The organism is Methylobacterium sp. UNCCL125, assembly GCF_900116795.1.
In the GTDB taxonomy this organism is placed as follows: domain Bacteria; phylum Pseudomonadota; class Alphaproteobacteria; order Rhizobiales; family Beijerinckiaceae; genus Methylobacterium; species Methylobacterium fujisawaense.
The window spans coordinates 112612-167831 of sequence record NZ_FPBW01000010.1; the positions used below are offsets into that span (position 1 = coordinate 112612).

Sequence of the window (55220 nt, forward strand, 5' to 3'; positions counted from 1 at the left end):
CCGGGCCGAGCTGCTCGCCCTTCTCTATATCGGACGCGGCGACATGGAGCCCGAGGAGTGGAGCGAGGCCGTGCGCTTCGCCCGCGAGCGCGAGGCCGCTGGCGAGGGCGCCGTGCGGGAGCTGCTGGGCTCGCCCGACGCCGGGGATCTGCTGGAGGAGGGCCTCGACGCGATGGGGCTCAGCCCCGAACTGCCGCAGGCCTGAGCGCCCGGGAGCGGCCGGTCCATGGCCTCACGCGTGCGCAAGGGCGCCACCAAGGCGCTGCGGGTCCTCACCCGGCCGGTCCGCCGGGCGCAGGGCCGGGGCGGCAAGGGACCGGGCGGCCTCGTGGTCGAGCCGTACCGCGGCTACGGCTCACGCGATGAAGTATTCCTGATCGGCCGCGTCTTCCGGCAATCGCCCGGGATCCCCGGCGAGGATCCCGATTCCCTGCGGGCGCAATGGCGCGACCTGCGGCGCCGCATCGCCCGGCGGGCGATTGCCGGAGCCGCCGTGACCGCCCGGTTCGGCGACGACGCCGTCCGGGTCGAGACCGACCGCGACGGTTATTTCCGTCTGCACCTGCACCCGCGCACGCGACCGGCTGCGCCGGGGGAGTGGCACGCGGTCGATCTCCTTCTCGACGCCGACCCGCCGATCCCCGCCGAGGGCGCGGTGTTCATCCCGCCCGACCAGTGCCGTGTCGTCGTCGTCAGTGACATCGACGACACGGTCATGCGCACCGGTGTCGCCAACAAGCTGACGATGCTCTGGCGCCTGTTCGTGGAGGATGCCGAGAGCCGGGTCGCCTTCCCGGGTGTGGCCGCCCTCTACCGGGCCCTGCATGCGGGCGCCGGCGGCGGCGAGGGCAACCCGATGCTCTACGTCTCCCGGGCCCCCTGGGGCCTCTACGAAATGCTGTCGGAATTCTTCCAGCGCCACGGCATTCCGGCGGGGCCGGTGCTGTTCCTGAGGGAATGGGGCCTGTCCTGGACGCATCCGCTGCCGCGCCGGGCCACCGACCACAAGCAGGCGCTGATCCGCCACATGCTCGCCCTCTACCGGGATCTGCCCTTCGTGCTGATCGGCGACAGCGGCCAGCACGATCCGGAGGTCTACGCGCAGATCGTCGAGGAGAATCCCGGGCGGGTGCTGGCAGTCTACATCCGCAACGTGTCCCGCGACTCGGCCCGGGTCGAGGAGATCGTCCGCCTCGCCGGCGCCGTCGCCCGGGCCGGATCGAGCCTGGTGCTGGCCGGCGACAGTGTCGCGATGGCCGAGCATGCGGCGGCCATCGGGTTGATCGCCCCCGAGGCGGTGGCCGGCGTCGCCGACGAGCATGCCGCGGCGGAGACCGATACACGGCGGGAGACCGCCCGGATCACGCCGGATCTCGCCGGTTCTGCCGCCGAGGACCCGATCGCCCCCGAGGCGATCGCCGAGGCGCTGGCCGGTGACGGCGCCGTGCCGGCGACCCTGGTGGTCGAGCCGGCCACCCCGGCTGCGCTGCCGCGCCTCGAAGCGTGAACGCAAGGCCGTGATCGTAACCGGGGCCGCTGTCGCGGTCCGCCCCGTCCGATACTTCATGGATCCACGCAGCCGGCCCCCGCCGAGACGGGTCCGCAGACCGGGCTGCCCAGGAGGAACCGAGATGCGCCTGAGCCTGTCCGCGCTGCTGATGATCGCCTGCGGAACCCACGCCGCCCTCGGGCAGGCCGCACCCGCCGAGAGGCCAGTTCCCCGTTTCGAGCAGCTCGAGGCCGAGATCGGAGCGGCCAATGCCGCGCCGGGGCCACGGACGGTACCGGCCAAGGTCGTGCCGGTGCCCGCCGACACGACGAGTCCGCAATTCCGCACGGCTGTGGCGGCGCCCTACCGCGTGCCGGCCTGGAACGCGAACCCGCCGGACGCCGCGGCCTGGAAGGCCCTGGTCGACCGGCTGGCCGCCGCCGGCGCCGCCGCCCTCCCCGCCCTGCGTGAGAAGCTCGGCGTCACCAGCGAGGCCGCCGTGATCGGCGGCGTGAAGGCCTTCGTGATCCAGCCCCGGCAGATGCCCGAAGCCAACCGCAACCGCCTGCTCCTGCACATCCACGGGGGCGGCTACGTCTACAATCCCGGCGAGTCCGGCACGCTGGAGGCGATCCTGATGGCCGGCCTCGGCGGCTACAAGGTCATCGCGGTGGATTACCGCATGCCGCCGGATGCCCCCTACCCCGCCGCCATGGACGACGCGACCGCCGTGTGGCGCGCCATGCTGACCATGCAGAAGCCTCAGAACATGGCGGTGTTCGGCACCTCCACGGGCGGCGGCATGACCCTGGCTCTGATGCTCCGCGCCAAGGCCGAGGGACTGGCGCTGCCGGCGGCGATCGGCCTCGGCACGCCCTGGTCCGACATGACCGAGACCGGCGACAGCTACCGGACCAACGAGTGGCTGGACAACGTCCTCGTCAGCTATTCCGGCTACCTGACGCCGGCCGCCAAGCTCTACGCCGCCGGTCGGGACCTGAAGGACCCGCAGCTCTCGCCGATCTATGGCGATTTCGCCGGCCTGCCGCCCGCGATCCTGATCACCGGCACCCGCGACCTGTTCCTGTCGAACACCGTGCGCACCCATCGGAAGCTGCGCGCCGCCGGGATCGAGGCGTCCCTCCAGGTGTTCGAGGGCATGTCCCACGCCCAGTACCTCTTCACCCCGGACGCCCCGGAGACCAAGGAGGTGTTCGCCGAGATGGCGCGGTTCTTCGATAGCCATCTGGGGCGGTGAGACGCGGCGCGGCGGGCTTGCGCGGGGCTTGTCCTCACGAAATGGTGCAATGCAGCATTTCGGTGGGAAGCCTTCACATACCGGTGGCGATGCCTAGGTTTGGGCGCTCCCGTGCCGGTCCACGCTCTTCGAGCCTGTTGGAGCCCATCCGTGCAAACCTACACCCTCGCCATCGCCGACGGCGTCTTGTTCGCCTGCCTGCCCGACGAGGCCGACATCACGGCCGCGATCACCGACGCGACCGCCACCAATTACGGGTTCGGCCTCAGCCTCGACATCGTCCGTGGGGCAACCCTGACCAACGCGGCGGGGCCCGAGGACGAGGTCGTCTGGCAGGAAGGTCCCGACAGCGAGCTGCTCGACGCGCAAGGGCGGCGCTACCGCTACGCCGTCCGTCGCCCCTGCTGACCTGACTTCGGGAGGCCTGCCGGACTACGTTCCGCCCATGCAGAAGCGGGCGCCAGGGGCGGAACGACGTGGCGGGCTCCCCCGGTTCCTCGTCCTGTATGCGGCGCTCTACGGTGCCTATGGCGTTCTGTCGCCGATCCTGCCGGGCTTCCTGGCGGCCCGTGGCCTGACGCCGGCTGAGATCGGTCTTCTTCTCGCCGCCGCGGGTGCGCTGCGCCTCGGGATCGGGCCGCTGGCCGGTGCCTTCGCCGACCGCCATCGCGCCGGCAGATCCATTCTTGCGGCGAGTCTCGCGCTGGCGGGGCTCAGCACCCTGGCGCATCTGCCGGGCGTCGGGTTGGCGCAGTTGATCGCCCCGGCTCTGCTCTATGCGGTGGGCACCGCGGCCCCGGCGCCGCTCGCCGACGCGCTGGCCCTGGCCGCCGCGCGGGGCGGGGCGGCGTTCCAGTACGGCTGGATCCGTGGCGCGGGCTCGGCCGCTTTCATCGCGGGCACCGCCGCCGCGGGCTGGTCGATCGGGATCTTCGGCCTCGCCGCCGCCCTCGTCGCGAGCGGCGGCCTGTTCCTCGCCGCCGGTGCGTCGGCCCTGGCGCTGCCGGCGGATCGGGCCCGAACGACCCGGGCCGGGGCGCCGTGGCACGGTTTCGCTGCCCTGATCGCGCTGCCGCGTTTCCGCCGCACGGTGCTGGTCGCCGCCCTGGTGATCGGCGCCCACGCGATGCACGACGGCTTCGCCATGATCCTGTGGCGCTCCGCCGGGATCGCGCCGGCCACCGCGGGCCTCCTCTGGTCGGTGTCGGTGGCCGCCGAGGTTCTGGTCTTCCTGCTGGTCGGGCCGCCCCTGCTGGCGCGGATCGGCCCTGCGGCAGGCGTCGCGGCCGCGGCCTGCGCGGGGGCCGTCCGCTGGGCGGTGCTGGGCTCCACGACCGCGATCCCGTGGCTCGCCGCCGTCGAGGCCCTGCACGGGGTGAGCTTCGCCCTCCTCCACCTCGCCTGCCTCGGGCTCATCGAAGCCACCACGCCGGCCGACCTCCGGACGACCGCGCTGGCCCTGTACGGCACCCTGGGCCTCGGCCTGTCCGGCGTCGCCGCGACCCTGGCCTCCGGGGCGCTCTACGGGTCGTTTGGGGCTTCCGCCTTCTGGGCGATGGCGGCCCTGAGTCTCGCGGCCCTGCCGCTGGTGCCGGGGCTGCGGGATCGCTGAAGCGGCGGGTTCTTTTCCCGGGCCTGTGGTACGGACCCGGAACGGACCCGCCCGAAAAGCCCAGCATGCCCGTCGTCGCCGAGATCCTGATCCCGCTGGCCCTCGATACACCCTACAGCTACGTGGCGCCGGCCGGGCTCGACCTCGCCGCCGGCGACGTGGTGCAGGTGCCTCTCGGACCGCGCGAGATCGTCGGGGTCGTCTGGGGCGTGGCCGAGAGCCCCGGCGGCTCGAACCTGCGGCCTGTGACCGACCGCCTGCCCTTCCCGCCCCTGTCGGACTCGCTGCGCAGCCTCGTCGACTGGATCGCCCGCTACACGCTGGCGCCGAAAGGCTCGGCGCTGGCCATGGTGTTGCGCCTGCCCGACGAGGCGGCGGCCGGCGAGACCGCCCGGGTCGCCGTGCGCATCACCGACAAGCCCCCGGCCCGGCCGACCCCGGCCCGCACCAAGGTCCTCGCCGCGGCCGCCGACGGCGGTCTGCGGGGCAAGAGCGCCCTGGCCAAGGAGGCCGGGGTCTCGCTCTCGGTGGTCGACGGGCTCATCGACGACGGTGCCCTGGAGACCGTGGCGGTCGCGCCCGAGCCGGTCGCGCCGCGGCCCGATCCGGACTTCCCGCGCTCGCCGCTCTCGCCCGCCCAGGCCGAGGCCGTGGCGGCTCTGGTCGCGCCCTTTCCGTGGGACCGGCCGCCGGCGGAGGATCCGGCCGATCTCAGGCCCGTCCTGCTGGAGGGGGTCACCGGCTCGGGCAAGACCGAGGTCTATTTCGAGGCCGTGGCCGCCTGCATCCGGGCGGGCCGCCAAGCGCTGATCCTGATGCCGGAAATCGCGCTGACGGCCCAGTTCCTGGACCGCTTCGCAGCCCGGTTCGGGGTTCGGCCGGCGGCGTGGCATTCCGGAATCGGCGGCAGGCGTCGCGAGCGCCTGCGGGCCGCGGTGGCCGAGGGCGAGGCGCTGGTGGTGGTCGGCGCGCGCTCGGCCCTGTTCCTGCCCTTCGCGCGGCTGGGGCTGATCGTGGTCGATGAGGAGCACGAGACCGCCTACAAGCAGGAGGACGGCGTCCATTACCATGCCCGCGATATGGCGGTGGTGCGCGGGCGTCTCGAGTCCTGCCCGGTGGTGCTGACCTCGGCGACGCCCGCCATCGAGACCCGCGTCAACGCCGCAAGGGGGCGCTACCGGCACATCCTGCTCCCCGAGCGCTTCGGCGGGCGGCGCCTGCCCGACATCGCGGCGATCGACATGCGCCTCGACCAGCCCGAGCGCGGCCGCTTCCTGAGCCCGCCGCTGGTCAACGCGGTGAAGAGCACCCTGGAGCGCGGCGAGCAGGCGCTGCTGTTCCTCAACCGCCGGGGCTACGCGCCCCTGACCCTCTGCCGGGCCTGCGGCCACCGCTACCAGTGCAAGAACTGCTCGACCTGGCTGGTGGAGCACCGGTTCCGCCGGGCGCTGGTCTGCCATCAATGCGGCTATGCCGAGCGCCGGCCGGAGGCCTGCACCGAGTGCGGCACATTCGACAATCTCACCGCCTGCGGCCCCGGCGTCGAACGGATCGCCGAGGAGGCCACGGCCTTGTTTCCGGACCGGCGCGTCGTCGTCCTGTCGAGCGACTTCCCCGGCGGCGCGGAGCGCCTGCGGCAGGAACTCGATGCCGTGGCAGCCGGCGAATGCGATATCGTGATCGGGACGCAACTCGTGGCGAAGGGCCACAATTTCCCGTTCCTGACCCTGGTCGGCGTGCTCGACGCCGATATCGGCCTGACCTCGGGCGATCCGCGGGCCGCGGAACGGACGTTCCAGCTGCTGCAGCAGGTCACCGGCCGTGCCGGCCGCGGAGAGAAGCCCGGCCGCGCCCTCGTCCAGACCTACCAGCCGGACCATCCCGTGATCGCGGCCCTCCTGTCGGGGGATGCCGAGCGCTTCTACGCGGAGGAGATCCAGGCCCGCGAGGCGGCGGGCCTTCCGCCGTTCGGGCGGCTCGCCGCGCTGATCGTTTCGGCGACCGAGCGCGAGGTGGCGGAGGCCCACGGCCAGGCGCTGGCCCGCGCGGCCGAGCCGCCGGAGGGCGTGATGGTGCTGGGTCCCGCCGAGGCGCCGCTGGCCCTGGTGCGCGGCCGATACCGCTTCCGCCTGCTCGTGAAGACCGAGCGCAACGTCGATCTGCAGGCCTACCTGCGCGCCTGGATCGCCCGGGGTCCGAAGGTGCGCGGCAACGTCCGGGTCGCCATCGATGTCGACCCGCAGAGCTTTTTGTAGGACACTCGGGCGACGGGCGGCGGATCCCGGCCGGAGATTGGCCGGGACGCATGCGGTTCCCGGAGGAGCGATCAGTGCTGACTTATACCAAGACGCCGGATTCCAACGTCGCCGAGATCGTGGTCGACGGGAAGATCACCGACGAAGAGATGAACGCCATGATGACGGCGATGAAGGCCGACCTCGACAAGGGCGGCAAGATCAAGCTGCTCGAGGACATCCGCGCCTTCGAGGGCATGGAGCCGGCCGCCTTCTTCAAGGATCCGCGCTTCGGCTTCTCGATGATGAAGAGCGTCAGCCACGTCGCCCTGGTGACGGACGCACCCTGGCTCAAGGCGCTGGCCGAAACCTTCAATTTCGTCTCGCCGACCCAGATCAAGGTGTTCGAGCGGGCCCGCATCGACGAGGCGCGCACCTGGCTCGCAGCCGCCGTCTGAGCGGTCTCAGTCGGCCTGCGCGGTGCGGGTATCGCTGCGCCGCGCGGTCCAGTGGCCGGAGCAGAGGGACGAGACCTTCCAGGTCCCCGCGCCGCTCCCGGCCCGGAGCCGCCCCGTTCCCGTGCCGCTCGCGGTGCCGTTGTTGACGGTGAGCCCGACGCTGCCATCGGCCCCGACATGCCCGTTCACCTGCGCGCCGGCGGCGCCGGAGATCAGCTGCACGTGACCCTCGCGAATGGCGAGCGCGTAGGTGTAGCGGGCGCTGCACAGACCGGTTTCCGTGACCAGTTCCACCGACCACCGTCCGTTATGCGTGCCGGGCTCCGCGCTGGCGGGCGCGCAAAGGGGAAGGAACAGGCCGGCGGCGAGGGCCGCGACGGCGGTCAGCTTGATCATGCGGGGCGATCTCTCAGCGAAGTGGATGCCGCCTGAGGCGGGATGCACGGTCAGAATCATCGATCGGGGATGACTCGACGCTGAACGATCGAAGCGGCAAGAGTATGGCCGCCACGCGTTAGCTCAAGATAGATCAGGGTCGGCGAAGGGCGGAGTAATAGTCAAGCTCGATAGAGCCGAATCTGCTCTCCGATCGGAAGACCTGATGCCAAGTCTCGCCGACATCCTGAGGTTTGGCAGGGGGCGGCCGGCACGGGGCGCGCCGAGCCCGACCGGAGGGAGTGGGTCCCGTAAGCACGGGGCGCTCGGGATGCGAAGCGACGCGGGCTGCCCCCCGCGCAAACGAGCGGCCCGGGCGATCAGTCCGTCAGCGGCCGGGCTTCTTCCGGCAGCATGATCGGGATCCCGTCGCGGATCGGATAAGCGAGCTTGGCGGAACGGCTGATCAGTTCCTGGCGGACGGAATCGTATTCCAGTGTCCCTTTGGTCAGCGGGCAGACCAGGATCTCCAAAAGCTTCGGGTCCACGCGGGTCGCTTCGACGGGGGCGGTGAGGTCGTTGGTCATCGTTCGTGCAGCCTATTGCATCGTCGACTCGGGGCCCGAGCCGCGAACCAGTTCCATCTGCGTGACCGCGATCAGGATCTCGGCCCGCGTCTTCAGGTCGGGGGCCTCGAGCATCGCCTGTTTCTCGCGCACACCGAACGGACTCATCATGCAGAGGGCGTTGACCAGCGCCTCGTCGGGCGCCTCGTCGATTCCGGCCCAGTCCACCTTGAGGTCGTTCGACTCTACGAAGTCGCGCAACGCCTTGAGCACGCCCGCGCGGTCGACCTGCTCCTCGCCCGCCCGGGGCTCGAAGTCCACAGCGAAGTCGTCATAGGAGACGTGGCAGCGGCGATAGGGGCCGATCGAGGCCAATTCACTCTCGACCCGGAAGCGCGTGATGCCGGTGAGCGAGATCAGGTATCGTCCGTCGCCGGTCTCCGCGTACTGGGTCACCCGCCCCGCGCAGCCGACGCGGTAGAGTTTCGGATTGGCCCCGCCCGATCCTTCCGGATCCGGCTGGATCATGCCGATGATCCGGTCCGTGCGCATGGCATCGTCGACCATGGCGAGATAGCGCGGCTCGAAGATGTTCAGCGGCATCTGCCCGCGGGGCAGCAGCAGCGCCCCGGAGAGGGGGAAGACCGGGATGACCGCGGGACAATCCGCCGGGCCCTTGTAGCTCGCATGGGTGCTCATGGCGCCTCCCGGGGGGGCCGATTGGTGGTCCGAAGCGCGAGCCGGAACCTCACGAGAACAAAAGCGCCGAGAGCTTGCGCCGTCCGCGGATCGTATCCGGATCCATCACGCCCCAGGCCTCGAAGAACTGCAGCAGCTGCTTGCGCGCCCCGTCGTCGTTCCAGTCCTTGTCGCGCCGGCGCAGTTCGATCAGGTGGTCGACGGCCTGGCCGCGTTCGCCCCGGGCGGCGAGGCCCAGCGCGAGGTCGAACCGCGCCTGATGGGCGTCCGGGTTGGCCTCCACTTCCCGCTGCACGCCCGCGAGATCGCCGAGCGAGGCGGCCTGCTCGGCGAGTTCGAGGGCGGCGCGGATGCCGGCGAGCGCCGGATCGCCAGCCTTCGCCTCCGGCACCATGGCCAGAACCCGCTTGGCGTTCTCGATCTCGCCCGCGTCGAGCTGCATCTTGGCGAGGCCGGCCAGCGCCGTGACGTTGTCGGGCTGCTGCTCCAGGACCGCCGCGTAGATTTCCGCAGCACCGGCGAGGTCGCCCTCCTCGATGAGGGCGGCGGCGTCCGCGAGCGCGGCCTCGAGCGGATCCTGCTGAGGACCGGCCACGCGCCCGATCAGCTCCTTGATCTGGCTCTCGGGGACGGCGCCCATGAAGCCGTCGACCGGCTGGCCCTTCTGGAAGACGATGACCGCCGGAATCGACTGGATGCCGAGCTGGCCTGCGATCGAGGGATGCTCGTCGATGTTCATCTTCACCAGGGCGACCGCGCCGGCAGCCTCCCGGACCACCTTCTCCAGCACCGGCGTGAGCTGCTTGCAGGGTCCGCACCAGGGCGCCCAGAAATCGACCAGCACAGGCCGGTGCATCGACTCGGCGAGCACGTCCTGCCGGAAGCTCGCAGTGGTCGTGTCCTTGATGAGGGTGCCGGTGTCGCCGGCCGGGGCACCGCCCCCGGCGAGGGTGTCGTTGAGCATCGGTCTGGCTTCGGAACCTTTTTCGTGGAGTTCCCTAAATGGGGCTTCCGCCATGATCTGACCAGCCCAAAGACAGGGACGCTCAGCGGGCCGGTGCGGCGGCCGGCGCACCGGCAGGCGCCTTGGCCGCAGTCACGAACGTTCCGGCAAACGGGCGTCCGTCGGCCGTGCTGGCCTCGCAGGTGATCGCGGTGCGGCCCGGTTCCGGGGTGGAGAAGCGGCAGGCGCCGATCGCCAGGATCGGGGCGCCATCCTTTCCGGTGGTGACCACGTTGATCGGCTGCAGCGGATCGGTCTCCTCGGTGGCTTCCTGCTGGGCGCCGTTACCGCTGAAGCTGAGCGCCTGACCGTCGGAGGTGGTGAAGTCGAAGCTGGTGCGATTGCGGCTCACCGCGTTCGTCAGGACGTTGCTGCAGGAGCTGCTCAGATCCTGCGTGCCGATCACGAGCTTCTCGCAGGTGCCGTCCAGCCGCAACGCGGCCTGGGCGCAAGCCGCAGAGGGAAGACTGACGAGAGCGCAGAGCAGCGCGAGGCGCAGGCGATTGGTCATGGCGGGTCGGGCATCCTCCGGTTGAGAGCCGAACTAGGCGCACGGCGTCCGCCGTCGAGGGGGCGGTATCGGGACGGGGCCGGCGTCGGGCTCACCACGGGCCGAACCCCAGCCGCAGCCGGCTAGCCCGCAAACCGCAGGGCGCGGTCGTTCGGGGCGGCGAAATCCAGCTCCGGTCCGAGGGGCACGATCCCCGTCGGATTGATGGTCGGATGGCTCTCGTAATAATGCCGCTTGATATGCGTCAGATCGACGGTCGGCGCGATGCCGGGCATGGCATAGAGATCGCGGAGATAGTTCGACAGGTTCGGATAGTCGGCGATCCGGCGCCTGTTGCACTTGAAGTGCCCGACATAGACCGCGTCGAACCGCACCAGGGTGGTGAACAGGCGGATATCCGCCTCGGTCACGCGGTCGCCGCAGAGGTAACGGCTCCGGTCGAGCCGCGCTTCGAGCGCATCGAGCTCGGCGAACAGGGCCTCGAAGGCTTGGGCATAGGCGCCCTGGGTGGTGGCGAAGCCCGCCTTGTAGACACCGTTGTTCACCCGGTCGTAGACCCGAGCGTTCACCGCGTCGATCTCGGGACGCAGGTCCGCCGGGTAGAGATCCGGACCCGTACCCCCGAAGGCGTCGTTCAGCATCCGCAGGATCTCGGCGGATTCGTTCGACACGATGGTGCCGCGCTCCCGGTCCCACAGCACCGGCACGGTGACGCGGCCGCTGTAGGACGGGTCGGCCGCCAGGTAGACCTCGTAGAGGCGCCGTGCGCCGTGGATCGGGTCCGGCGTCGCGCCCGGCGTGTCACCGAACACCCAGCCCTCGGCGCCCATGTGCGGATCGACCACCGAGACGGAGATCACGTCTTCCAGCCCTTTGAGCGCGCGCCCGATCAGCGTGCGGTGCGCCCAGGGACAGGCCAGGGAGACGTAGAGATGGTAGCGGCCCGGCTCGGCCCGGAAGCCGCCCGATCCGGACGGGCCCGGTGATCCGTCGGCGGTCACCCAGTTGCGGAAGGCGGAGGCCTTGCGCTCGAAGCGGCCGCCCGTCGCGGCGGTGTCGTACCACTGGTCGCGCCAGATGCCGTCCACGAGGAGGCCCATCGTCGTCTCCGGTCCCATAAGCGATCCGACCCAGATGGGCCTCGCGCGGCGTCTGTGAAGACGGATGCCGGTCTGCATCCGAGGAGCGCCGACCGCGCGACCGGTGCGCCCGTTCCCGCCGGCCCGCGAGTTCTGCGCAAGGCAGGGCTGCGCCGATCCTTCTGTTGCGGTGCAGCAAACTGAGCCATCTCTCGGGCACCCACCCGTCGCCGCGCACGTGCCGCAGCGGCCCGATCGCGTGGGGAGATCGATGGAGGTGAAGTGATGTCGTTCGCGCTGGTGCCCGTCGCCGAGGCGGCCCTGTTCACGTTCGGATGCTTGGTGATCCATGCTCTGCGGCGCCATGCCGACGTGGTCACGGCAACGCTCGCGTGCCTCGCGACACTCCTCGTCCTGATGATCGGGATCGCCTGCGCGCCGGAATCCGTCGCCAAGTATCAGGCCGCCAGCGTCACCGACTTCGCCCGCCTGGATCCGGCCATCTACTGAGGCGCCACGGCACGTCCCAGGCCGTCGCTCCCGAGCCGTGCGAGGCGACCGCCCGTCCCGCGCTGACCGGCGACGGCCACGTCGAAATCGTCCTTCGGCAGCTTGGCCAGGAAGCGCTCGGCGATCTCGAACAGCAGGATGTCCGGACGCACGCGCTCGATGTAGGGCCAGTCGAGGCTCGAGGACCAGACGAAGTGAACCTCGCTGAAACTCTCGGCGAGCAGCCCGGTCAGCAGGAACGGGTCGAAATGGGCGCAGGAATCGCCGAACAGGACGAGCCGTCGCGGATCGGCCCCCGGGGACGGGTTTCGATAGACGACATGCGCGCCGACATGCACCTCGCGGTCGCGTCCCTGCGCCTCGTAGGCGGCCAGTAGCGGCCCCGTCTCCACCCGCATCGCATCGCGCTGCAGCATGAACCGCTCCAGCCGCTCGCGCGGCCGCTCGGGCAGCTTCTCGCCGAGATCCATGATCTGTTCCGAGACGGTACCGGGACGCCCGCCGATATCGGCGGGCGGAACCGCCCCGAGCGCCCGCATGATCTCGCGATAGGCCAGCAGGCACCCCTGCGCGGTCCAGTGGGTGTCGGTGCGCAGGTAGAGCGGCGTCGCTCCGTTGCGGGCAGCGCGAAGCGGCGCGAGAAGGTCGAGATAGGCCGGGTGTCGCGCGAGGCGTCGGGCCAGTCGCCGGGTCGAAGCCTTAGCCGGCGCGTAGCGCAGGCCGTCGGTCTTGTCGTCGTAGACCGACAGCTTCTCCGGCACGATCACGTGGAGGCAGCGAATGCCGAGGTCCTCGGCCCGCCGCGCACGGGCCTTGATCAGCCGCGTCCAGCCGCGCAGCAGCAGCCAGTGCCGCAGACCGCCGCGATACCGGTCCATGACCCGGTTGGTTCCTCCGGTGAGAAATAACCAGCCGTCGCGGCCGACATGGACGCTCTCCCTGCCTGAAGACATGACGGTGCTTTAGCCGCACCGTGAGCGGGCGACTAGGCCGGACCCGGTGCCGGGACGAGGCGTTCCTCAGGCATGCCGCCTTCGTCCCTCCCGGCCGTTCAGACCCCCGATGGCCCGGAGCCCGTCCGCCCGGGGCGCCCGTGGCGCCCGCGCCGGGTGCTGGTGATGCCGTCCGCTCTGGAGCATCCCCATGGCCGGGCCATGCTGGCCCGCGCCGAGGCCCTGGGCCTGCCGGTGGAGCGCCTGCCGTCCAACCGCCTACCGAGCCCGCGCGAGGCGGATCCCCGCCGGGCCTACGCGGCCGCGAAGGCGACCCTCGTCCTGACGAACGCCCCGCCGACCAAGCTGCGGCTGCAGCCGATCCCGCCCTCGGCCGACTGGCGCTTCGACCTTGCCGAGGGCTGCCCCGCCCATTGCCAGTACTGCTACCTCGCCGGCTCGCTCGCGGGGCCGCCGGTGACGCGCGCCTATGCCAATCTCGAGGCGATCCTCGGCAACCTCACGGCCTATGCCGGGCGCGGGGCAGTGACCTCGGCGTCCCGGGAGCGGGCGCACGAGGGAACCACCTTCGAGGCGTCCTGCTACACCGATCCCCTCGGCATCGAGCACCTGACCGGCTCGCTCTCGGCGGCGATCCGGCATTTCGGCGCCTGGGACGCGCCGGTTCAGTTGCGCTTCACCACCAAGTTCGCCGCGGTGGCACCGCTCCTCGACCTGCCGCACAACCGGCGCACGCGGATCCGCTTCTCGGTCAACCCGCGGGCCGCCGCGCGTTACGAGGGCGGCACCGATCCCCTCCCCGCCCGGCTCGCCGCCATGGCCGAGGTGGCCCGGGCCGGTTATCCGGTCGGCCTGACCGTCGCGCCGATCCTGCCGGTCCCGGACTGGGAGGCGGCCTATGCCGGGCTGATCCGCGCCGCCGCCGACGCCCTCGCCGATGTGCCGGATCTCGACCTCACCGCCGAACTCATCACCCATCGCTTCACCCCCGGCTCGAAGGCGGTGCTGCGCGGCTGGTATCCCGGCTCGGACCTGCCCCTCGACGAGGCCGAGCGCGTCGAGAAGCGCACCAAGTTCGGCTCCGTGAAGTATGTCTTCCCGAAGCTCCTGATGCAGGCGATGCGCAGCCACCTCACCGCGTGCCTCGCCCGAGACCTGCCGACGGCGCGGATTCTATACTGGACCTGAGCGGCTTCGGGCGCCATCTGGCCCGCATGATGGATGCGGACCCCCTGATCCTGACGCTCGCCTTCGATGAGCCGACCTTCGCCCGGTTCGACGGCGAGCGGCGTCGCTACTTCCCCGAAGCGCTGAATCGGATTCCCGCCCATGCGACCCTGTTCCACCACCTGCCGGGCGACCGGGAGCGGGGCGTGATCGAGGCCATCACCGCCCTCGCCCGCACCGTTCCGACGCCGGAGGTCGCCGTGACGGGCCTGCGCTTCACCGGCCGGGGCGTCGCCTACGTGCTCGAATCCGATGCGCTGTCGAACTTCCGGGCCCGCCTTGCGCAGGGCTTCGCGCCTCATCTCACCGCCCAGGATCGGCAGGGCTGGCGCCCCCACGTTACGGTCCAGAACAAGGTGGCTCCGGACAAGGCCCGGGCGCTCCACGCCGACCTGTCGGCCGGTTTCGCGCCGTTCCGCTTCGCCGCGCCGGCGACGCTGCTCTGGCGCTACCGTGGCGGTCCCTGGGATGCGGTGGCCCGCCTGCCCTTCGGAGAGAACGACTGATGACGCACGTCCCCGACCCGGATCCCGCCGCATGAAGGCCCCGAGCCAGATCCGCAACAATCGCCTGATCGAGCCAGCCCTGGCGGTGTGGCTGCGGTTGCGCCTGAACGAAGTCGGTCCCCTCGTCGCCCTGCTCTGCCTGAGCACCCTCGGCTATGGGTTCTTCTACCTCGCCCACGAGGTCGGCGAGGGCTCCACCGCGGCCCTCGACCGCCGGATCCTGCTCGCCCTGCGCAACCCCGCCGATCTCGCCGATCCGATCGGGCCGCCCTGGCTCGAGGAGACGATGCGCGACATCACCGGGCTCGGCAGCGTCTTCACGGTGCTGTTCCTCACCTGCGCGGTGGCGGGCTATCTCGCCGTGTCCGGGCGGCGGCGCATCGGCCTCTACGTCCTGGCCGCGGTGGGCAGCGGCGAGCTGGTCTCGACCTTGCTGAAGATGCTCTACCACCGGCCGCGACCGGACCTCGTCCCTCACGGCATGGAAGTGTTCACGGCGAGTTTTCCGAGCGGCCACGCCACCATGTCGGCCATCGCATATCTGACCCTGGCGACCCTCATCGCCCGGGTCGAGCGCAACCGCCGCGCGAAGGCACTGGTCCTGGCCCTCGGAGTCAGCGTGACGCTGCTGGTGGGCATCAGCCGCATCTATCTCGGCGTGCACTGGCCGAGCGACGTGCTGGCCGGCTGGTGCATCGGCGCGGCCTGGGCATCCCTGTGCTGGTTCGTCGCCCTGCAGCTGCAGCGTCGCGGCGAGGTCGAGGCGCCCGATCCGCCGCCGCCCGCCTGAGGCCAACGTTAAGGTAAACCGACGGTTAAAGGAGACGGGCCGGTCCGCTTCGGGCTCAATGGCGGTTGTCCCGACATCCGCACCCATCAGGATGAAGCGCTCGTGGTCGACCGACGCCGTACTGCCCGACGCCGCGTCTGCCTGGGCGGCCGACTCCGCGTCGCGGCCTTTCTGCCGGATCTCGACTGCACGGTCCGCGACGTGTCCCTGGACGGGGCACGGATCCGGGTCCCTGCCGACGCCACGCTGCCCGATTGCATCGAGCTGTTCATCCCCTGCCGTGGCGAGACCCGGCGGGCCTTCATAGCTTGGCGGGCGGGCGAGAGCGTCGGTCTCGGTTTCGCCGAGACGGGGGCCGCGACGCAGCCGGCGGCGATCGCGCGCCGGCTCGCCGCCAGCGAGGCGGAGGTGGCGCGTCTGCGCGCCGCGCTTCTCGACGGAAACGGCACGCCGCCGGGTCGCGTTCACTGAGAGCGCGGTCCCGCCCTCGGCGGCTTCCACACCACGCGGCGCCCAAGGCGCCTCCATTCCGTCCCGGCGACACGGCGAGGCCCATGGCAGACGACACCCGGCTCTCACGACGCAATCTTCTCGCGGCCGGGGGCGCCCTGGCCGGCGCCGCGATGGGCGGCGGCGCCCAGGCCGCCCCGGCGGGCACTCCACCGGCCCCCTCGGTTCCGGCCGATACCGGCGCCGTGCAGGGCGGACGGGTGATGTTCCCGAACTGGCGCGGTGCCGGCGACAGGCCGCCCGCCCCGAGCCCGGCGCCTCAGCCACCGGGCCAGCGGGTCGGCTACTGCGTCGTCGGTCTGGGGCGCCTGAGCCTCGACGAGATTCTCCCGGCTTTCGGCGAGGCCAAGCGCGCCCGCCTGGCGGCGGTGATGTCGGGCTCCCCCGACAAGGCGAAGCTCGTGGCCCGGCAATACGGGCTGCCGGACGATGCCGTGTACGGCTACGACGGGTGGGATCGGCTGAAGGCCAACCCGAACGTCCAGGCGGTCTACATCGTCACGCCGAACGGCGTGCACCGGGACAACGTCGTGGCGGCCGCGGCGGCGGGCAAGCAGGTGCTCTGCGAGAAGCCGATGGCGGTCTCCTCGGACGAGTGCCGCGAGATGATCGCGGCCTGCGCCAAGGCCGGCGTCAAGCTGATGATCGCCTATCGGTGCCAGTACGAGCCGCACAACCGGGCCGTGATCAAGCTCGCCCGTTCGGGCGAGTTCGGCCGGCCCCGGCTGATCCAGGCCTTCAACGGCCAGACCACGGGACTGCCGGAGCAGTGGCGCCTGCGGAAGGCGCTGGCAGGGGGCGGGTCGCTGCCGGATATCGGGCTCTACTGCCTGAACACCACCCGCGCGGTCCTCGGCGAGGAGCCGAACCTGATCCAGGCCCAGATCCACTCGCCGCCGGACGATCCCAAGTACCGCGAGGTCGAGGAGACGGCGAGCTTCACCCTGCACTTCCCGTCCGGCGTGATCGCGCAGTGCCTGTCGAGCTACGGGGTCTACGAGGCGCGAAGCCTGACCCTGCACACCGGAACCGCCGCCATCGACCTCCAGAACGCCTTCGCCTACCAGGGCCAGCGGCTCATCATCGGCCACCGCGACGGCAAGAACGCCGCGCGGGACGAGAAGGTCCTGAGCCCCAAGAACCAGTTCGCCCTGGAACTCGACCACTTCGCGCGCTGCATCCAGGAGGATCTGCGCCCCCGCACCCCCGGCGAGGAGGGGCTGCAGGATCAGGTGCTGATGGAGGCGATCTACGAGGCCGCGCGGACCGGCGCTCCGGTCAAGGTCGGGCCGCCCCCCGGCGCCGGGTCCGGCCTCGACGTCACCCGTGGGCCGGAGCCGGAGGAGCCGGGCTGAAGAGCCTCAGAACGGCAGCAGGATGTCGACGATCTGCTGGCCGTAGCGCGGCTGCTGCACGTCGGTGATCTGGCCCCGCCCGCCATAGGCGATCCGGGCCTGGGCGATCTTGGTCGAGTCGATGGTGTTGTCCGACTCGATATCCTCCGGCCGGACGACGCCGGCGACCACCATCTCGCGCACTTCGAAGTTGACGCGGATCTCCTGCTTGCCTTCGACCACGAGGTTGCCGTTGGGCAGAACCTGGGTGACCACCGCGGCGACGTTCGTCGTCACGGTCTCGGCGCGCTGGACCGAGCCGGCACCGTCATTGGCGGTGGCCGAGGTGGCGGACAGCAGCGCGGTGCTGCCGACGCCGAAGGACTTGCCGACCGCGTTGTTCTCCAGCCCCAGGGCGTTCGGCAGGCCGAAGCTCTCGGTGTTGGCCCGGGAGCGCTTGGTCTCGTTGCTGATGTTGGCCTGATCGGTGACGTTGACCTTCACGGTCAGGAGGTCGCCGAGCCGGGCGGCGCGCTGATCCTTGAAGAAGGCGCGGGAGCCCGTCCGCCACAGCGAGTTCGGGGCGTACGAGACCGGCTGGACGTCGGGCATCGGCATCCGCACCGGCTTGTAGCCCGGCTGGGTGGTGGGATCCTCGATCGCCGACAAGGCCGGGGTCGCGCCCACCTGCGAGAGGCGGTCGGCGGTGTTGCAGGCACCGAGCGCGCCGGCGATCAGAGCGGCGGCGAGCGGGTTCAGGACGATGCGGCGGGCCATCGGGCAATCACTCTTCGACGCGTGCAGGACGGGCGGTCAGCGCAGGGAGGCGGTCGCCTGGACGGGGGCGGCGCCGGCGGCCTGCTGAGCCGCGGGGCTGGGGCTCACCGAGACCCGGCCGGGGCCGATCACGGTGGCCTGCAGGATCTTCTTGGAGGCGACGTTGACGACGTTGACGACGGCGCCCATGCGGCCGGAATCGTTCGACAGGCCGCGCATCGACAGGCTGACGTTCGGCGTCTCGTACACGATGGTCACGTTCTCGCCGCGCGCGACCAGCTCGGGCGGGGCGGTGTCGGTCATCCGCAGCACGGTCCCGACGGTGAGCGTGTTCTGGGCGACCTCGCCGATGACGGCCGTGGCGCTTCCCTGCGCGTCGGAGGCGATGGTCTCGCGCGGACGCCGCTCCGCCACGACGTCGCCCTCCTTCACCGGTTCGCCGCGGTTGAGCGTCCGGGTGAGCACCGCCACTTCGCGCAGTTCGACGACCACGCCGGATACCCGCAGGGAGGCCTGCCGCTCGCCGAGGCTGACCAGCCCCGCGACGCGGCGGGAGCGCAGGTCGTAGGTGACGTCGAGGGCCGCGGCCTGCCCTTCGAGGTCCACCGGAGCGAGCAGGGTCGGGCCGTCGCCGTCGAAGCGGATCGTGACGCTGCGGGGGTCGAGCCCGTAGCTGGTCTCGAGGCCGCGCTTGAGCGCGGCTTCGATCTCCGGCGGCCCGAGGCGGCGGGCGGCGCGCTGCACGGCGATCTGCAGCCGGCCCCCGGTCTCCAGGTTGGCGAGACCCAGGGCGGCGGCCGCGTCGAGGATGCGGCGGGTCTGGATCGTCCCGGTGGCACCCAGGGTGGGTGCGCGGAACAGCGGACGCGCGGCCAGGCGCTCCGGCACGCCCTCGACCAGGTCGGCCAGCGTCAGGATGTCTCCGCGGGCTGTGACGTCGCCGCGCAGCCGCAGACCTTCAGCCTGGGCCATGGCGGGGATCGCCAGGGCGCCGAGGACCGCGAAGGTCAGGAAGGCCAGCACCGCGCGCAGGATCACGGCCGAGCCCAGGGGGGAGACCCGCGGCCGGGGACGGCGGATGATCGGGCTGATGTCACTTCCGTCCGCCATGCCGATACGGGGCAGATCGAGGGTCTCGAAGTCGGGATCGGGATGAGCGGGATGGGCGGGATGAGCGGGATGCATGCCGGCATACATGTTCAGGGACCTGAAGCGGGTGCGGGTCGCGCGGTTAGCTGCGGAACATCTGCGTGGTGGTGGAGAGCATCTGGTCGGCCGCGGTGACGACCTTCGAGTTCATTTCGTAGGCGCGCTGCGCGGCGATCAGGGACGAGATCTCGGTGACGGCGTTCACGTTCGCCTCTTCCAGGTAGCTCTGCTGGAGGTTGCCGAAGCCGTCGGCGCCCGGCAGGCCGCTGATCGCCTGCCCGGAGGCCGCGGTCTCGACGAACAGGTTGTCGCCGATCGATTCGAGGCCGACCTTGTTGACGAAGCGCGAGAGCTGGAACTGGCCGAGCGCCTGCGGCGCCGTCTGGCCCGGAATGCTCGCCTGCACGACGCCCGTCGCGCTGATCGTCACCGACGTCGCGTTCTGCGGCACGGTGATGGCCGGATCGAGCAGGTAGCCGTCGCGGGTGACGAGCTGGCCCGAGGCCGAGAGGTCGAAGGAGCCGTCCCGGGAATAGGCGGTGCGGCCGTCCGGGAGCGTCACCCGGAAGAACCCCTCGCCGCGGATCGCGACGTCGTAATCCTTCTCGGTGGACGAGAGCGTGCCCTGTGACATCACGCGGGCTGTCGAGGTCGTCTTCACGCCCGAGCCGAGGGCGAGGCCGGCGGGAAGCTGGGTGTTCTGCTGCGAGGTCGAGGCGCCGGCCCGTCGCAGGTTCTGGTAGAGCAGATCCTGGAAGTGCACCTGCTGGCGCTTGTAGCCGGTGGTGCGCAGGTTCGCGATGTTGTTCGAGATGACCTGGACGTTGAGTTCCTGGGCCGCCATGCCGGTGGCGGCGGAGTAGAGGGCGCGCATCGGCCGAGCTCCCCTTAGGCGACGTCGGCGAGGCGGCGGATCGCCGTGCCCCGCAAGTCGTCGAGGCGCGAGATCATGCTCGACACCATGGCGTAGGACCGGTTCACGTCCATCAGCCGGGTCATCTCGATCACCGGGCGGACGTTCGAGCGTTCCAGCGCTTCGGATTCCAGGCGTCCGTCGATGCCGGCGGGGCGTGCCGGCTCCGGCGAGGCGTAGAGGTTGCCCCCCTCGTTGGTCAGCCGCTGCGGGTTGGCGAAGGTGACGAGCTTGATGCGCCCGCGGATGCCGAGATTGGTCGAAACGGTACCGTCGGGGCCGATGGCGAGGCCGGTCTCCTGCGGGTTGATGGTGATCGGTCCGCCCTCGCCCGCCACCTTGTAGCCGTCGCTGGTGACGAGCGCGCCCTGCGGGTCGATCTCGAAGGCGCCGTTTCGGGTGTAGCGCTCGCCCTGGGGGGACTGCACGGCGATGAAGGCCGCGCCCTTGATCGCCACGTTGAGCGGGTTGCCGGTCCGCTCGACCGGGCCCTGCCCGAGATCGAGGGTGGTGCCCTGGTCGATGACGTAGGAGAGACGCCGGTCGGGCCGGGCGAACGAATCCGCGCTGGCCACCGGCATCAGGTATTCCTGGAAGCGGGTGTTGCGAGCCTTGAACCCGGTGGTCGAGACGTTCGCCATGTTGTTGGCGATCACGTCCAGCTCGCGCTGGAGCGCCATCTGGCTCGACACGCCGACGAAGAGGGCATTCTGCATCGTGGACTCTGGGACTCGCGGGCCGCGGAGGCGGCAACGATCCATTCAGCATCCGCTGTGCCAAACCCAACGGAAGAAAATTCCATCGTTCTGACAAAGGCTTGACGGGGATTGCGCGGTCGTCGCGTCGGCGCCGGGTCTGCGTTGCGGCAAACCTGGCCCGGCAGGAATTGCCTGCTTAACGGCACGTTAACCGTGATGCTCCGATATCCGGGTGTACCTGGCGCGCAGTCTCCCGCGAGAGAGCATTATTCCATGGCCAAGAAGCCGAAGAAGGCCTCCGCCGAGGAAGGCGGGGCCGGAGCCGAAAGCGCCCCGAAGGGCAAGAAGAAGCTCATGATCATGGTGGCCGTCGCGGTCCTGCTCGTGGGCGGCGGCGCGGGCGCCTTCCTGATGATGGGCGGCGGCGGCGGCAAGGAGGCCGCACAGGACGGCGGCCACGGCGGAGGGCACGGCGCAGACGGCAAGGGTGTCGGCCCGGACGGCAAGAAGCCCGTGGTCTTCGTGGACGTGCGCGAGATGCTCCTCAACCTCAGTCCGGACCAGCCGCAGGACAAGGCCCGGTACGCGAAGGTCCGGATCGCCCTGGAGCTGAAGGACGCGAAGGCCGAGGAGGAGGTCAAGCCGCTGATGCCGCGGGTGGAGGACGCGCTGCAGGTCTACATGCGCGAGCTGCGCGCCAGCGACATCACGAACTCGGTGGGCCTGTTCCGGCTGCGCGAGGAATTGCTGCGGCGGGTCAACATCGCCCTGTATCCCGCCAAGGTCGATGCCGTGCTCTTCAAGGACGTGATCGTCCAATGAGCGCGCCTGCGACCACCCCCATCGCCTCCAACCCCGCGCCGGGCCGGCCCCCGATCGAGCACGCCTGATGGAACCCGAGGACGAACTCCCCGAGGACGATTGGTCGGCAGCCCTTCTGGAGCAGGGCGCCGAGGGCGGCGACTCGTCCCTCGCCGAGGAATGGGGCGCGGCCCTCGCCGAGCAGGGCACCACGCGCAACGCGAGCGACGTCGCCGCCGAATGGGCGACGATGATCGAGGACGGGGAGAGCGACAACCTCCCCGAACTCGCCGGCAACGACCGGGTGCTGAACCAGGACGAGATCGACGGCGTCCTCGGCTTCTCCATGCGCGAGCTCTCGGCCTCGGGGGCCGGGGGCGTTCAGGCCATCGTCGATTCGGGCGTCGTCCAGTACGAACGCCTGCCGATGCTGGAGATCGTCTTCGACCGGATGATCCGGTTGCTGTCGACCTCCCTGCGCAACCTGTTCCAGGACAACGTCGAGGTGACGCTGGACAACATCACCTCGGTGCGCTTCGGCGACTATCTCAACGCGATCCCGCTGCCGACCCTGCTCGGCGTGTTCCGGGCCGAGCAATGGGAGAATTCCGGCCTCGTCACGGTCGATTCGAACCTCGCCTACGCGACGTTCGACCTGCTGCTCGGCGGCAAGCGCGGCGGCTTGTCGAGCCGTCTGGACGGTCGCCCGTTCACCGCCATCGAGATGACGCTGGTGCGCCGCCTCGTGGAGATCGTGCTGGGCGATCTCGAGCTGTCGTTCCAGCCGCTGTCGCCCGTGACCTTCGGCATCGACCGGATCGAGACCAACCCGCGCTTCGCCACGATCACGCGGCCGGGCAACGCCGCGATCCTGATCAGCCTGCGCCTGGACGTCGACGGGCGCGGCGGCATGCTGCAGATCCTGTTCCCCTACGCGACGATCGAGCCGATCCGGGAGCTCCTGACCCAGAGCTTCATGGGTGAGAAGCTCGGCCGCGATCACGTCTGGGAAGGCCACCTCGCCACCGAGATCTGGCAGGCCGACGTGACCATGGAGGCGGTGCTGCACGAGATGATGCTGCCGCTCAAACAGGTCATGAGCCTGAAGGTCGGCGAGACGCTGATGTTCGACGCCAAGCCGTCGGATCTCATCACCGTGCGCTGCGGCGACTGGGCGCTCACCCAGGGGCGGATGGGCCGCGTCGACGGGCACATCGCCGTCCAGGTCACGCGGCCCCTGCGCCGCTCGCGCACGACGATCCAGGCCTACGAGGCCTCGATGAACAACCGGTCGGACAATTAGGGCCGATGAGGGTCCCAACATGAGTCTCTTCGTCACCCTCGCCGCCGACATCCTGGTTGCCGTCCTCCTGGCGGCGACCATCGTCACGTCCCTCCGTCTCTCGCGCCGCATCGGCCAGATGAAGGGCGACGAGGCCGCCCTGCGCCAGACCATCGGCGACCTGATGGTGGCGACCGGCACGGCCGAGCGGGCCATCGCCGGTCTGCGGGCGACGATCGACGAGGGCGACCGCACGCTGAACGCCAGCCTGGAAACCGCCACCATCCGCGCCGCCGAGCTGAAGCTGCAGGTCGAGGCCGGCGAGGGCGTGATCACGCGCATCGGCGCCATCGTGGCGCAGATGCGCGCCGTCCCGATCCGTCCCGAGCCGTCCCCTGAGCCGAGGCCCGCGCCGGAGATCCCGCCCGAGCGCAGGCCGGAGCAGGCCGGTCCGAACGGGGAGCGCCTCGGGGTGGCGGCCGCGGCGGCCCTCGCCATGAGCGAGCGCGCCCTCGCCCGCGTCCGGGCGCGCGCCGCGTGACCGGCGTAAAGGCCCCGAAGATCCCGCCGCCGAAGCCGGATCCCGAGGAGCGGATACGCCGCGCCGCGACGCCGCAGCGGCGCGCGCGCCGGAAGCCCGTCCGGCAGTTCCGGCTGCGCCTCATCGACGCCGTGGCGCTGGCGGCGGGCGGGCTGCTCGTGCTCAAGCTGCTCAGCCTGCTGCAGGCCGGCCTGCCGGAGAGCGCCGAGCTTCCGGAATACGGGCGCGCGGTCGCCCGGGCGCGCACCGGCTACGAGCCCTACGACCCGGTGACGACCGGATCGGTGGACGCCAAGGAGGCGCCGGCCGCCGCGACCGAGAAGTCGCCGGAGCCGCCCCCGGCGCGGCCCGCACCGCCCGCGGCCGGGAACCCGGCCTCGCCCACCGAGCGCCTGCTCCTGGAGAAGCTCGGCGCCCGGCGCGACGCCCTGCGCCAGAAGAGCGAGGAGCTGGAGCTGCGCGAGAAGATGCTGGGGGAGGCCGAGCGCAAGCTCGAGACCGGCCTGGGCGACCTCAAGAAGGCCGAGGACAAGGTCGACGCCGTCGCGAAGGCGAAGGAGGACGCCGAGAAGCAGGGCCTGAAGAACATCGTCACGATGTACGAGGCGATGAAGCCCAAGGACGCCGCCCGGGTGTTCGACCGGCTCGGGCTCGACGTACTGGTCCCGATCGTGCTGGCCATGAATCCCCGCAAGATGTCCGAGGTCCTGGCGGTGATGCAGCCCGAGACCGCCGAGCGCCTGACCGTGGCCCTCGCCAACCGCGCCCGCGGCGCCGGAGGGCCGCAGGCCCAGGCCGGGATGGGGCTGCCCGCCAACGAGTTGCCGGCGATCGATCCCGGGGCGCCGGCGCGCTAGGAACGCGGCGCAGCGCGGGCGGCCGCGCGACTTCCCGGAGTCTGCCGTCGCACATGTCGGGTGGGCGTCATGCGGCACCCGCACGGGCTAGGGTCCGGGGCCGGGCGCGCTATAAGGGGCTCATGTCAGAGGCCGATCCCCAGCCGCTCCTCGCCGTCGAGGACCTGTCCGTGGCGTTCCGCGCGCGGGAGGGCGAGACCGTGGCGGTCGACGGCGTCTCCTTCGCCATCCGCCGGGGCGAGACCCTCGCCCTCGTGGGCGAATCGGGATCGGGCAAGTCGGTGACGGCGCTGGCGATCCTGCGCCTCCTCGATGGATCGGCCCGGCAGGACGGCCGGATCCTGTTCAAGGACCGCGACCTCGCGCAGCTGCCCGAGCGGGCGATGCGCGACGTCCGCGGCGCCGACATCACCATGGTGTTCCAGGAGCCGATGACCTCGCTGAACCCGCTCCACACGATCGAGCGGCAGATCGGCGAGGTACTCGGCCTGCATCGCGGACTCTCCGGCAAGGCGGCCCGTCGGCGGATCCTGGAGCTTCTGGACCTCGTGGGCCTGCGCGACGCGGAGCGGCGCATGGGCGCCTACCCGCACGAACTCTCCGGCGGCCAGCGCCAGCGCGTGATGATCGCCATGGCGCTCGCCTGCGAGCCGGACCTTCTGGTCGCCGACGAGCCGACCACGGCCCTGGACGTCACCGTGCAGGCGCAGATCCTGGCGCTGCTCGCCGACCTGCAGAAGCGCCTCGGCATGGCGATGCTGTTCATCACCCACGATCTCGGCATCGTCGAGCGGATCGCCGACCGCGTCTGCGTGATGCTCAAGGGCCGCATCGTGGAGGCCGGTGCGACCAAGGCCGTCTTCGCGGATCCGCAGCACGAGTACACGCGCCGCCTGATCGCCTCCGAGCCGAAGGGCCGGGCCAACCCCGTCCCGGCCGATGCCGCGCCGCTGCTGGAGGCCGGGCCCCTGAAGGTCTGGTTCCCGCTGAAATCGGGTCTGCTCCGGCGCGTCACCGGCCATGTCAGGGCCGTGGACGGCGTGTCCCTGCGGGTCCGGACCGGCGAGACCGTCGGCGTCGTCGGCGAGTCCGGCTCCGGCAAGACGACCCTCGGCCTCGCCCTGCTGCGGCTCACGCGCTCGGAAGGGCCGATCGTCTTCCTCGGACGGGCGATCGACGGCTTCGGCGTGGCGCAGATGCGCCCGCTGCGGAAGGACATGCAGGTGGTCTTCCAGGATCCCTACGGCTCTCTCTCGCCGCGCATGTCGGTGGCCGACATCGTCGCCGAGGGGCTGGTGGTGCAGGGCGCGGCGCGTTCCCGGGCGGAGCGCCGCGCCGTGGTCGCCAAGGCCCTGACCGATGTCGGGCTCGACCCGGCCGCCATGGACCGCTACCCGCACGAGTTCTCCGGCGGCCAGCGCCAGCGCATCGCCATCGCGCGGGCCATGGTCCTCAATCCCCGCTTCGTCGTCCTCGACGAGCCGACCTCGGCCCTCGACCGCTCGGTCCAGGCGCAGATCGTGACCCTGCTTCGCGACCTCCAGCGCGAGCGCGGCCTCGCGTACCTGTTCATCAGCCACGACCTGAAGGTGGTGCGGGCCCTCGCCAACTACGTGATCGTCATGCAGAACGGCCACGTGGTCGAGGAAGGCCCTGCGGAGTCGATCTTCGCGAAACCTCAGACCCCCTACACCCGCGCCCTGTTCAAGGCCGCCTTCGCCCTCGAGAGCGACGCGCCCGCCGAGCTGGAATCCGCCTGACCATGGCGCGCGCCCTCATCATCGTCCTCGATTCCGTGGGCGTGGGCGGGGCCCCGGATGCGGAGAGCTACGGCGATGCCGGCTCCGACACGCTGGGGCATATCGCCGAGCGCTGCGCGGAGGGAAGCGGCGATCGGGCGGGGCTGCGCGCGGGTCCGCTGCGTCTGCCCCATCTCGCCGGACTCGGGCTCGGACTGGCGGCCGGCGGCGCCTCGGGCCGCATCCCGCCGAACCTCGCGCCGGCGGGGCCGCCGCGGGGCGCCTACGGCCACGCGGTGGAGAAGGCCGCCGGCAAGGACACGCCCTCCGGTCACTGGGAGATCGCCGGGCTTCCCCTGACCGAGCCCTGGGGGCATTTCCCCGACACCCGGCCGGCCTTCCCGCCGGAGCTGACCCGCACGCTGATCACGGAAGGCGGCATCCCGGGCATCCTGGGCGATTGCCACGCGCCGGGCGTCGCGATCATCGACGCGCTGGGCGCCGCGCATGTCCGGACCGGACAGCCGATCTGCTACACCTCGGCCGACAGCGTGTTCCAGATCGCCGCCCACGAGGAGGCGTTCGGGCTGGAGCGGCTCTACGACCTGTGCCGCGTGGCGCGCCGGCTGTGCGACCCCTACCGCGTCTGCCGGGTGATCGCCCGGCCCTTCGTGGGCTCGGCGGAGGCGGGCTTCCGCCGGACCGGCAACCGCAAGGATTTCGCGGTCGCGCCGCCCGGGCGCACCCTGCTCGACCGGGCCGAGTCGGCCGGCCGCGCGGTGGTGAGCGTCGGCAAGATCGGCGACATCTTCGCCCACCGCGCCACCGGCCGCGAGATCAAGCCGGGCCCGAATGCGGCCTGCGTGACGGCGGGACTCGCCGCGCTGGCGACCCTGCCGGCGGGCGGCCTGATCTTCGTCAACCTGGTGGATTTCGACACGGAGCACGGCCACCGCCGCGACGTGCCGGGCTATGCCGCGGAGCTGGAGGCGTTCGACGCCCGGATCCCCGAGATCCTGGCGGCGCTGGCGCCGGGCGACCTCGCCATGATCACCGCCGATCACGGCAACGATCCGACCTGGACCGGGACCGACCACACCCGCGAGCAGGTCCCGGTCCTGGCCTTCGGCCCCGGCGTGGCTGCCCGGTCGATCGGCCGGCGGGAGACCTTCGCGGATATCGGCGCCACCGTGGCGGCCCATCTCGGGCTGGCCTGGGACGGGGCCGGAACATCGTTCCTGGACTAAGGAGGACACGACGTGCGGGACGACGACGACCGGCCGCGCAAGGCCGTTGCCCACGAGATCGGGCAGCCCCTCGACACGCTCTCCCTCGGGGATCTCGACGCGCGCGTCGCGCTCCTGCGCGCCGAGATCGCCCGGCTCGAGGCGGCGCGGGCCGCCAAGCAGGCGGCGCAGGGCGCGGCCGACGCTTTCTTTAAGCGGAGCTGAAGCTTGGACCGGAGCGAAACCCTCGCGGCCCTGCGGCGCGGCGATCTCGGCGGCGCGCGGGAGCTGCGGCTGCCCGACGGGCTGACGGCGGTGCCGCGCGAGGTGTTCGCCCTCGCCGACACGCTGGAGGTGCTGGATCTCGGCCGGGGCGACCTCGCCGACCTGCCGGACGATTTCGGCCGCCTCCACCGCCTGCGCGTGCTGTTCTGCTCCGGCAATCCGTTCCCACGCCTGCCGCCGGTGCTCGGCGCCTGCCCCGCGCTCAGCCAGTTGGGCTTCCGCGGCTGCGGCATCCGCGAAGTCCCGGCGGAGTCGCTGCCGCGCGACCTGCGCTGGCTGACGCTGACCGACAACGCGATCGCGGAGCTGCCCGCCGCCCTCGGCGAGCGGCCGTTGCTCCAGAAGCTGATGCTGTCGGGGAACCGGATCGCGGCGCTGCCGGACAGCTTCGCGGGCGCGGCGCGTCTCGAGCTGATCCGGCTCTCCTGCAACCGGCTCGAAGCGCTGCCGCCCTGGCTCGGCACCCTTCCGCGCCTCGCCTGGGTCGCCTACGCGGGCAATCCCGCCGAGCCGGCCTCCGAGCCCGCGGACGCGCCGCGCGTGCCGTGGGCGGACCTGGACGTCGGCGATCAGCTCGGTGAAGGCGCATCGGGCCGCGTCTTCCGCGCGGCCTGGCGCGGTCCCATCGCCGCGCAGGATGTCGCCCTGAAGCTGTTCAAGGGCGCCATGACCAGCGACGGCCTGCCCGAGCGGGAGATGGAGGCCTGTCTCGCTGCCGGCACGCATCCGGCGCTTACCGGTGCGCTGGGCCGGCTCCACGATCATCCCGCCGGCGTCCAGGGGCTACTGCTCCGGCTTCTCCCGTCGCACTGGCGGGTGCTCGCCGGCGCGCCGAGCCTCGCGAGTTGCAGCCGCGACGTCTACGATCCGAGCCTGCGGCTGGAGCCGGCCAAGGCCCTGCGGATCGCCCGCTCGGTCGCGGAGGCGGTGGCCCATCTGCACGGGCGCGGGCTGCTCCACGGCGACGTGTATGCCCACAACACCCTGTGGGATGCCGCAACCGGCGCCGCCGTGCTCAGCGATTTCGGTGCCGCCTCGGCGCTCCCGGACGGACGGGGCGGCGCGGTGCTGGCGCGGGTCGAGGTGCGCGCCGTCGGCATCCTGATCGATGAGCTGCTCGATCGTTGCGCGACGCCGCCGGAGACTCTGCGGGCTCTGGCGCAGGCCTGTATGCAGCCGGATCCCGACGGGCGGCCGGCGCTCGACTCGGTGATCGACGAGATCGACCGGCTTCAGTCCTGATCCCGTCGGATTCGGCAGTACCGCCGCTTCAGGCGGATACCGCGCGGGCTCTGCGGAGCGGGAGCCTTGTTCCCACGGCGTCAGTCCGGGATGTCGCCCTGCCCGCGCGCGATCACGGCGAACAGATCGCCGAGGGCGGCGAGGCTCGCGGCCTGGAGCTGGGCTGCCGGCACCACGTGTCCGTCCGGCCCGGGAAGATCCCGCGTCGCCGTGGCGGCGGCCACGACGGTGGGACGGAACCCGAGGTTGAAGGCGCTCCGGGCGGTGGAATTGACGCACATATGCGTCATGAATCCCGCCAGGATGACGTCCTGCACGCCGGCTTCCTGGAGGCGTGCCTGCAGGTCCGTGCCCACGAAGGAACTCGGATAGGCCTTGGTGATCACCGGCTCGTCGCCCTGCGGCGCCACCTCCGGGCTGATCTGGCCGATCGGCGCGGTCACATCGTAGGGCGTTCCCGGCCCGGCATTGTGGCGGACATGGATCACCGGGATCCCCGCGTCGCGCGCCCGCTTCAGCAGGCCCGCGGCCTCGCGGAGCGCAGGCTCGACGCCCTCGAGCCGCATGACGCCCTCGCGATAGGTCTGCTGCAGGTCGATCATCACCAGAGCGGAGCCCGTGAGCGGGGCCGGCGCGGGGCTCAGGCCGGACAGGCCGCGCAGGGTTGCCAGATCGGACATCGGCGCATCTCCCATGGCGCCGCCTTGGTGGGGCGCTCGAATGTCGTGACGCTACGACGGACCGGCCCGGAAGCGCCATAGCGCAAAGGTGCACCGCCCGAACCGCACGGGAAGGTTGACGGTCTGGATTGATCCGCACCCGCAGGTCGCTACATGCGCGGCGTGATTGCCCCGCCCCTGCGCCTCGGCGCCCTGCTCCTCGCCCTCGCCTGCGCGCATCCGGCCGCGGCCGCCCCGTCCGAAGGGGCGACCGAGACCGTCGAGCAGGCCCTGTGCCGCCTGATCGACGAATCCGCCAAGGCCCGTGGCCTGCCGGTGCCGTTCCTGACGCGCCTGATTTGGCGCGAGAGCAGCTTTCGCGTGGGGGTCGTGAGCCCGGCCGGGGCGCAGGGCATCGCGCAATTCATGCCGGGAACGGCACGGGAGCGCGGCCTCCTCGACCCGTTCGATCCCGAGCAGGCGATCCCGCACGCAGCCCATCTGCTGTCCGATCTGAAGTCCCAGTTCGGCAATCTCGGTCTCGCGGCCGCAGCCTATAACGGTGGCGCCGCGCGGGTCAGCAAATGGCTCGCCGGCGATGGCGGCCTGCCCGCCGAGACCCGGACCTACGTGGCGGTCATCACGGGCCGGCCGGTGGACGATTGGCGGACCGGGCCCGCCAAGGCGATCGAGTACCCGGAGGGCGGTGCACCCGCCAAGCCCGAGGGCAAGGACGCGAAGGACGCGAAGGACGCGAAGGACCCGAAGGACCCGAAGGAGGCCCATCCGGAGGCACCGCAGACCTGCCTGCAGGTGACCGCCAGCCTGCGCGTCCCGTCCCGCGGCGACCGCTTCGCCCTCGGCCTCAACGAGGGACCGGCCGCTCCCTGGGGGATCCAGCTCGCGGGCAACTTCTCCAAGGCGCTGGCGCTCCAGAGCTTCAACCGGGCGCGGAGCGCCTATGCGGGGGTGATCGGCGAGGTGCGGCCGATGATCATCGGTACCCGTCTGCGCAACCGCGGCACCCGCGCCTTCTACCGGATCCGCATCCCGGCGCAGAGCCGGCAGGCGGCCGACGACCTGTGCGGCCGCATCCGCAAGGTCGGGGGTGCCTGCATCGTCCTGCGGACCTGATTTTCCACGATCCGCCGCGGGACCGTCATCAATCCGCCCCGAGGGCGGTGCGGTATGAGCCGGTCGGGATAACCGGATGGGATATGACACGCCTCCTCACCGCGTTTGCTAGCCTCCTCTGTCTCGGGCTCGCCGCGTTCGGCTTCACCGCTGCCTCGCCGCTCGCCCTGTTCGACGCGATCGGCCCGCGCGATCCGGGGGGGCGCCTCGCCGCGAAGGACCAGCCCTTCGGCGAAGGGCCGCGGCGGCACCTCGATGTCTACGTCCCGACGGCGGCCGCCGAGAATGCGCCGGTCCTCGTGTTCTTCTACGGCGGCTCCTGGCAGAGCGGCTCCAAGGACGATTACGCCTTCGTCGGGCACGCGCTCGCCGCGCAGGGCTTCGTCACGGTGCTGCCCGACTATCGGCTCTACCCGGAGGCGCCGTTCCCCGGCTTCCTGGAGGATGGTGCGGCGGCCATCGCCTGGGTGCGCGACAACATCGCGGGCTATGGCGGCGATCCGCGCCGGATCGTGCTCGCCGGCCACTCGGCCGGGGCCTACAACGCGGTGATGCTCGGCCTCGACCCGCGCTACGTGATCGCGGCCGGAATCGATCCCAAGGTCATCAAGGCGGTCGCGGGCCTGTCCGGACCCTACGATTTCCTGCCGTTCGATCAGGACACCACCGTGAAGGTGTTCGGGAAGGCTCCCGATCCGGAGGCAACGCAGCCGGTGGCCTTCGCGGGCCCGCTCTCGCCCCCCGCCTTCCTGGCGACCGGCGACGCCGACACGGTGGTGAAGCCGCGGCACACGGTCAGCCTCGCCGCCAAGCTGCGGGCCGAGCACGTCCCGGTCCAGGAGCGGATCTATCCGGGGCTCGATCACAAGGACACGTTGCTGGCGCTGTCCGTCACCTTCCGCTCCAAGGCCCCGGAACTCGCCGAGATGGCCTCGTTCCTGATGCGGCAATCCGCCGGCCGCTCGCAGTACACGATGCGGCGCTGATCGCTTCGGGCTTACGTCAAGGTTATCGCGCGATCGTCGGCCGGAACGTCTGATTTTCCATCGCCCCGGACCCGCGGGCCGCTAGAATGGTCTCGGCCGCACGGCGCGGCCTCGCGGTGGGACGGCATGGCTTCTGCGGACGCGGCGATCGGGATCCCGGCCGACGGGCGGCAGCGCGGCGTCGCGGGCCGGGACATGCCCGACGTGCTGCGCGTGCTCCTGAACGGGTTCGTCTTCGTCCTGCTCTGGAACCACGTCTGGCTGAAGGATCTGTCGGATCGGTCGATGCTCGCGGCCTCCGAAGATGGAAGCCTGCTGACGCAGGTCCTGTTTCTCGGCGCCGGTGCCGCCATGGCCGCGGCGATCCACCGGATCGGCGTCCGGCACCTTCATCCGCTGCTGACGCGCCCCCTCGTCCTCTGTGCCGTCTGGCTCGGGGCGACGGCGCTCCTGTCGATCGAGCCCAGCCTGTCGCTGCGGCGGCTCGTCCTGTTCGCCATCGCGGCGATGCTCTCGGCAGGCGTGCTGATCGTGGCCCGATCCCCCCGGCAGTTGGCGCTGACCATGGCCGGATCCGCCCTGGTGATCGTGCTCGGCTCCTACCTCGCGGTCGCCCTCGTGCCCAATCTCGCGATCCACTCGGCCTTCGACGTCAATTCCGATCCCAGCCATCCCGGTCTCTGGCGCGGAATCTTCCCGCAGAAGAACGAGGCCGGGGCAGCCATGGTGATCCTGGTGATCGTCGGCCTCTACGTCGCCACCGTCGCGAGCCGTCTGCTCGGCTGGGCGATCGTGCTCCTGGCGGCCGGCTTCCTGGTGGCGAGCGGCTCGAAGACCGCGATCCTGCTCCTTCCGGTGATCCTCGCCGTCACCGGCCTGTGCCAGGTCCTCACCGGCGGGTTCCTGCGGCGCCTGCTGCTCCTCGGCCCCGTGATCGGGTTCTCGCTGATCTCCATCGGCTCCGTGCTCGCGCCGCCGATCCAGGACGCAGTGGGGGCGCTGCTCACCGACGCGACCTTCACGGGCCGCAGCGAGATCTGGCAGTTCGCCATCGACAACATCATGATCCGGCCCTGGCGCGGCTGGGGCATCGGCGCCTTCTGGATGACCGAACGCACCATGTACGCCGGTTCCGAGGAGCTCACCTGGGTCACCACCGTCGACCATGCCCACAACGCCTATCTCGACACCGCGCTGATCGGCGGCCTGCCGTTCCTCGCGCTCACCGTGGTGGCCTTCGTCCTCGCCCCGGTGCGCGACCTGCAGCGCGTGGCCGGCGGAATGCGCCTCGACGCGGAGACCATGCTGTTCCTGCGGCTGTGGTTTCTCGGGCTGGTCTCGGCCTCCTTCGAGACGGTGCTCTACAACGGTAACAACGCCACCTGCTGCATGTTCATGATGGCGGTGTTCGGCCTGCGCCTGCGCACCCGCTACGCCGTCCTGGCGCGCTGAGGCGGATCCGCCGCCCGATCGTCCCCGACCCTCGGCGCTTGGCCATCCCACGCGTATCGCCGCCGGACGCGGGACGCGCGCGGAATGCCGTCCTCGCGACCGAGATGCAGCCGCTTGGCGACCGCCCTGCGGGATCGGCGCAGGATGGATGTGGCTCGCCCTGCCGACCGGCGCTCGGTTCAGGCTCCGGGCGGGATCGTCCTGCCGGATCGACGGGCTGGCGGAGTCGCGGCGGACGCCGACAGCCCGGACGGTTCCTGGAACTGCCTCTCTCGCGCCCGGAGAGGGACGTCGATCCGACCCGGCCTGCCTCCACATGTCGATCGGCGCCTTCGCGTATCGGTGCGGCTTCGCCACCGAGGCGCATGTTTCCCGGCGCTTCAACGGTCGCCACGGTCTCACGGCCCGCGATGACAGGGCTGCGGCCGTCCGGCACCGATCCGATACGGTCCCGGATCGGCAAAACCGCCCGCGCGCATAGAATGCTGACCCTCGGGCGCACGCCACCGGTCCGGATCCGTACCGGTCCTCTCAGGCGCCGTGGATCCCGCCGCGTCGCTGAAGGTCGCCCCGATCCCGTCCTCGAAACCGGATCAGAGCCCGGATTCGGCCGGTGGCACAGGCCGCGGGCGCCGGTCCTCGCCGATCGCCACGAAGGTGAAGGTCGCCTCGGTCACCTTCATGGTGACCTCGCTCGCCCGTTCGCGCCGCCAGACCTCGACCTGGATGCGCAGGGAGGAGCGCCCGACCTTCAGGAGCCACGCATAGAGGCTCACCTCGTCGCCCACGAAGACCGGATGGTGGAAGGTGATCGCGTCGACCGCGAGGGTGGCGCAGCGTCCCCGTGCCCGACGGGCCGCGACGTTGCCGGCCGCGAGATCCATCTGTGCCATGAGCCAGCCGCCGAAGATGTCGCCGGCGGGGTTGGTGTCGGCGGGCATCGCGATGGTGCGGATGACCGGCGGACCGCGATCCGTCGGCTGGACCGTCGCCCCGCCCCCGATGTCCTCGCACAGGTCCGCCATGGCCATCCGTCCCCCGAACGGACGGGAGACATCCGGCCAAGCTCGGTCGCGGTCAATCGGGCAGCGCGAAGACCAGCAATGCGTCGCCGGTGCCGAACCCGGATGCCTTGGTGAAGGAGGCGCCGCCCGCCGCCACCGCGAGGTACTGCTTGCCGTCCAGCGCGTAGGTCATCGCCGGGCCGCTGATGCCGGCCCCGCACTGGAAGCGCCAGAGAATCCGGCCGTCCTTCGCATCGTGGGCGTCGAGATGGCCGTCCTCCTCTCCCGAGAAGACGAGGCCGCCGGCCGTCGCCAGGGTCCCGCCGGAGAGACGGCTCCCGCTGCGGACCGACCAGGCGATCCTGCCGCCATCCACGAGGTCGACCGCCGTCAGCGTGCTGAAGGACGCCTCGCCCTTCGCCTCGCCCGTCTCCGTGTAGCGGATCTCCGGACGCCCGGCGGCCGCCGGAACGGTCTTCACCGTGTAGGTCGTCGCCCCGTGGCGGACCTGAACGTAGGCGCGCCGGCCGTCATAGGCGGTGGGCGGCCACGAGACCGCGCCGAGGGGGCCGGGCGCCACCACGGTGCCCTGCGGCGTCGGCGGCGCGAACAGGTTCTTCTGATCGACGAGCGGCGCGGACCGCGCCAGGAGCGTCCCCGTGGCGCGGTCGTGGACGTAGATCCAGCCGGTCTTGCTTGCCGAAGCCACCGCCTTCGCGCCACCGGGCATGTCGAGCAGGAAGGGCGGCGCGGCGACGTCGTAGCCCCATTCGTCGTGCGGCACCTGCTGGTAGTACCAGCGCAGCGCGCCGGTCTTCACGTCGAGGGCCACGAGGCACATCGTGTAGAGGTTGTCGCCCGGACGCGAGAGGCCGAAATTCTGCGGGGCCGGGTTGCCGGTGCCGAGGAAGATCAGGCCGAGATCCGGATCATAGGCCGGCGTCATCCAGAGGGAGCCGCCGCCGACGCGCCAAGCGTCGCGGTTGGCCGGAGCGGCGGCCTTCTCGGCGGCGATGTCCCGGTGGAGCGGCGTGCCGTCGGCGGTCTGGGCGACGAAGCCCCCCTCCCAACCCTCGGACGGCGTGACGTACCAGCGCCAGCGTTCCTCGCCGGTCTTCGCGTCGTAGGCCGCGAGCCAGCCGCGTCGTCCGTACCCGCCCTCGATGCCGACGACGGCGCCGCCATCGAGGCCGCCCGCCTCGTCCTCGATGTGGAGGCCGTATCCGGCGCCGGTGACGCCGACGATCACGAGCCCGTCGGCAACCAACGGCGGCATCTTGAAGCCGAGGCGGCTCGAGCCCTGGACGGGCTTGCCGCCGAGCGTCGCGGCGAGGCCCGAGGCGGTCTCGCTCTCGCCCTCCTCGGGGCGGACCGCCTCCTTGTCCCAGACGATCCTGCCGGTCTTCGCGTCGAGGGCGATCAGCCGCCCGTCCATGGTCGCCTCGAAGACGAGCCCCCCCGACACCGCGACCCCGCGGTTCGAGGGTGGTCCGAAGATCTTCTCGGTGCGCGGCTTGTGGGTGTAGGTCCAGACGGGCTTGCCGGTCTTCGCGTCGAGGGCCGCGACGTTGTTCTGCGTCGTGGAGACGAAGAGGGTGCCGTCCACCATCACGGGCTGGGCCTGGAAGTATCCGGTGATTCCGGTCTGGAAGATCCAGGCGGGGCGCAGCCGACCGACAGTGTCGCCGTCGATCTGGGTCAGGTCCGAGAAGTTGCGGTTGCTCGGATCGTGTCCGAAGGCCGGCCAGGGCGATTCAGCGGCGGAGGTCGACCCGAGGGACGCCGGTCCCGCAAAGCAGGCCAGCAGGACCGCCCCAATCCATCGCGCCAAAGCTGTGCTCCCTTGTGCGGCGACAGTCGCGCCCGCCTGGATCCGTTTCTGAAAGTGGGCCTAAGCCTGCCTCCGGGGCGCCCCGTCGAGCTGCGCCGGCGTCGCCTGGGCACCCATTGCCCGGGCCATGTCGGCGGCGTTCTGTCCGGAGGCGTCGCGCCGGTCCGGGTCGGCGCCGTGGCGGAGGAGCAGGTCGACCATCTCGGTGCGGTCGAACATCGCCGCCGTCATCAGGGCCGTGCGGGTGCCGTCGCCGGTCCCGTCCACCCTGGCCCCGTGCTGGAGCAGGAGCTGCGCGATCGCGAGATCGTTCTTGAAGGCCGCACCGGCGAGGGGCGTCTGGCCACGGTCATTCGCGAGTTCCGGGTCGCCGCCGGCCTCCAAGATCACCCGCGTGGCGTCCGCCTGGCCGTTATAGGCGGCCAGCATCAGCAGGCTGTCGCCCTTGTCGTTGCGCAGGTTCGCCGGCAGCCCCTGCCCGAACAGGTCGGCGAGATCCTCCGCATGGCCCATCCGCGCGTACTGGAAGACGCGGGCGGCGAAGGCCAGGGTCTCGTCATCGAGGGTCGGGGGCGTGTTCGTCTCTGAGGCCATCGCGTGCTCGTCTCTTCTGGCCGCTGATCTGGGCCGGTCCGGCGTCCACGTCCAGCCGGCGGCGGGAACAGTTTCGGGGCGCTGCTCGTTCCAGCCGCCAATCCGGGCCAAAGGCCCGACGCTTCCGGAGCGCGCCGATGCCCCGACCCTTCGAGCCCTTCGCCGACGCCTTGCGCACCGCGCGCGACATCGTCCGGGAGCGCGCAGGCGCGGTCGCACAGGCGGCCGTACAGGCCGATCCCCACGCCTACGACGAGGCCTGCAACGCCCTCGCCGTCCGGATCGCCCAGGCCATCGTCGATGCCGGCGAGGCCGCGACGGCGCATGGCCGGGATCACGAGGCCGCCTGAGCCAACGGCGGCCGGTCAGCCCCGCCGCCGTCCGCCGCCGCCCTTGTATTTGGGCTTCTGCCCGCCGAGCCCCTGCGTCGAGCGCGGCTTCGGCCGCTCCTGCCAGGCCGGCGCGAGGCCGCCCACCGGAAGCTCCCGGTCCGTGCCGGGGCCCATATTGTCGAGGTCGGGCTTGGCGATGCGGCTGCCGCCTCCGCCTGCGCCCCCTGCCCCGCGCGGCGCCTTCCGGCCGAACTTTCCGGCCTCGCGCTCCACGTCGCTCTGTCGTGCCATCGGGTCGTCCGAGACCAGAAGCTCGGTGGCCTGGAGCCGCTTCAGCTCGTCGCGCAGGCGGGCTGCCTCCTCGAAGTCGAGATCGGCGGCGGCGGCGCGCATGCGCTTCTCCAGATCCGCCATCACGGCCTTGAGGTTGTGGCCCACCGTGATCGCGTCCTTGGCCAGCCCGGTATCGACCTGGACGTGGTCGCGCTCGAACACGCTGCTCAGGATGTCGGCGATGCCGCGCTTCACGCTCTGCGGCGTGATCCCGTGCTCTTCGTTGTAGGCGAGCTGCTTGGTGCGGCGCCGCTCGGTCTCGGCCATCGCCCGCTCCATCGAGCCGGTGATGTTGTCCGCGTACAGGATGCAGCGCGCGTCGGCGTTGCGGGCGGCGCGGCCGATGGTCTGGATCAGCGAGGTCTCCGAGCGGAGGAAGCCCTCCTTGTCGGCGTCGAGGATCGCCACCAAGGCGCATTCCGGGATGTCGAGGCCCTCGCGCAGCAGGTTGATGCCGATCAGCACGTCGAAGGCGCCGAGCCGCAGGTCGCGGATGATCTCGATGCGCTCCAGCGTGTCGATATCGGAGTGCATGTAGCGCACCCGCACGCTGTTCTCGTGGAGATACTCGGTGAGGTCCTCGGCCATGCGCTTGGTGAGCGTGGTCACGAGGGTCCGGTAGCCGGCCTGCGCGACTTCGCGGACCTCGCCCAGCAGGTCGTCCACCTGGCTGCGGGCCGGGCGGATCTCGATCACCGGATCCACGAGCCCCGTCGGGCGGATCACCTGCTCGGCGAAGACGCCCCCCGTCTGCTCCATCTCCCACTTGCCCGGCGTCGCCGAGACGTGGACCGTCTGCGGGCGCATTGCGTCCCATTCCTCGAAGCGCAGGGGGCGGTTGTCGAGGCAGGAGGGCAGCCGGAAGCCGTATTCGGCGAGCGTCGCCTTCCGGCGGAAGTCGCCCCGGTACATGCCGCCGATCTGCGGCACCGTGACGTGGCTCTCGTCGGTGAAGACCAGGGCGTTGTCGGGGAGGTACTCGAACAGGGTCGGCGGCGGCTCGCCGGGCTTCCGGCCGGTGAGGTAGCGGGAATAGTTCTCGATGCCGTTGCAGGCGCCGGTGGCCTCGATCATCTCGATGTCGAAGGTGCAGCGCTGGTCGATGCGCTGCGCCTCGATGAGCCGGCCCATCTTGGTCAATTCCTCGATCCGGCCGTTCAGCTCGTTCTTGATGCCCTTGATCGCCTGCTGCAGCGTCGGGCGCGGCGTCACGTAGTGCGAGTTGGCGTAGACCTTCACGAATTTCAGTTCGGAGATCGTCTTGCCGGTGAGCGGATCGAACTCGACGATGCTCTCGACCTCGTCACCGAACAGGCCGATGCGCCAGCCGCGGTCTTCCAAGTGGGCGGGCCACAGCTCGATGGAATCGCCGCGCACCCGGAAGGTGCCGCGGGCGAAATCCGACTGGATCCGCTTGTACTGCAGGGCCACGAGGTCGGCGATGAGCTGGCGCTGCTCGATCCGCTCGCCGAGCGAGACGGTGAACGACATCGCCGTGTAGGTCTCGACCGAGCCGATGCCGTAGATGCACGAGACCGAGGCGACGATGATGACGTCGTCCCGCTCCAGCAGGGCGCGGGTAGCGGCGTGGCGCATCCGGTCGATCTGCTCGTTGATCGAGGATTCCTTTTCGATGAACGTGTCGGAGCGCGGGACGTAGGCCTCGGGCTGGTAATAGTCGTAGTAGGAGACGAAGTACTCGACGGCGTTGTCCGGGAAGAACGCCTTGAACTCCCCGTAGAGCTGCGCGGCCAGCGTCTTGTTGGGCGCCAGGATCAGGGCCGGGCGCTGGGTCTCCTCGATGATCTTGGCCATCGTGAAGGTCTTGCCCGAGCCGGTGACGCCGAGCAGCACCTGATCGCGCTCGAGTCCCTGCACGCCGCCGACGAGTTCGGCGATCGCTTTCGGCTGGTCACCGGCGGGCTTAAACTCGGATTTCAGCGTGAACCGGACGCCACCCTCGGATTTCTTCGGTCGCTCCGGGCGGTGCGGGACCCAGGTCTGGCCGTCCTTGAACAGCGGGTTGCCCTCGGTGAGCAACCGCTCCAGGGCCGACACCGTCGCGGAGGCGCCGCCGTCGCCGCCGGGATCCGGCAGGTCGGCGCCCTCGGGCACCGGACCGTCCTCCGGGGGCGTCAGGCCGAGCGCCTGGGCGAGGCGCGGATCGACATCGGCCGCGTCGCCGAGGGCGTAGCCGGCCTGCGGAGCCTCCGCGAAGCCGTCGCGGGCGATCGCGCCCCGACGCGCGGCGGCCTTGGTGCCGTCCTTGCCGGCTCGTCCTTTCGGCTTGCCCGGCCGCGCGGGCGGCTCGGGGGGCGGCTCGACGGCGGCCGGCCGGTTCCGGTTGAGCGCCGGGTTCAGGAGCTCGGCCAGATAGGTGTCGAGCGGCTTGAGCTCGGGCTTCGACGCCTTGGCGGACGACGCCGAAACGGAAGCGGCGCGCGGTTTCTTCGGTGCTGGCATGAGAACAATATGGGCCTGGACCCCGCTCCGAGGAACCCTGCACGGGTGCGGTTTGACAACTTCCGTGGGAGGCCGCGCGCGCCTGGGACCGGCGGGTGGGCGAGAACCCCTTCCACTGGAGAAGGTGTAGCGAATACAGCCATTAAGTAGAATTCACGGGGTGCCGATCTCGACCTCGGGCTCGGATGCTGAGAAGATCCGCATCGGCGGAGTGGGACAGGCGGCTTGCGGAAAGCCCATCCTGTCGATACTTTGCGATGCAAAGCGCGATGCGAAGCATGCTGCAGCCGGGGGCTTGAGGCACATGCAGGACCTGGACAAGGCGCTGGCCGACATCGTGGCGATCCGCTCGCAGATCGCCCGCGACACGGCGTTCCAGGGTTTGGGGGCGGCGACGGTCGCCGGCACCGGCTTCCTCGCGCTGGCCTGCGCGGCGGGGCAGGCCCTGTGGCTCGGCGATCCCGCGGCGCGGCCGGGCCTGTTCTTCGGCCTCTGGATCGCGGCCGCCCTCGCGGCTTTCATGATGATCGGCGTCGAGGCGGTCCGGCGCAGCCGGCGCCTGCATTCCGGCCTCGCCGACGCCATGGTTTGGAACGCCATCGAGGTGTTCCTGCCGGCCGCGGGCGCGGGGGCCTGCCTCGCCCTGGTCGTCGCCCGCTTCGCACCCGACGAGGTCTGGATGCTGCCGGGTCTCTGGCAGGTGCTGGTCGGCCTCGGCCTGTTCGCCTCGTCCCGGATCCTGCCGCGGGCTGTCCAGGGCGTCGGCGCCTGGTACCTGCTCGCCGGGCTCGCCGTGCTGGCGGTCTCGGCCGAGACCCGGGCCCTGTCCCCCTGGACGATGGGCCTGCCCTTCCTGCTCGGTCAAGCGTGGCTGGCCGGGATCATCCATCACGCGGCCCGGGCCTTCGATGACGACCGCTGACCGTTCCGACGGGCGCTTTTCCTACGAGGGGCTCGACAGGATCATCCACGAGCGGGCGCGCCTCAGCGTGCTGACCTCCCTGGTGGCGCATCCGAAGGGCCTGCCCTTCCCGGATCTCAAGCGCCTGTGCGGGCTCACCGACGGCAACCTGAGCCGCCACCTCGCCGTGCTGAGCGAGGCCGATCTGGTGAGCCTCGAGAAGGGCTTCGCGCACAACCGGTCGCAGACAGTCTGCCGCCTCACCGTCACCGGGCGCCAGCGCTTCATCGGCTATCTCGGCGTGCTCGAGCAGGTGGTGCGCGACGCCGCGCAGGCCGCCGAGCGCGGCCCCGAATCCGGTGTCCGCGGCCTCGATCCGGCCACGAAAACGGCGTGAGACCGCCCCGTCCCGCCGGGAATGTTAATCCCGTCTCGATAGACCTGAACGCCACGCCCATGCCGGGAGACTTTACGATGCAAAGCGAAGCGGTGCCGGGTCCCCTGCACGCCGCGATCATCATGGACGGTAACGGGCGCTGGGCCACGCAGCGCGGCCTGCCGCGGCTGGCCGGCCACCACCGCGGCGTGGAGTCGATCCGGCGCACCGCCGAGGCCTGTCCGGATCTCGGCATCGGCACGCTCACGCTCTACGCCTTCTCGGCGGATAACTGGCAGCGCCCCGCCGAAGAGGTCGGCGGCCTGATGCGGCTCCTGCGCTCCTACCTGCGCAACGAGACCCAGCGCCTCGCCCGGACCGGCACGCGCCTCAGCGTCGTCGGCCGGCGCGACCGTCTGCCGGACGGCATCCCCGAGGCGATCGCCGCGGCGGAAGCCGCCACGGCGGCGGGGACCCGGCTGCATCTCCGGATCTGCGTTGACTACTCGGCCCGCGACGCGATCATCGCCGCGTCGCAGCGCCTCCAGGGCGAAGATCCGACCCGTGAGAGCTTCGGCAAGCTGGTTGCCGGCCCGATGCACGGCTCCCCCGTCGATGTCGATCTGCTGATCCGCACCGGCGGCGAGCGGCGTCTCTCCGACTTCATGCTGTGGGAGGCGGCCTATGCCGAGTTGCATTTCACAGAGCGGATGTGGCCCGAGTTCGGTCCCGAGGACCTGGCTGAGGCAGTCGCCGAGTTCGGCCGCCGCGAGCGCCGGTTCGGCGGGCTGAAGGCTCCGGCAGTCTCGGCCGCGGCCTGAGGCCGCTTGACGGGCGCGCACCGGCGCGCAGAGGGTCGTCGGCATGACCGAGACCCTCGCCCAGCGCCGCGTCCTCCTCGTCATCGGCGGCGGCATCGCGGCCTACAAGGCCCTCGACCTGATCCGGCGCCTGCGCGAGCGCGGCGCCAGCGTCTGCCCGGTGCTGACCGCGGGGGCGCAGGAATTCGTGACGCCCCTTGCCGCCGCCGCGCTCGCCGGCGAGCGGGCCCATACCGACCTGTTCGACCGGGCTTCCGAGGCCGAGATCGGCCACATCAAGCTCGCCCGTCAGGCGGATGCCGTGGTGGTGGCGCCCGCGACCGCCAACCTGATGGCCCGCATGGCCGGCGGCCACGCGGCCGACCTCGCGACCACGGTCCTGCTGGCGACGACCCTTCCGATCCTGATCGCGCCGGCCATGAACGTCCAGATGTGGGCGCATCCGGCCACCCGCCGGAACCGCGCGGTCCTGGAGGGCGACGGCGTCCAGATCGTCGGGCCGAATGCCGGCCGGATGGCGGAGCCCGAATCCGGCCCCGGCCGCATGGCCGAGCCCAACGAGATCGCCGATGCGCTGGAGCGGATGCTCGGCCAGCAGGCCGGGGACAGGCCCCTGGCCGGCCGGCGCGTGCTCGTGACCTCCGGTCCCACCCACGAGCCGATCGACCCGGTCCGCTACATCGCCAACCGCTCCTCCGGCCGCCAGGGCCACGCCATCGCGGCGGCCGCCGCTGCGGCCGGTGCCGCCGTGACCCTGGTCTCCGGGCCCGTGGCGCTCCCCGATCCGCCGGGCGTCGCCGTCGTCCGGGTCGAGACCGCCCGGCAGATGCTGGAAGCCGTCGAGGCGGCGCTGCCAGCCGACATCGCGGTCTTCGCCGCCGCGGTCGCCGACTGGCGTCCGGAGCAGGAGGCCGGCAACAAGAAGATCAAGAAGGACGGCACCGGCCCGGCGCCGATGCCGCTGGTGGAGAATCCCGACATCCTCGCCACGATCGCGCGCCTGCCGGTGGGGCGCCCGCCCCTCGTGGTCGGGTTCGCCGCCGAGACCGACACGGTCGTCGAGCACGCCCGGGCGAAGATTGCCCGGAAGGGCTGCGACCTGATCGTGGCCAATGACGTGTCGGCCGAGGGCGGCGTCATGGGCGGCGCCGACAACACGGTTCACCTGATCCGACGGGACGGTGCGGTGGAAACCTGGCCGCGCCTCGGCAAGGAGGAAGTCGCCCGGCGGCTCGTGGCCCATGTCGCGGGGCTTCTGGCCGGCTGACGCGACGGGGCCCCTGCGAGCCCGCCTCCCTGCCCCGCGAAGGTGCTTCGAAGGTGCTTTGTCGGCCCGCGCGCCCCGGCGGCGACGTCGATCGCGCGCAGACGGGTGAGAGACGGTCCTGAGATATTTGTATTTTGGAAGAGACGCTTTTCGCGATTATTCGCGGTGTCATTCGGTAAATGCCGGAAATTCCCTCAAATCACATTTCGAATGAGTCTATACGCGGTCGAATGACCATAGAAATACATCAGATTTTTTGATTGTGCCTGAGAAAAACTTGTTATGATCCTGCGATACGCTCGATCTGTCGGGCCGTCGGAGGTGAAGCATGATGCGGGTGCGGGACCTGTCGATCCGGACGACCATGTGTCTCGTTCTCGTCGCCATGGCGACGATCATGCTGGCCTTCGCGACGGGCGCCGTGCGGGAGGCGCAGGAGCAGGCGGCGGAGGCCGAGCAGGTCATCACCTTGGTGCGGGCGAGCCGCGCCCTTCTCCAGACCCTGAACGTGGCCCGGTTCGAACGGGGGGCGACGCTGCAATTCCTCGCCGCCGCCGAGCCCGTCGAGGCCGAGACCCGCGCGTCGCTCTACGCGGACCGGCAGCGGGTGATCGCCGGGCTGGCCGAAGCACAGCCCCTCCTCGACGGGCTGGGTCTCCCCGCCGTGACTGCGACCCTCGGCCCCCTGCGGGCTGCCGGCGGACGCGTCGAACGCCTCCGGCCGCGGGTCGACGCGGCCCTGAAGCTGTCGGGATCCCAGCGGGATGGCGCGGTGACGACCGAGGCGAAGGCCGCCTTCCAGGAGATGCTCGATACCCTGATCGCCACGAGCGATGCCGTGGATGCCGCGATCCCGCTGTCCGACGGCATCCTCCGACGCGACCTCGCCCTCAAGCGGGCGGCCTGGTCGACGCGCATGGCCAACGGAGCCGTCGCCCTGCGCGTGCAGACGTCCCTGGCAGCCGGAACGGCCTGGACGCTGGACGAGACCGTGGCGGCCGCCGAGGAGCGGGGACGTCTCGACGCGGCCTGGAGATCGGCCATCGAGGCCGCTTCGGAGATGTCCGAGACGGTTCGCGCGGCGTTCCGCCGGGCCCGGGAGAACAATTTCGAGGGCCCGTCCCTGGCCCGCCGGTCCGCAGTGGCGACCGCGCTGAGCCGCGGCACGCCGCCGGGTCTGACGCTCGCGCAGGCGCGCAAGCTCGATACGCCCGAGCAGGTCACCCTCGTCGACCTCGCCTTCGTCTGCCTCGACGAGATGATCGCGCGGGCCGAGACCCTGTCCGGCGCGGCCCGGCGCGTCCTGCTGCGCGATGGGGCGGCCCTGCTGGCAACCCTGCTCCTGGTCGCGCTCGCCCTGATCGTGCTCTTCCGCGGGGTGCTGCGGCCGATCCGGGCGATCACCGCGACGATGGAGGCCCTGGCGGCCGGCGATGCCGACGTCGCGCTCCCAAGCCTGGACCGGCGCAACGAGATCGGCGCCATGGTCCGGGCCGTGCAGGTCTTCAAGGACAATTTGATCCGGTCCCGTCGCCTCGAAGCCGAGGCCGAAGAGGCCCGGCAGGCCGCCGAGGCGCGGCGCCGCAGCGGACTGCGCGCGATGGCCGAGCGCTTCGAGCGGGCGGTCGGCGGCGTCATCGCCCAGGTCTCGGCCTCGGCCACGGCCCTGCAGGCCACCGCCGGGAGCATGACGGAGACCGCGGCCGAGAGTGCCGGGCAGTCGACAACCGTCGCCGCCGCCGCCGAGCAGGCGGCGAGCAACGTCAACACCGTGGCGGCGGCTGCCGAGGAACTCGGGACCTCCGTGCAGGAAATCGGCCGGCAGGTCGACGGCTCGGCCAATCTCGCGCGTGCGGCCGTCGCGGAGGCCGATCAGACCGGCGCGCTGGTCCGGGACCTGAGCGAGGCCGTGTCGCGGATCGGCGACGTCGTCGGGCTGATCGCGACCATCGCGGGCCAGACGAACCTGCTGGCGTTGAACGCCACGATCGAGGCGGCGCGGGCGGGCGCCGCCGGTCGCGGCTTCGCGGTCGTCGCCGCCGAAGTGAAGGCGCTGGCCGTTCAGACCGCCCGCGCCACGGACGAGATCTCGGGCCAGATCGGGCGGGTTCAGGCCTCGACGGGCGAGGCCGTCGCGGCGATCGGGACGATCACGGCCCGGATCCGCGAGATCGACGGCGTGGCGACCTCGATCGCCGCGGCGGTGGAGCAGCAGGGCGCCGCCACTCAGGAGATCGTCCGCAACGTCGGACAGGCGGCGCAGGGCGCGGCCGCGGTCACCGGCCATATCGCCGGCGTGGCCGTAGCCTCGAGCGCGACCGAGGCGGCGGCGGGGGAAGTTCTGGCCGCGGCCGCTGCCCTGTCGGCCCAGTCCGCGCATCTGACCGCCGAGGTCGACCGGTTCCTGGACAGCGTCCGCGCCGCCTGAACGGTCCCGGAGGCTCGGGCGACCGGGCTCCCTGGCCTGGACGGGTCCGAGGCGATAGAAGGCCTCCCGATGGCCGGCGCGCACGGCGCCGGCTCCAGGGAGAAACCATGCCTCGCCTGTCCCCCCTCTTCGGAGCCGCGTTGATCGCCATGACCACAGCCGCCACTGCCGAGACCGTGACCACGCCCTCCGGCCTCAAGTATCAGGACGAGGTCGTCGGCACCGGGCCTGAGCCGAAGGCCGGCCAGCAGGTCACCGTCCAGTATACCGGCTGGCTCGACGAGGGCGGCAAGAAGGGCAAGAAGTTCGATTCGTCCCGCGACCGCAACCAGCCCTTCAGCTTCCCCCTCGGCGCCGGCCAGGTGATCAAGGGCTGGGACGAGGGCGTCGCCACCATGAAGACCGGCGGCAAGCGCACCCTGATCATCCCGCCGCAGCTCGGCTACGGCGCCCGGGGCGCCGGCGGCGTGATCCCGCCGAACGCCACCCTGATCTTCGACGTCGAACTCCTCGGCGCGAAGTAAGCGGCACGGCTGCGCGACGGCGAGAGTTTCCAGAACCATGCTGTTCGCGCAGCTGTCCGACGAGCTGTTCAAGCCGCTGGCTTCGCCGAGCCGCAGCTTCAACGCGGCCCTGCTCCTGCATCTGCACCGGCGCGTCCTCGGGGCCGAGCCGGTGCGCAAGGCCGAGCTTCTGGCCGAGATCGGCGACTTCGCCGCCGGCTGGAGCGATCCCGAGGTCAGCGGCGACGAGCCGATCTCCGCCGATCCGACCGAGCGCCGCACGGCGCTTTACCGGCGCCTCCTCGACACCGGCTGGCTGATCGAGCGCCGCGAGCGCTACGTCCCCGTCGCGGAGTTCGACCCCGAGGCGCGGCTCCTCCTGGAGGAGCTGTCCCGGCTGGAACGGGGCGAGACCCGCTCCTACGGCGGGGCCGTGCTGGAGGTTCTGGGTGGCCTCGAGAGCGCCCTGTCGGATCCGGCGAACCGCTCCGAGGCCCTCTCCAACGCCGCCCGGGGCGCGGCCGCCTTCCTGTCGCACGTGCGCGGGCTCGCGGCCGGCATGCGCAAGGTCGAGGAGCGCATCCTGCGCGAGCCCGACCGCGCCAAGACCTTCCGGCTGTTCTTCGAGGATTTCGTCGAGCGCCACCTGATCAGCGACTACCGGACGCTCCACACCCGCTTCAACCCGTTCCGCTTCCGCGCCAGCGTGGTGCGCGAGGCCGGCCGGGCGCTGCGCGACGCCCTCACCGTCCGGGCCCTGGCCGAGGGCCTCATCCGGGAGGGGCGGAGCGCCGATCTCGACGCGGCGCAGCGGGCCGTCCGGACGGATCTCGCCCAGATTCTCGCGGTGTTCGAAGGGCTCGACAACCATCTCGATGCCGTCGACGCCGTGGTGGCGCGTCTGGAGCGCCGGATCGCCTCCGCCCTGCACGTGATGGACCGCCCGGATCCGAGCGGCGTCGAGCGCGTGGCCGCGATGCTGCGCGCCGTCGGCGGGTCGGAGATCGCCCCCGACGTGCCGGGCGACGTCTCGCTGCTGCGGCCGCCCATCGGTCACGCGCATCTCCAGGCGCCGCGGGCCCGCAAGGCCGCGATCGACATGGAGCCCCTGCCCGACATCGAGGACGATCCGGTGGTCGACGCCTTCGCGGCCGCCAAGGCGGAGTTCCGGCGCCGCACCACCGTGACGCCCGAAAGCATGAGCGCCTTCGTGGAGGCCCGACTCGGAAAGGCGGTGCGGCTGCGCGGGTCGCAGATCGTGATCGCGGGCGTCGACGACTTCATCGTGTTCCAGCGCCTGCGCGAGATCGACGTGCTGTTCGACGCCAAGCTCGGCGAGCGCTATGCCGTCACCCGGCTGCCCGAGCGGGTGGCCAATGGCTGGCTCGACTGCCCGGATTTCCTTCTGGAGCGCCGCCCCTATGCTTGAGGGCTTCCGCGCGATCATCGACGGCGACGAGCCGCCGCCGCCCGGCGCAAGGGCGCCGGATGCCGAAGAGCTGAGCCGTGCCCTCCAAGTGCTTCTGAAGGGGCAGGTGATCTACGCCGAGACCCAGGGGATCGGCCGCTCCTACGAGCTCGCCCGGCACTACGCCCCGTTCTTCACCGACTACTTCGCCTGCCTCGGCTACGCGCTCACGGTCTCGCATCGCGACCAGATGGTCTCGCTGAGCCCGGCCGCCGACGCGCCCCGCCACGACATCGTCTCGGAGCGCCTGCGCAAGGACGAGACGCTGGTGCTCCTGGCGCTCCGGCTCCTCTACGAGGAGGGCCTGCGCGACCACCGGGCCGGGACTGACGGGATCGTCGACTGCACCACCGACGAGATCGTCGAGAAGATCCGCACCGTGGCGCGCAATGAGCCTCCCGAGGAGGGGCGGCTCGCCGACATCCTGCGCCTCTACGCGAAGCGCGGCGGCCTGCGCCTCGGCGAGCGCGACCGGGTCGAGCGGGTCACCCCGCTCTCGCTCCTGCCGGGGCTGACGGTGCTGGCTTCCGACGCCTGGATGGAACGCCTTCGGGCGTGGTCGGAGGCCGGGGAGGCTTGATTCCGTCGTCCGGTCGACCAGCTCGGCGCCGTCTTTGCGAGCGGAGCGAAGCAATCCAGCCAGCGCCACGATTGCCGGCGTCGCGCTGCCCTGGGTCACTTCGCTGCGCTCGCGATGACGGAGTGAGATACGTCAACCGCGACGTGCGGCCGAAACCACGTGACCGCGCTCAGGCCGCCCGGACGGTCGCCAGGAAGTGCTCCACCTCGCTGCCGAGATGGGCCGCCTGCCGGGCCATCTCGGAGGCCGACGCCAGGACCTGCGCGGCGGCCGCCCCGGTCTCCTCGGCGGCGCCCGCGACGCCGCTGACATTGGCGGTGACGGATTCGGTCCCGGTCGCCGCCTCGGCGACGTTGCGGACGATCTCCTGGGTGGCCGCGCCCTGCTCCTCCACCGCGGCGGCGATCGACGTCGCCATGCCGCTGATCTCGCGGATGCGGCCCGCGATGCCGTCGATGGCCTGGACGGCCTGGCCGGTCGAGCCCTGGATCTGCGCGATCTGGGCCGAGATCTCGGCCGTGGCCTTGGCGGTCTGGTCGGCCAGCGCCTTCACCTCGGTGGCGACGACCGCGAAGCCGCGTCCCGCGGCGCCGGCCCGGGCGGCCTCGATCGTGGCGTTCAGCGCCAGCAGGTTGGTCTGGCTGGCGATGGCCGAGATCAGGTCCACCACCTCCCCGACCCGGCGCGCGCCGGTGCTCAGGGCCTGGACGAGATCGGCCGTGGCGGCCGCCTCGCGGACGGCGGCCTGCGCCAGATCCGCTGAGGAGCCGACCTGACGGCCGATCTCGTTGACCGAGGAGCCCAGTTCCTCGGCGGCCGCCGCGACCGTGGTCACGTTGCTGGAGGCCTCCTCGGCGGCGGCCGCCGCGCTGGTCGACTGGCCGGCCGTCTGCGTCGCCGTCACGGTGAGGCTCTGGGCCGTGGATTGGAGCTGCGTCGCTGCCGACGTCACCGAGCCGACGATACCGCCGATGGCCGACTCGAACCGGTCGGCGAGTTCGCGCGTCGCCTGCCGGCGCTGGGCCTCGGCGCCGGCCCGGGTCTGCGCGGTCTCGGCCTCGAGGGCGCGGGCGTGCAGCAGGTTCTCCCGGAAGACCGCGACGGTCGCCGACATGGCGCCGATCTCGTCCTGCCGCGCCGCGTAGGGGATCTCGGCCTGCGTGTCGCCGTCGGCGAGGCGCCGCATGGACAGCGTCATCCCCGCGAGCGGCCGCGACACGCCCGTGAAGGCGTACAGCATGGCGCCCAGCGCGATGACGAAGCTGACGAGCAGGCTCACGATGGTGGTCCGGACCGCGTCCGCTTGGCTGTCGCGGGCCGTGCGCCCGGCCGCCTCACCGTTCCTGATGTTCAGGTCGGCCAGAGCGCGGGTCGCGGTCGAGGCCGCGAGATAGTTGGCGTTCATCGGCCCGCGGAAATAGGCGAGCGCCTGATCGTGCTGATCGGCCGGGAAGGCGCGCAGACGGGTCCAGTCGGCCTGCTGCACCGCTAGCTTGGCGAGCAGGTCGTCGTAGATCGCCTGCTCCTCCTTCGACGCCACCAGGGTGCGGTAGGCCTCGGCCTTCGCCTGGCGGTTCCGCATCATCTCGTCCGCGCTCTTCAGGCTGGTCGCGCGCTCCGATTCGGTATCCGCCGTCACGTAGCGGAACTGCCACAGTCGCGAGCGCATCACGAGGGCGTTGATCGCCTGGGCCTCGTTGATCGACGGCACGGCGTTGTCGATCAGCTCCGCGAGCCGCTGGTCGACCGCCTGCATCTTGTAGAGAGTCACGCCGCCCTGAACCAGCGCCGCCAGGAGCAGGAGGGCGAAGAGGCCGCTGAGTTTTGCTTTGAGACTGAGACGCATCGGTCGGTTCCGGTCGTGCGGACGAGACCGGCAGGACATGAACAGGTTGTGCTAATAGTGTCATAACCTGAGGTAGGATCGGGCTTCAGAGGTTCGCGCGTGTCGGCTTGCATACGCGGCCGAGTCCGGCCAACTGGGCCGAACATTCCTCGCCACCGGCCCGACCCACCCACATCGTGTACGTCCTCACCGACATCGCCATCTCCAACTGGTACCTGATCCGCCGCGAGCAGATCCGGCTGCGCGGTGCCGCCGCGCTGGTCGGGCCGACGGGGGCCGGGAAATCGACGATCTTCGATGCGGTCGGCACGGTGCTGGCCGGCAACAACGCCAGCCGCCTCGCCCTCAACGCCTCGGCCTCCGGGCGCAGCGCCCGAACCGTGCGCGACTATTGCTTGGGCTGGATCAGCGACCCGGCGGAAGGCGGCCGCCCGACCCGGGAATCCTGCGAGACCGTGCTGGTCCTGGTCTTCGAGAATCCCGATTCCGGCCGCGTCGTCTCGGTCGGCCTCGCCCTGGCCGCTCGGGCCGTGGAGCCCAAGGAGACGGTGCTCTCGCGCTTCATCGCGGTCGGGCACCGGTTCGAGGTCTCCGACTACGCCCGCACCGCCCCCGGCGGCACCTACACGGCGCCCTGGAGCGAGATCGCCGCGGACCTGCGGGCCCGCGCGGCGAGCTTCACCGAGTACCGGACCTCCGGCGAACGCTTCACGGCCGATGTCCTCGCCACCCTGCGCGAGGGGGCGCCGTCGCCGGAGCCGCGCCACTTCCTGCGCAGCTTCGCCAACGCGGTGGCGTTCAAGCCGATCTTCGACACCAGCGCCTTCGTGCGCGCCTTCGTGCTCGACCCGGAGCCCCTGGATGTCGAGCGCGTGCGCCACTCCATCGCGAACTGGCGTCGGCTTCTGGAGACCATCGCCGAGCTGGAGAACCGCCTCGGACGCCTGCGGCGCCTGCGCGACCGCTACGAAGCCTGGGGTGAGGCGGTCCTCGCTGCCGCGACGCACGAGCTGCGCGCGGCGAGCGCCGAGCTGCGCCGCCGGAGCCTCGACCTCATCGCCGTCCGGTCCCGGCTCCGGGAAGGCGCCGACACCCTGCGCATCGCCCGCGAGCGCGTCGCGGCGAGCCGCGGCTATGTTCGCGAGATCGACGGCGAGATCGCCGAGAAGAAGGCGCTGGCCACCGCGAGCGCCGCCGAGGGCCGGCTCGCCGCCTCGACGCTGGGCCTCTCCATGCTGGAGCGCGACCGGAAGGAGCTGATCGGCCGGATCGGCGATCTCGTCGGCCTCGTCGGGCAGATGGCCAAGCTCCAGCCGGTGGCCCCGATCCTGCGCCAGAGCTGCCCGCAGGCGGCCCGCCTCGCCGAGGCCTGCGCCCGGGCGGGCCTGCGTCGGGAATCCTCCCCCGAGGAGATCCTGCGCCCCGAGGGGCCGCTCGCCGAATTGGCCGACGGGCTGGTGCGCCTGCCCGATTTCGACGAGGCGCTGGAGCGGGCCGCCGAGGACGCGGCGCTGAAGGCCCGCGCCCAGGAGAGCGAGGCCGAGCGCACGGCGCCGCGCACCGGCGGCGGCCCGACCGCGCGCCTCTCCTCCGACACGGTGGCGTTCCGCGGCGAGCTGGAGCGCCGCGGCATCGACGCGGTGCCGATCTGCGAACTGGCCGAGATCGTCGACCCGACCTGGGGGCCGGCCCTCGAAGGCCTGCTGGGGCGCGCCCGCGAGGCCCTGGTGGTTCCCCCGGACCGGCTGAACGAGGCACTCGGCGTCCTGCAATCCGGCCGCGACCGGTTCCACCGCTGCATCCTGGTGAAGACCACCGACACCGCCAAGCAGCGGTCCCGCCGCTACGACGACGGTCCGCTCACCGTGATCGAGACCAGCGACCCGCACGCGGAGGCGTTCCTCGGCGTGCGGCTCGGCGGCTACGACCTCGCCCGGGACGACGCCGAACTGGCCCGCCTCGCCCGGGCGGTCGCCCCGAGCGGCCGGACCACGGCCGGGATGGCCTATTCGGTCACCCGCAGCGTCGACCTGCTGATGACCCGCGGCCATCGCGGGCCCACCGCCGACAGCCGCCGCGCCCACGAGATCGCCGTCGCCGAGGCGCGGCGCCTGCGCGGCGAGGCCGCGGTCCTGCGCGAGGCCGCCCGGACGGCGGCCGCGATCCGGGCCCGCGTCGCCCGGGGCCTCGACGACGTGGAGGCGCTCCGGGCCGAGCTCGACGGGCTCGACGGACGGCGGCGCACGCTCCAGACCGAGCGGGAGGGCATCGAGAAGCGTGACACGGCCGGGCTCGCCGCCGAGATCGCCGCGCTGACCACCGAGCGGGTCGGCTACCTGCGGGAATTGTCGGAGGAGCTGGAGCCCAAGCTCGACCGCCTGCTCGCCGACGAGGCGGCGCTGCGCGCCCGGATGGGACCGGTGCGCGAGGCCGTCCGCGCCGCTCTGTCGGCCCGCCGCGCGGCCCTGCGCCAGCTCAGTGCCGGCGACGCCGCGCGGGTGCGCCTCGCCCGCGGCGAGCCCTTCGACCTCGGCGTGGTCGCCGAGGCGCGGCGGGCGCTGGCCGGCCTCGATGCCAAGGCGGCCGGGACCCGGGTGACCGCCGAGCGCGGCCTCGCCCGGGAGTCCGCCGAGGCCGCCCGCTCCCACGGGCGGATCGCCGAGCGGGAGCTGGCGGAGGCCTGCGCCGCCTGGCGGGTGGAGAACCCGCTCGCCTCCGGGGACGCCCCGGCGATCGACGGCTTCGCCTGGGTGAGGCGGGAATACGAGGCCGTGGAGGGGCACGAACTCCGCCGCTACAGGGCGCAGGCCGAGCGGGCCGAGGTCGAGATGCGCCGCCTGATGACCGAGGATCTGCTGACGCGCCTCGCCGACCGGTTCGAGCGGGTCCATGCCCGGCTCGCCGCCCTCAACGAGCGGCTCTCGGCGCGCAGCTTCACCGGCCAGACCTACGCGTTCGAGGCGGCGGTGGATCGCCGCTACGCCGCCGTGCACGCGCTCGCCACCGAGACCGCCCGCTCACCCGAGGCCGCGCAGGCGCTGCTCGCCGGCGAGGCGGAGGGGCAGATGGCGGCGGCGCTCGAGGAGATCACCGCGCTGATCGCCGGCGAGGAGGATGCGGCGCGGCTCGCCGATTACCGCAACTACTTCGTCTACGAGATCGGCATGCGCGACCGGGCGGGCAACCGCACCACGATGTCGGCCCGGGCGCTGCGCGGCTCCGGCGGCGAGGCCCAGGCGCCGTTCTACGTGGCGATCGCCGCCTCGCTGGCCAGCGCCTATTATCCGGGCGACCGGCCGGGCGACGAGAATCCGGGCCTGGGCCTATGCCTGCTCGACGAGGCCTTCTCGAAGCTCGACGTGCGCAACAGCCAGGCGCTGGTCGATCTGTACCGGGCCTGGGGGCTGCAGCTCCTGATCGCCGCCCCCGAGGACAAGCGCACCACGCTGACCGAGGTGATGGATACGATCGTGACGGTCTATAAGAGCCCGGATCTCACCTCGGTGCGGATCGAGGCCGAACACCCCCTCGAGGCGGCCCGGCGGGCGCTGCACGCGATCAACCCCGACCAGATCGGGATCGAGGGGTTTCGCCAGCCGGACGCGGCGGAGTGATCGGCACCGGGGTCGGCGCCTTCGGGCAATGAGAGCCCTCACGGTCGTGACGCGCGTCGCGACCCTTGCCTTCGGGACGTTCGGAAACGTGGTGCTTGCGGTTGCTGCGCGCCGCGCGCCAGGACAGCCGCGCCGACGCCATCACCGGGAGGGCTCACCGAGCCCGCGCAGGGCCGGGGCGGGGCTCGCGCCGCCATCCCCGGTATCCCCGTTCTTCGTCGCGCCGGGCGTCAGTTCAGGTAGGTGCGGATCCAATTCGGCGAGAGGATCTCGCCCTCTTCGGTGATGATCCAGGGCTGCTTGGCCGGGTCGGCCAGGGCACCGGCCGCGGCCGCGATCGCCTCGCGCAGGGTGTCGTAGCGCTCGGGCTGCGCGAGCGGGGCGCTCGCCGGGGCCGTGCGCCAGATCGTCAGATCCGCGGGCCGTTCCAGAGCTTCGGTTTCCATGGGTACTCGTCCTTCCGAACCGTTTTGGACCGTTCAGATCGCCGCCGCCGGGCTGGGCCGAGGAGCGGTGGCGATCGAGGGTCTGAGCGTCAATGCAAGCATCTCTGCGGCAGCTTTGCGATCAATTCGGGCGGTTTTCGAAGCCAGCACCCGGTGCCGAGGCACGAGCGTGGGCGGGGTTCGGTGTTCCATGTCCGTATTGAGCACAGCTGAGCTGCCCTGGACTTGCGAGAATTGTGGCTCCTGAATGGTGACCATTCCGTTAGCCAGTCTGCACCGGTCGCCGACGTGCGCCAGAACACGTCAGGAGCCTGTCGGCGGCGGCGCCTCTCTGTGTTGACGCCCCGATCCTGAACGCGCACTTAAGGCTTCGCCCGTCGAGGGCCTGCCTTCGCGCTTCTTTCGGAGACACCCGTGCCGGATCGTACCGTGCGCATCGTCCTCGCCGCGGTCCTGGTCCTGCTGGCGCTCTACGTCGCCCAACCCTACCTGCAGCCGCTGCTCTACTCCGCCGACACGCCGCGGGCGGTGATGGCCCGCGGCGATCTGGCGCCGGCCGAGACCTCGACCGTCGCGCTGTTCGAGCGCGCGAGCCCGTCCGTCGTTCACGTTTTCGCGCAGGGGGCGGCGCAGAACCGAGACCTGCTCGACCTCGACGACCAGGGTGGCGACCAGGGCGGGACGCAGACCGGCACCGGCTTCGTCTGGGACGGCGCCGGCCACATCGTCACCAACACCCATGTCGTGCAGAACGCCGCGCAGAGCGGCGGATCGGTCTCCGTCCGGCTCGGCGACGGCGAGGTGGTCCCCGCGACCCTCGTCGGCCTGGCGCCGTCCTACGACCTCGCCGTCCTGCAGCTCGGGCGGGTGCGGCACATGCCGCCGCCGCTGGCGATCGGCACCTCGGCGGATCTGAAGGTCGGGCAATCGGCCTTCGCCATCGGCAACCCGTTCGGCCTCGACCACACCCTGACCACCGGCGTGATCAGCGCCGTGCGGCGGCGCATGCCGACCAGCGAGGGGCGCGAATTGTCCGGCGTGATCCAGACGGATGCGGCGATCAATCCCGGCAATTCCGGCGGGCCCCTCCTCGATTCCGCGGGCCGGCTGATCGGCGTCAACACCGCCATCGTCTCGCCGTCCGGCGCCAGCGCCGGGATCGGCTTCGCGATCCCCGTCGATGTCGTCAACCGCATCGTGCCGGAGCTGATCAAGGCCGGCCGGGTGCGCAATCCCGGCATCGGCATCATCGCCGCCCAGGAGGCGGCCACCGCGCGGCTCGGCATCGACGGCGTTGTGATCGTGCGGGTGCTGCCCGGCTCCCCCGCCGCGCAGGCCGGGCTGCGCGGCGTCGACCCGCAGACCGGGGATATCGGCGACGTGATCGTCGAGGCCAACGGCCGCCCGGTCCATCGGCTCGCGGACCTGACGGCGGCCATCGAGGAAGCCGGCCTCGGCGCCGGCGTGACCTTGAAGGTGGTGCGCGACGGCCGGATCCGGCAGGTCCGCGTCACCACGGCTGACGTTGCGGAGAACCGGCAATGACGCGCCTGCGCTT

At 71.5% G+C, this 55220-nt stretch carries 54 protein-coding genes (2 of these 54 only partly in view); 36 read left to right on the plus strand and 18 right to left on the minus strand.

The window, feature by feature from the left end; all coding sequences use genetic code 11:
- The 7 genes from BM396_RS12050 to BM396_RS12080 form a co-directional block, all read left to right on the plus strand.
- Window positions 1–205, plus strand: partial view of a DUF3775 domain-containing protein gene (locus BM396_RS12050; RefSeq protein WP_043352051.1) — the 3' portion only. The gene continues 194 nt to the left of window position 1, outside the view; the window shows 205 of its 399 coding nt (coding positions 195–399); its start codon lies beyond the left edge, outside the window; it ends in the stop codon at window positions 203–205.
- Between the two features lie 21 nt (window positions 206–226).
- Window positions 227–1507, plus strand: a complete 1281-nt coding sequence (locus tag BM396_RS12055; protein ID WP_043388746.1) for an App1 family protein — start codon at window positions 227–229, stop codon at window positions 1505–1507.
- A 124-nt stretch (window positions 1508–1631) separates the two neighbouring features.
- The gene (locus tag BM396_RS12060; RefSeq protein WP_043388744.1) at window positions 1632–2747 is read left to right on the plus strand and encodes an alpha/beta hydrolase; all 1116 of its coding nucleotides are present in this window, start codon (window positions 1632–1634) and stop codon (window positions 2745–2747) included.
- A gap of 150 nt (window positions 2748–2897) precedes the next feature.
- Window positions 2898–3155, plus strand: coding sequence for a hypothetical protein (locus BM396_RS12065; RefSeq protein WP_043352044.1), 258 nt, complete (start codon window positions 2898–2900; stop codon window positions 3153–3155).
- 37 nt (window positions 3156–3192) lie between these two features.
- Window positions 3193–4359, plus strand: coding sequence for an MFS transporter (locus tag BM396_RS12070; protein WP_043388742.1), 1167 nt, complete (start codon window positions 3193–3195; stop codon window positions 4357–4359).
- Between the two features lie 65 nt (window positions 4360–4424).
- A complete protein-coding gene (locus BM396_RS12075; protein WP_043388741.1) occupies window positions 4425–6614 on the plus strand; it encodes a primosomal protein N' in 2190 nt (729 codons plus the stop codon).
- A 74-nt stretch (window positions 6615–6688) separates the two neighbouring features.
- Window positions 6689–7051, plus strand: a complete 363-nt coding sequence (locus tag BM396_RS12080; protein ID WP_043352080.1) for a SpoIIAA family protein — start codon at window positions 6689–6691, stop codon at window positions 7049–7051.
- A gap of 6 nt (window positions 7052–7057) precedes the next feature.
- On the opposite strand, the gene BM396_RS12085 is transcribed toward BM396_RS12080, so the two are convergent.
- From BM396_RS12085 to BM396_RS12110, 6 genes are all read right to left on the minus strand, one after another.
- Window positions 7058–7447 carry a hypothetical protein gene (locus tag BM396_RS12085; RefSeq protein WP_043352078.1) on the minus strand — a complete coding sequence of 130 codons (390 nt, stop codon included), beginning with the start codon at window positions 7445–7447 and terminating at the stop codon, window positions 7058–7060.
- A gap of 359 nt (window positions 7448–7806) precedes the next feature.
- Window positions 7807–8013 (minus strand): Trm112 family protein, encoded by a 207-nt coding sequence (locus BM396_RS12090; RefSeq protein WP_043352039.1) that lies wholly within the window; start codon window positions 8011–8013, stop codon window positions 7807–7809.
- Window positions 8014–8025: 12 nt separating this feature from the next.
- Window positions 8026–8691, minus strand: coding sequence for an LON peptidase substrate-binding domain-containing protein (locus tag BM396_RS12095; protein ID WP_043352038.1), 666 nt, complete (start codon window positions 8689–8691; stop codon window positions 8026–8028).
- 49 nt (window positions 8692–8740) lie between these two features.
- Window positions 8741–9655 carry a thioredoxin gene (gene trxA / locus BM396_RS12100; protein ID WP_043388738.1) on the minus strand — a complete coding sequence of 305 codons (915 nt, stop codon included), beginning with the start codon at window positions 9653–9655 and terminating at the stop codon, window positions 8741–8743.
- Between the two features lie 82 nt (window positions 9656–9737).
- On the minus strand, window positions 9738–10205 hold the full coding sequence (locus BM396_RS12105) for a hypothetical protein (RefSeq protein WP_043388735.1): 468 nt from the start codon (window positions 10203–10205) through the stop codon (window positions 9738–9740).
- A 122-nt stretch (window positions 10206–10327) separates the two neighbouring features.
- A complete protein-coding gene (locus tag BM396_RS12110) occupies window positions 10328–11305 on the minus strand; it encodes a glutathione S-transferase family protein (RefSeq protein WP_043388905.1) in 978 nt (325 codons plus the stop codon).
- Between the two features lie 264 nt (window positions 11306–11569).
- On the opposite strand from BM396_RS12110, the gene BM396_RS12115 reads away from it, so the two are divergent.
- The gene (locus BM396_RS12115) at window positions 11570–11794 is read left to right on the plus strand and encodes a hypothetical protein (RefSeq protein WP_043352033.1); all 225 of its coding nucleotides are present in this window, start codon (window positions 11570–11572) and stop codon (window positions 11792–11794) included.
- Here BM396_RS12115 and BM396_RS12120 read toward each other — a convergent pair.
- Window positions 11788–12747: an alginate O-acetyltransferase AlgX-related protein gene (locus BM396_RS12120; protein ID WP_043388732.1), complete on the minus strand. Its 960-nt coding sequence runs from the start codon at window positions 12745–12747 to the stop codon at window positions 11788–11790. The genes BM396_RS12115 and BM396_RS12120 overlap by 7 nt on opposite strands.
- Before the next feature lie 72 nt (window positions 12748–12819).
- Between BM396_RS12120 and BM396_RS12125 the strand changes: the two genes are divergently transcribed.
- The 5 genes from BM396_RS12125 (at window position 12820) to BM396_RS12145 (ending at window position 17135) form a co-directional block, all read left to right on the plus strand.
- Window positions 12820–13935, plus strand: a complete 1116-nt coding sequence (locus BM396_RS12125) for an SPL family radical SAM protein (RefSeq protein ID WP_043388730.1) — start codon at window positions 12820–12822, stop codon at window positions 13933–13935.
- 26 nt (window positions 13936–13961) lie between these two features.
- A complete protein-coding gene (locus BM396_RS12130) occupies window positions 13962–14480 on the plus strand; it encodes a 2'-5' RNA ligase family protein (RefSeq protein WP_043388727.1) in 519 nt (172 codons plus the stop codon).
- Between the two features lie 31 nt (window positions 14481–14511).
- Entirely contained in the window at window positions 14512–15270 is a 759-nt protein-coding gene (locus BM396_RS12135; RefSeq protein WP_043356220.1) for a phosphatase PAP2 family protein, read from the plus strand.
- A 102-nt stretch (window positions 15271–15372) separates the two neighbouring features.
- Window positions 15373–15741 (plus strand): PilZ domain-containing protein, encoded by a 369-nt coding sequence (locus tag BM396_RS12140; RefSeq protein ID WP_043388725.1) that lies wholly within the window; start codon window positions 15373–15375, stop codon window positions 15739–15741.
- Between the two features lie 83 nt (window positions 15742–15824).
- Window positions 15825–17135 (plus strand): Gfo/Idh/MocA family protein, encoded by a 1311-nt coding sequence (locus BM396_RS12145; protein WP_043388720.1) that lies wholly within the window; start codon window positions 15825–15827, stop codon window positions 17133–17135.
- 6 nt (window positions 17136–17141) lie between these two features.
- On the opposite strand, the gene flgH is transcribed toward BM396_RS12145, so the two are convergent.
- The 4 genes from flgH to flgF all read right to left on the minus strand — a co-directional run bounded on the left by flgH (window position 17142) and on the right by flgF (window position 20669).
- Complete coding sequence (gene flgH / locus BM396_RS12150) at window positions 17142–17891, minus strand: flagellar basal body L-ring protein FlgH (RefSeq protein ID WP_043352094.1); 750 nt, start codon at window positions 17889–17891, stop codon at window positions 17142–17144.
- A 36-nt stretch (window positions 17892–17927) separates the two neighbouring features.
- Entirely contained in the window at window positions 17928–19001 is a 1074-nt protein-coding gene (flgA, locus tag BM396_RS12155; protein ID WP_043388903.1) for a flagellar basal body P-ring formation chaperone FlgA, read from the minus strand.
- Between the two features lie 121 nt (window positions 19002–19122).
- A complete protein-coding gene (gene flgG, locus BM396_RS12160; protein WP_043388717.1) occupies window positions 19123–19914 on the minus strand; it encodes a flagellar basal-body rod protein FlgG in 792 nt (263 codons plus the stop codon).
- Between the two features lie 14 nt (window positions 19915–19928).
- The gene (flgF, locus tag BM396_RS12165) at window positions 19929–20669 is read right to left on the minus strand and encodes a flagellar basal-body rod protein FlgF (RefSeq protein WP_043388715.1); all 741 of its coding nucleotides are present in this window, start codon (window positions 20667–20669) and stop codon (window positions 19929–19931) included.
- Window positions 20670–20924: 255 nt separating this feature from the next.
- On the opposite strand from flgF, the gene fliL reads away from it, so the two are divergent.
- The 8 genes from fliL (at window position 20925) to BM396_RS12205 (ending at window position 28624) form a co-directional block, all read left to right on the plus strand.
- Window positions 20925–21473 (plus strand): flagellar basal body-associated protein FliL, encoded by a 549-nt coding sequence (gene fliL, locus BM396_RS12170; protein ID WP_043352102.1) that lies wholly within the window; start codon window positions 20925–20927, stop codon window positions 21471–21473.
- A gap of 64 nt (window positions 21474–21537) precedes the next feature.
- A complete protein-coding gene (gene fliM / locus BM396_RS12175) occupies window positions 21538–22755 on the plus strand; it encodes a flagellar motor switch protein FliM (RefSeq protein ID WP_085987666.1) in 1218 nt (405 codons plus the stop codon).
- Window positions 22756–22774: 19 nt separating this feature from the next.
- The gene (locus tag BM396_RS12180; RefSeq protein WP_043352105.1) at window positions 22775–23275 is read left to right on the plus strand and encodes a DUF6468 domain-containing protein; all 501 of its coding nucleotides are present in this window, start codon (window positions 22775–22777) and stop codon (window positions 23273–23275) included.
- Entirely contained in the window at window positions 23272–24132 is an 861-nt protein-coding gene (locus BM396_RS12185) for a MotE family protein (RefSeq protein WP_043388713.1), read from the plus strand. Before BM396_RS12180 ends, BM396_RS12185 begins: the two co-directional genes overlap by 4 nt.
- 122 nt (window positions 24133–24254) lie before the next feature.
- Window positions 24255–25892, plus strand: coding sequence for an ABC transporter ATP-binding protein (locus BM396_RS12190; RefSeq protein ID WP_043388711.1), 1638 nt, complete (start codon window positions 24255–24257; stop codon window positions 25890–25892).
- Window positions 25893–25894: 2 nt separating this feature from the next.
- A complete protein-coding gene (locus tag BM396_RS12195; RefSeq protein ID WP_043388709.1) occupies window positions 25895–27118 on the plus strand; it encodes a phosphopentomutase in 1224 nt (407 codons plus the stop codon).
- Between the two features lie 12 nt (window positions 27119–27130).
- Window positions 27131–27322: a DUF1192 domain-containing protein gene (locus BM396_RS12200; protein ID WP_043388707.1), complete on the plus strand. Its 192-nt coding sequence runs from the start codon at window positions 27131–27133 to the stop codon at window positions 27320–27322.
- Window positions 27323–27325: 3 nt separating this feature from the next.
- On the plus strand, window positions 27326–28624 hold the full coding sequence (locus BM396_RS12205) for a leucine-rich repeat-containing protein kinase family protein (protein ID WP_043388704.1): 1299 nt from the start codon (window positions 27326–27328) through the stop codon (window positions 28622–28624).
- 80 nt (window positions 28625–28704) lie between these two features.
- Here BM396_RS12205 and BM396_RS12210 read toward each other — a convergent pair whose 3' ends face one another.
- Window positions 28705–29304 carry a cysteine hydrolase family protein gene (locus tag BM396_RS12210; RefSeq protein WP_043388702.1) on the minus strand — a complete coding sequence of 200 codons (600 nt, stop codon included), beginning with the start codon at window positions 29302–29304 and terminating at the stop codon, window positions 28705–28707.
- A gap of 153 nt (window positions 29305–29457) precedes the next feature.
- Between BM396_RS12210 and BM396_RS12215 the strand changes: the two genes are divergently transcribed.
- The 3 genes from BM396_RS12215 to BM396_RS12225 all read left to right on the plus strand — a co-directional run bounded on the left by BM396_RS12215 (window position 29458) and on the right by BM396_RS12225 (window position 32855).
- Window positions 29458–30417, plus strand: coding sequence for a lytic transglycosylase domain-containing protein (locus BM396_RS12215; RefSeq protein WP_043388699.1), 960 nt, complete (start codon window positions 29458–29460; stop codon window positions 30415–30417).
- Window positions 30418–30500: 83 nt separating this feature from the next.
- Window positions 30501–31403 (plus strand): alpha/beta hydrolase, encoded by a 903-nt coding sequence (locus BM396_RS12220; protein WP_043388696.1) that lies wholly within the window; start codon window positions 30501–30503, stop codon window positions 31401–31403.
- 126 nt (window positions 31404–31529) lie between these two features.
- Window positions 31530–32855 (plus strand): O-antigen ligase family protein, encoded by a 1326-nt coding sequence (locus BM396_RS12225; protein ID WP_043388693.1) that lies wholly within the window; start codon window positions 31530–31532, stop codon window positions 32853–32855.
- 593 nt (window positions 32856–33448) lie between these two features.
- Here BM396_RS12225 and BM396_RS12230 read toward each other — a convergent pair.
- The 3 genes from BM396_RS12230 to BM396_RS12240 form a co-directional block, all read right to left on the minus strand.
- Window positions 33449–33796 (minus strand): acyl-CoA thioesterase, encoded by a 348-nt coding sequence (locus BM396_RS12230; protein WP_236962141.1) that lies wholly within the window; start codon window positions 33794–33796, stop codon window positions 33449–33451.
- A gap of 136 nt (window positions 33797–33932) precedes the next feature.
- Window positions 33933–35666, minus strand: a complete 1734-nt coding sequence (locus tag BM396_RS12235) for a pyrroloquinoline quinone-dependent dehydrogenase (protein WP_244538864.1) — start codon at window positions 35664–35666, stop codon at window positions 33933–33935.
- Window positions 35667–35750: 84 nt separating this feature from the next.
- A complete protein-coding gene (locus tag BM396_RS12240; protein ID WP_043388688.1) occupies window positions 35751–36284 on the minus strand; it encodes an ankyrin repeat domain-containing protein in 534 nt (177 codons plus the stop codon).
- A 137-nt stretch (window positions 36285–36421) separates the two neighbouring features.
- Here BM396_RS12240 and BM396_RS12245 point away from each other — a divergent pair, with 137 nt between their 5' ends.
- The gene (locus BM396_RS12245) at window positions 36422–36634 is read left to right on the plus strand and encodes a hypothetical protein (RefSeq protein ID WP_043388686.1); all 213 of its coding nucleotides are present in this window, start codon (window positions 36422–36424) and stop codon (window positions 36632–36634) included.
- A gap of 15 nt (window positions 36635–36649) precedes the next feature.
- Here BM396_RS12245 and uvrB read toward each other — a convergent pair whose 3' ends face one another.
- Window positions 36650–39412, minus strand: a complete 2763-nt coding sequence (gene uvrB / locus BM396_RS12250) for an excinuclease ABC subunit UvrB (RefSeq protein ID WP_043388682.1) — start codon at window positions 39410–39412, stop codon at window positions 36650–36652.
- A gap of 304 nt (window positions 39413–39716) precedes the next feature.
- Here uvrB and BM396_RS12255 point away from each other — a divergent pair, with 304 nt between their 5' ends.
- From BM396_RS12255 to BM396_RS12290, 8 genes are all read left to right on the plus strand, one after another.
- Window positions 39717–40334, plus strand: a complete 618-nt coding sequence (locus BM396_RS12255) for a hypothetical protein (RefSeq protein ID WP_043388679.1) — start codon at window positions 39717–39719, stop codon at window positions 40332–40334.
- Window positions 40321–40710: a transcriptional regulator gene (locus BM396_RS12260; RefSeq protein ID WP_043345490.1), complete on the plus strand. Its 390-nt coding sequence runs from the start codon at window positions 40321–40323 to the stop codon at window positions 40708–40710. The genes BM396_RS12255 and BM396_RS12260 overlap by 14 nt, the downstream gene beginning before the upstream one ends.
- Window positions 40711–40787: 77 nt before the next feature.
- Window positions 40788–41510, plus strand: a complete 723-nt coding sequence (locus BM396_RS12265) for a di-trans,poly-cis-decaprenylcistransferase (RefSeq protein ID WP_043388677.1) — start codon at window positions 40788–40790, stop codon at window positions 41508–41510.
- A gap of 43 nt (window positions 41511–41553) precedes the next feature.
- Entirely contained in the window at window positions 41554–42777 is a 1224-nt protein-coding gene (gene coaBC, locus BM396_RS12270) for a bifunctional phosphopantothenoylcysteine decarboxylase/phosphopantothenate--cysteine ligase CoaBC (protein WP_043388675.1), read from the plus strand.
- 331 nt (window positions 42778–43108) lie between these two features.
- A complete protein-coding gene (locus tag BM396_RS12275; protein ID WP_091994819.1) occupies window positions 43109–45205 on the plus strand; it encodes a methyl-accepting chemotaxis protein in 2097 nt (698 codons plus the stop codon).
- 107 nt (window positions 45206–45312) lie between these two features.
- Window positions 45313–45729, plus strand: a complete 417-nt coding sequence (locus tag BM396_RS12280; RefSeq protein ID WP_043345483.1) for an FKBP-type peptidyl-prolyl cis-trans isomerase — start codon at window positions 45313–45315, stop codon at window positions 45727–45729.
- Window positions 45730–45766: 37 nt separating this feature from the next.
- Window positions 45767–47137 carry a Wadjet anti-phage system protein JetA family protein gene (locus BM396_RS12285; RefSeq protein WP_043345481.1) on the plus strand — a complete coding sequence of 457 codons (1371 nt, stop codon included), beginning with the start codon at window positions 45767–45769 and terminating at the stop codon, window positions 47135–47137.
- A complete protein-coding gene (locus BM396_RS12290; RefSeq protein ID WP_043345479.1) occupies window positions 47130–47756 on the plus strand; it encodes a DUF4194 domain-containing protein in 627 nt (208 codons plus the stop codon). The genes BM396_RS12285 and BM396_RS12290 overlap by 8 nt, the downstream gene beginning before the upstream one ends.
- A gap of 169 nt (window positions 47757–47925) precedes the next feature.
- On the opposite strand, the gene BM396_RS12295 is transcribed toward BM396_RS12290, so the two are convergent.
- Complete coding sequence (locus tag BM396_RS12295) at window positions 47926–49602, minus strand: methyl-accepting chemotaxis protein (RefSeq protein ID WP_043388668.1); 1677 nt, start codon at window positions 49600–49602, stop codon at window positions 47926–47928.
- A 176-nt stretch (window positions 49603–49778) separates the two neighbouring features.
- On the opposite strand from BM396_RS12295, the gene BM396_RS12300 reads away from it, so the two are divergent.
- Entirely contained in the window at window positions 49779–53216 is a 3438-nt protein-coding gene (locus tag BM396_RS12300) for an SbcC/MukB-like Walker B domain-containing protein (protein WP_043388665.1), read from the plus strand.
- A 230-nt stretch (window positions 53217–53446) separates the two neighbouring features.
- Here the strand turns inward: BM396_RS12300 and BM396_RS12305 are convergent, their stop codons facing one another.
- Window positions 53447–53662, minus strand: a complete 216-nt coding sequence (locus BM396_RS12305; protein ID WP_043352013.1) for a hypothetical protein — start codon at window positions 53660–53662, stop codon at window positions 53447–53449.
- A 414-nt stretch (window positions 53663–54076) separates the two neighbouring features.
- Here BM396_RS12305 and BM396_RS12310 point away from each other — a divergent pair, with 414 nt between their 5' ends.
- Together BM396_RS12310 and BM396_RS12315 are read left to right on the plus strand one after the other, a co-directional pair.
- Entirely contained in the window at window positions 54077–55207 is a 1131-nt protein-coding gene (locus BM396_RS12310; RefSeq protein ID WP_043388664.1) for a S1C family serine protease, read from the plus strand.
- On the plus strand, window positions 55204–55220 hold the beginning of the coding sequence (locus BM396_RS12315) for a hypothetical protein (RefSeq protein WP_043388662.1). The gene runs 247 nt beyond the window's last position; 17 of the gene's 264 nt are visible here — the first part of the coding sequence; the start codon lies at window positions 55204–55206; its stop codon lies off the right edge, out of view. Before BM396_RS12310 ends, BM396_RS12315 begins: the two co-directional genes overlap by 4 nt.

Excerpts from the sequence above, each read along its gene's own strand:
- BM396_RS12215 (WP_043388699.1), top strand. The coding sequence starts at position 29,458 with ATGCGCGGCGTGATTGCCCCGCCCCTGCGCCTCGGCGCCCTGCTCCTC.
- BM396_RS12210 (WP_043388702.1), bottom strand. The coding sequence starts at position 29,304 with ATGTCCGATCTGGCAACCCTGCGCGGCCTGTCCGGCCTGAGCCCCGCG.
- BM396_RS12240 (WP_043388688.1), bottom strand. The coding sequence starts at position 36,284 with ATGGCCTCAGAGACGAACACGCCCCCGACCCTCGATGACGAGACCCTG.
- BM396_RS12260 (WP_043345490.1), top strand. The coding sequence starts at position 40,321 with ATGACGACCGCTGACCGTTCCGACGGGCGCTTTTCCTACGAGGGGCTC.
- BM396_RS12285 (WP_043345481.1), top strand. The coding sequence starts at position 45,767 with ATGCTGTTCGCGCAGCTGTCCGACGAGCTGTTCAAGCCGCTGGCTTCG.
- BM396_RS12275 (WP_091994819.1), top strand. The coding sequence starts at position 43,109 with ATGCGGGTGCGGGACCTGTCGATCCGGACGACCATGTGTCTCGTTCTC.
- BM396_RS12105 (WP_043388735.1), bottom strand. The coding sequence starts at position 10,205 with ATGACCAATCGCCTGCGCCTCGCGCTGCTCTGCGCTCTCGTCAGTCTT.
- BM396_RS12070 (WP_043388742.1), top strand. The coding sequence starts at position 3,193 with ATGCAGAAGCGGGCGCCAGGGGCGGAACGACGTGGCGGGCTCCCCCGG.
- BM396_RS12125 (WP_043388730.1), top strand. The coding sequence starts at position 12,820 with ATGCCGCCTTCGTCCCTCCCGGCCGTTCAGACCCCCGATGGCCCGGAG.
- flgH (WP_043352094.1), bottom strand. The coding sequence starts at position 17,891 with ATGGCCCGCCGCATCGTCCTGAACCCGCTCGCCGCCGCTCTGATCGCC.
- flgA (WP_043388903.1), bottom strand. The coding sequence starts at position 19,001 with ATGGCGGACGGAAGTGACATCAGCCCGATCATCCGCCGTCCCCGGCCG.
- flgF (WP_043388715.1), bottom strand. The coding sequence starts at position 20,669 with ATGCAGAATGCCCTCTTCGTCGGCGTGTCGAGCCAGATGGCGCTCCAG.
- BM396_RS12265 (WP_043388677.1), top strand. The coding sequence starts at position 40,788 with ATGCAAAGCGAAGCGGTGCCGGGTCCCCTGCACGCCGCGATCATCATG.
- BM396_RS12190 (WP_043388711.1), top strand. The coding sequence starts at position 24,255 with ATGTCAGAGGCCGATCCCCAGCCGCTCCTCGCCGTCGAGGACCTGTCC.
- fliL (WP_043352102.1), top strand. The coding sequence starts at position 20,925 with ATGGCCAAGAAGCCGAAGAAGGCCTCCGCCGAGGAAGGCGGGGCCGGA.
- BM396_RS12225 (WP_043388693.1), top strand. The coding sequence starts at position 31,530 with ATGGCTTCTGCGGACGCGGCGATCGGGATCCCGGCCGACGGGCGGCAG.
- BM396_RS12220 (WP_043388696.1), top strand. The coding sequence starts at position 30,501 with ATGACACGCCTCCTCACCGCGTTTGCTAGCCTCCTCTGTCTCGGGCTC.
- BM396_RS12280 (WP_043345483.1), top strand. The coding sequence starts at position 45,313 with ATGCCTCGCCTGTCCCCCCTCTTCGGAGCCGCGTTGATCGCCATGACC.
- BM396_RS12305 (WP_043352013.1), bottom strand. The coding sequence starts at position 53,662 with ATGGAAACCGAAGCTCTGGAACGGCCCGCGGATCTGACGATCTGGCGC.
- BM396_RS12245 (WP_043388686.1), top strand. The coding sequence starts at position 36,422 with ATGCCCCGACCCTTCGAGCCCTTCGCCGACGCCTTGCGCACCGCGCGC.
- BM396_RS12120 (WP_043388732.1), bottom strand. The coding sequence starts at position 12,747 with ATGTCTTCAGGCAGGGAGAGCGTCCATGTCGGCCGCGACGGCTGGTTA.
- BM396_RS12180 (WP_043352105.1), top strand. The coding sequence starts at position 22,775 with ATGAGTCTCTTCGTCACCCTCGCCGCCGACATCCTGGTTGCCGTCCTC.
- flgG (WP_043388717.1), bottom strand. The coding sequence starts at position 19,914 with ATGCGCGCCCTCTACTCCGCCGCCACCGGCATGGCGGCCCAGGAACTC.
- BM396_RS12255 (WP_043388679.1), top strand. The coding sequence starts at position 39,717 with ATGCAGGACCTGGACAAGGCGCTGGCCGACATCGTGGCGATCCGCTCG.
- BM396_RS12095 (WP_043352038.1), bottom strand. The coding sequence starts at position 8,691 with ATGAGCACCCATGCGAGCTACAAGGGCCCGGCGGATTGTCCCGCGGTC.
- BM396_RS12295 (WP_043388668.1), bottom strand. The coding sequence starts at position 49,602 with ATGCGTCTCAGTCTCAAAGCAAAACTCAGCGGCCTCTTCGCCCTCCTG.
- trxA (WP_043388738.1), bottom strand. The coding sequence starts at position 9,655 with ATGCTCAACGACACCCTCGCCGGGGGCGGTGCCCCGGCCGGCGACACC.
- BM396_RS12135 (WP_043356220.1), top strand. The coding sequence starts at position 14,512 with ATGAAGGCCCCGAGCCAGATCCGCAACAATCGCCTGATCGAGCCAGCC.
- BM396_RS12075 (WP_043388741.1), top strand. The coding sequence starts at position 4,425 with ATGCCCGTCGTCGCCGAGATCCTGATCCCGCTGGCCCTCGATACACCC.
- BM396_RS12130 (WP_043388727.1), top strand. The coding sequence starts at position 13,962 with ATGATGGATGCGGACCCCCTGATCCTGACGCTCGCCTTCGATGAGCCG.
- BM396_RS12195 (WP_043388709.1), top strand. The coding sequence starts at position 25,895 with ATGGCGCGCGCCCTCATCATCGTCCTCGATTCCGTGGGCGTGGGCGGG.
- coaBC (WP_043388675.1), top strand. The coding sequence starts at position 41,554 with ATGACCGAGACCCTCGCCCAGCGCCGCGTCCTCCTCGTCATCGGCGGC.
- uvrB (WP_043388682.1), bottom strand. The coding sequence starts at position 39,412 with ATGCCAGCACCGAAGAAACCGCGCGCCGCTTCCGTTTCGGCGTCGTCC.
- BM396_RS12090 (WP_043352039.1), bottom strand. The coding sequence starts at position 8,013 with ATGACCAACGACCTCACCGCCCCCGTCGAAGCGACCCGCGTGGACCCG.
- BM396_RS12055 (WP_043388746.1), top strand. The coding sequence starts at position 227 with ATGGCCTCACGCGTGCGCAAGGGCGCCACCAAGGCGCTGCGGGTCCTC.
- BM396_RS12145 (WP_043388720.1), top strand. The coding sequence starts at position 15,825 with ATGGCAGACGACACCCGGCTCTCACGACGCAATCTTCTCGCGGCCGGG.
- BM396_RS12085 (WP_043352078.1), bottom strand. The coding sequence starts at position 7,447 with ATGATCAAGCTGACCGCCGTCGCGGCCCTCGCCGCCGGCCTGTTCCTT.
- BM396_RS12110 (WP_043388905.1), bottom strand. The coding sequence starts at position 11,305 with ATGGGCCTCCTCGTGGACGGCATCTGGCGCGACCAGTGGTACGACACC.
- BM396_RS12060 (WP_043388744.1), top strand. The coding sequence starts at position 1,632 with ATGCGCCTGAGCCTGTCCGCGCTGCTGATGATCGCCTGCGGAACCCAC.
- BM396_RS12230 (WP_236962141.1), bottom strand. The coding sequence starts at position 33,796 with ATGCCCGCCGACACCAACCCCGCCGGCGACATCTTCGGCGGCTGGCTC.
- BM396_RS12290 (WP_043345479.1), top strand. The coding sequence starts at position 47,130 with ATGCTTGAGGGCTTCCGCGCGATCATCGACGGCGACGAGCCGCCGCCG.
- BM396_RS12115 (WP_043352033.1), top strand. The coding sequence starts at position 11,570 with ATGTCGTTCGCGCTGGTGCCCGTCGCCGAGGCGGCCCTGTTCACGTTC.